Origin of the sequence: Cupriavidus sp. SHE (assembly GCF_000812445.1) — a bacterium.
Taxonomy (GTDB): Bacteria; Pseudomonadota; Gammaproteobacteria; order Burkholderiales; family Burkholderiaceae; genus Cupriavidus; species Cupriavidus metallidurans.
Genome location: NZ_JWMB01000047.1, coordinates 1 through 57,671, shown reverse-complemented (window position 1 = coordinate 57,671; position 57,671 = coordinate 1). Strand labels below are relative to the sequence as shown.

At 65.1% G+C, this 57,671-nt stretch carries 47 protein-coding genes (1 of these 47 running past the window's edge); 32 read left to right on the top strand and 15 right to left on the bottom strand.

The genetic code is table 11. The features are described from left to right. Window positions 1-578, top strand: partial view of a DHA2 family efflux MFS transporter permease subunit gene (locus tag RN01_RS21970; RefSeq protein ID WP_223277345.1) — the 3' portion only. Its footprint begins 838 nt before the window's first position; 578 of the gene's 1,416 nt are visible here — the last part of the coding sequence; its start codon lies beyond the left edge, outside the window; its stop codon occupies window positions 576-578. A 9-nt stretch (window positions 579-587) separates the two neighbouring features. On the opposite strand, the gene RN01_RS21965 is transcribed toward RN01_RS21970, so the two are convergent. Further along, entirely contained in the window at window positions 588-857 is a 270-nt protein-coding gene (locus RN01_RS21965; RefSeq protein WP_008649110.1) for an acyl-CoA-binding protein, read from the bottom strand. A 194-nt stretch (window positions 858-1,051) separates the two neighbouring features. Between RN01_RS21965 and tsaB the strand changes: the two genes are divergently transcribed. Genes tsaB through RN01_RS21945 form a run of 4 tightly spaced genes read left to right on the top strand, consistent with a single transcriptional unit; the run spans window position 1,052 to window position 4,443 of the window. Then, window positions 1,052-1,813: a tRNA (adenosine(37)-N6)-threonylcarbamoyltransferase complex dimerization subunit type 1 TsaB gene (gene tsaB / locus RN01_RS21960; RefSeq protein ID WP_024570881.1), complete on the top strand. Its 762-nt coding sequence runs from the start codon at window positions 1,052-1,054 to the stop codon at window positions 1,811-1,813. Next, complete coding sequence (gene rimI / locus RN01_RS21955) at window positions 1,810-2,376, top strand: ribosomal protein S18-alanine N-acetyltransferase (protein WP_017512546.1); 567 nt, start codon at window positions 1,810-1,812, stop codon at window positions 2,374-2,376. The genes tsaB and rimI overlap by 4 nt, the downstream gene beginning before the upstream one ends. After that, the gene (locus tag RN01_RS21950) at window positions 2,373-3,353 is read left to right on the top strand and encodes a uracil-DNA glycosylase family protein (RefSeq protein ID WP_024570880.1); all 981 of its coding nucleotides are present in this window, start codon (window positions 2,373-2,375) and stop codon (window positions 3,351-3,353) included. Before rimI ends, RN01_RS21950 begins: the two co-directional genes overlap by 4 nt. After that, on the top strand, window positions 3,334-4,443 hold the full coding sequence (locus RN01_RS21945) for a DUF1853 family protein (protein ID WP_024570879.1): 1,110 nt from the start codon (window positions 3,334-3,336) through the stop codon (window positions 4,441-4,443). Before RN01_RS21950 ends, RN01_RS21945 begins: the two co-directional genes overlap by 20 nt. Window positions 4,444-4,493: 50 nt before the next feature. Here RN01_RS21945 and lplT read toward each other — a convergent pair whose 3' ends face one another. Further along, window positions 4,494-5,813 (bottom strand): lysophospholipid transporter LplT, encoded by a 1,320-nt coding sequence (gene lplT / locus RN01_RS21940; RefSeq protein WP_024570878.1) that lies wholly within the window; start codon window positions 5,811-5,813, stop codon window positions 4,494-4,496. A gap of 459 nt (window positions 5,814-6,272) precedes the next feature. On the opposite strand from lplT, the gene alr reads away from it, so the two are divergent. Together alr and radA are read left to right on the top strand one after the other, a co-directional pair. Beyond that, window positions 6,273-7,379, top strand: a complete 1,107-nt coding sequence (gene alr, locus RN01_RS21935) for an alanine racemase (RefSeq protein WP_024570877.1) — start codon at window positions 6,273-6,275, stop codon at window positions 7,377-7,379. After that, window positions 7,380-8,747 (top strand): DNA repair protein RadA, encoded by a 1,368-nt coding sequence (gene radA, locus RN01_RS21930; RefSeq protein ID WP_008649103.1) that lies wholly within the window; start codon window positions 7,380-7,382, stop codon window positions 8,745-8,747. It abuts the gene before it with no gap. A gap of 73 nt (window positions 8,748-8,820) precedes the next feature. Here radA and RN01_RS21925 read toward each other — a convergent pair whose 3' ends face one another. Next, window positions 8,821-10,917, bottom strand: a complete 2,097-nt coding sequence (locus RN01_RS21925) for a hypothetical protein (protein ID WP_024570876.1) — start codon at window positions 10,915-10,917, stop codon at window positions 8,821-8,823. Window positions 10,918-11,223: 306 nt separating this feature from the next. On the opposite strand from RN01_RS21925, the gene RN01_RS21920 reads away from it, so the two are divergent. Beyond that, window positions 11,224-11,709 carry a disulfide bond formation protein B gene (locus tag RN01_RS21920; RefSeq protein ID WP_008649101.1) on the top strand — a complete coding sequence of 162 codons (486 nt, stop codon included), beginning with the start codon at window positions 11,224-11,226 and terminating at the stop codon, window positions 11,707-11,709. An 87-nt stretch (window positions 11,710-11,796) separates the two neighbouring features. Here the strand turns inward: RN01_RS21920 and RN01_RS21915 are convergent, their stop codons facing one another. Next, the gene (locus RN01_RS21915; RefSeq protein ID WP_024570875.1) at window positions 11,797-13,719 is read right to left on the bottom strand and encodes an ATP-binding cassette domain-containing protein; all 1,923 of its coding nucleotides are present in this window, start codon (window positions 13,717-13,719) and stop codon (window positions 11,797-11,799) included. A 289-nt stretch (window positions 13,720-14,008) separates the two neighbouring features. Between RN01_RS21915 and RN01_RS21910 the strand changes: the two genes are divergently transcribed. From RN01_RS21910 to RN01_RS21845, 14 genes are all read left to right on the top strand, one after another. Beyond that, on the top strand, window positions 14,009-14,911 hold the full coding sequence (locus RN01_RS21910) for a MurR/RpiR family transcriptional regulator (RefSeq protein WP_017514467.1): 903 nt from the start codon (window positions 14,009-14,011) through the stop codon (window positions 14,909-14,911). Window positions 14,912-14,936: 25 nt separating this feature from the next. Next, window positions 14,937-15,905, top strand: coding sequence for an isoaspartyl peptidase/L-asparaginase family protein (locus RN01_RS21905; RefSeq protein ID WP_017514466.1), 969 nt, complete (start codon window positions 14,937-14,939; stop codon window positions 15,903-15,905). Window position 15,906: 1 nt separating this feature from the next. Further along, window positions 15,907-17,799, top strand: coding sequence for a dipeptide ABC transporter ATP-binding protein (locus RN01_RS21900; protein ID WP_017514465.1), 1,893 nt, complete (start codon window positions 15,907-15,909; stop codon window positions 17,797-17,799). Between the two features lie 58 nt (window positions 17,800-17,857). Next, window positions 17,858-19,384, top strand: coding sequence for a glutathione ABC transporter substrate-binding protein GsiB (gsiB, locus tag RN01_RS21895; protein WP_369799882.1), 1,527 nt, complete (start codon window positions 17,858-17,860; stop codon window positions 19,382-19,384). A gap of 209 nt (window positions 19,385-19,593) precedes the next feature. After that, window positions 19,594-20,514: a glutathione ABC transporter permease GsiC gene (gsiC, locus tag RN01_RS21890; RefSeq protein WP_024570873.1), complete on the top strand. Its 921-nt coding sequence runs from the start codon at window positions 19,594-19,596 to the stop codon at window positions 20,512-20,514. A 10-nt stretch (window positions 20,515-20,524) separates the two neighbouring features. Continuing rightward, entirely contained in the window at window positions 20,525-21,427 is a 903-nt protein-coding gene (gsiD, locus tag RN01_RS21885) for a glutathione ABC transporter permease GsiD (RefSeq protein WP_017515091.1), read from the top strand. After that, window positions 21,427-22,485: a P1 family peptidase gene (locus RN01_RS21880; protein WP_024570872.1), complete on the top strand. Its 1,059-nt coding sequence runs from the start codon at window positions 21,427-21,429 to the stop codon at window positions 22,483-22,485. Before gsiD ends, RN01_RS21880 begins: the two co-directional genes overlap by 1 nt. Beyond that, window positions 22,482-23,309: a M55 family metallopeptidase gene (locus RN01_RS21875; RefSeq protein WP_017515570.1), complete on the top strand. Its 828-nt coding sequence runs from the start codon at window positions 22,482-22,484 to the stop codon at window positions 23,307-23,309. Before RN01_RS21880 ends, RN01_RS21875 begins: the two co-directional genes overlap by 4 nt. Window positions 23,310-23,396: 87 nt before the next feature. Continuing rightward, window positions 23,397-24,134 carry a hypothetical protein gene (locus tag RN01_RS21870; RefSeq protein ID WP_024570871.1) on the top strand — a complete coding sequence of 246 codons (738 nt, stop codon included), beginning with the start codon at window positions 23,397-23,399 and terminating at the stop codon, window positions 24,132-24,134. A gap of 72 nt (window positions 24,135-24,206) precedes the next feature. After that, a complete protein-coding gene (locus tag RN01_RS21865) occupies window positions 24,207-25,292 on the top strand; it encodes a M14 family metallopeptidase (RefSeq protein ID WP_024570870.1) in 1,086 nt (361 codons plus the stop codon). Window positions 25,293-25,624: 332 nt separating this feature from the next. After that, complete coding sequence (locus tag RN01_RS21860; protein ID WP_024570869.1) at window positions 25,625-28,450, top strand: xanthine dehydrogenase family protein molybdopterin-binding subunit; 2,826 nt, start codon at window positions 25,625-25,627, stop codon at window positions 28,448-28,450. Beyond that, window positions 28,447-29,001: a (2Fe-2S)-binding protein gene (locus RN01_RS21855; RefSeq protein WP_008649088.1), complete on the top strand. Its 555-nt coding sequence runs from the start codon at window positions 28,447-28,449 to the stop codon at window positions 28,999-29,001. The genes RN01_RS21860 and RN01_RS21855 overlap by 4 nt, the downstream gene beginning before the upstream one ends. Continuing rightward, window positions 28,998-30,263 (top strand): cytochrome c, encoded by a 1,266-nt coding sequence (locus RN01_RS21850; protein WP_024570868.1) that lies wholly within the window; start codon window positions 28,998-29,000, stop codon window positions 30,261-30,263. Before RN01_RS21855 ends, RN01_RS21850 begins: the two co-directional genes overlap by 4 nt. 314 nt (window positions 30,264-30,577) lie before the next feature. Then, entirely contained in the window at window positions 30,578-30,841 is a 264-nt protein-coding gene (locus tag RN01_RS21845; protein WP_369799881.1) for an RcnB family protein, read from the top strand. Window positions 30,842-31,008: 167 nt separating this feature from the next. Here the strand turns inward: RN01_RS21845 and prmB are convergent, their stop codons facing one another. The 7 genes from prmB to RN01_RS21810 form a co-directional block, all read right to left on the bottom strand. Further along, window positions 31,009-31,902: a 50S ribosomal protein L3 N(5)-glutamine methyltransferase gene (prmB, locus tag RN01_RS21840; protein WP_024570867.1), complete on the bottom strand. Its 894-nt coding sequence runs from the start codon at window positions 31,900-31,902 to the stop codon at window positions 31,009-31,011. Between the two features lie 5 nt (window positions 31,903-31,907). Beyond that, window positions 31,908-33,059 carry a succinyl-diaminopimelate desuccinylase gene (gene dapE, locus RN01_RS21835; RefSeq protein WP_011516174.1) on the bottom strand — a complete coding sequence of 384 codons (1,152 nt, stop codon included), beginning with the start codon at window positions 33,057-33,059 and terminating at the stop codon, window positions 31,908-31,910. Between the two features lie 18 nt (window positions 33,060-33,077). Next, window positions 33,078-33,425 carry an arsenate reductase gene (locus tag RN01_RS21830; protein WP_017515566.1) on the bottom strand — a complete coding sequence of 116 codons (348 nt, stop codon included), beginning with the start codon at window positions 33,423-33,425 and terminating at the stop codon, window positions 33,078-33,080. Between the two features lie 16 nt (window positions 33,426-33,441). Beyond that, window positions 33,442-33,828 carry a hypothetical protein gene (locus RN01_RS21825; RefSeq protein WP_029308066.1) on the bottom strand — a complete coding sequence of 129 codons (387 nt, stop codon included), beginning with the start codon at window positions 33,826-33,828 and terminating at the stop codon, window positions 33,442-33,444. Between the two features lie 59 nt (window positions 33,829-33,887). Then, the gene (gene dapD / locus RN01_RS21820; protein ID WP_008649080.1) at window positions 33,888-34,712 is read right to left on the bottom strand and encodes a 2,3,4,5-tetrahydropyridine-2,6-dicarboxylate N-succinyltransferase; all 825 of its coding nucleotides are present in this window, start codon (window positions 34,710-34,712) and stop codon (window positions 33,888-33,890) included. Window positions 34,713-34,812: 100 nt separating this feature from the next. Continuing rightward, complete coding sequence (gene dapC, locus RN01_RS21815) at window positions 34,813-36,012, bottom strand: succinyldiaminopimelate transaminase (protein ID WP_024570865.1); 1,200 nt, start codon at window positions 36,010-36,012, stop codon at window positions 34,813-34,815. A 100-nt stretch (window positions 36,013-36,112) separates the two neighbouring features. After that, window positions 36,113-36,952: a ferritin-like domain-containing protein gene (locus RN01_RS21810; protein WP_017514269.1), complete on the bottom strand. Its 840-nt coding sequence runs from the start codon at window positions 36,950-36,952 to the stop codon at window positions 36,113-36,115. Window positions 36,953-37,406: 454 nt separating this feature from the next. Here RN01_RS21810 and smc point away from each other — a divergent pair, with 454 nt between their 5' ends. Genes smc through def form a run of 4 tightly spaced genes read left to right on the top strand, consistent with a single transcriptional unit; the run spans window position 37,407 to window position 44,968 of the window. After that, complete coding sequence (smc, locus tag RN01_RS21805) at window positions 37,407-40,922, top strand: chromosome segregation protein SMC (RefSeq protein WP_024570863.1); 3,516 nt, start codon at window positions 37,407-37,409, stop codon at window positions 40,920-40,922. Window position 40,923: 1 nt separating this feature from the next. Further along, a complete protein-coding gene (locus tag RN01_RS21800; RefSeq protein WP_024570862.1) occupies window positions 40,924-42,243 on the top strand; it encodes a cell division protein ZipA C-terminal FtsZ-binding domain-containing protein in 1,320 nt (439 codons plus the stop codon). 11 nt (window positions 42,244-42,254) lie between these two features. After that, on the top strand, window positions 42,255-44,411 hold the full coding sequence (gene ligA / locus RN01_RS21795) for an NAD-dependent DNA ligase LigA (RefSeq protein WP_029700535.1): 2,157 nt from the start codon (window positions 42,255-42,257) through the stop codon (window positions 44,409-44,411). Window positions 44,412-44,434: 23 nt separating this feature from the next. Continuing rightward, the gene (gene def, locus RN01_RS21790) at window positions 44,435-44,968 is read left to right on the top strand and encodes a peptide deformylase (protein WP_024570861.1); all 534 of its coding nucleotides are present in this window, start codon (window positions 44,435-44,437) and stop codon (window positions 44,966-44,968) included. On the opposite strand, the gene RN01_RS21785 is transcribed toward def, so the two are convergent. Further along, entirely contained in the window at window positions 44,956-46,398 is a 1,443-nt protein-coding gene (locus RN01_RS21785) for an MFS transporter (RefSeq protein WP_024570860.1), read from the bottom strand. The two genes, def and RN01_RS21785, sit on opposite strands and share 13 nt — an antisense overlap. 119 nt (window positions 46,399-46,517) lie before the next feature. Between RN01_RS21785 and RN01_RS21780 the strand changes: the two genes are divergently transcribed. Further along, entirely contained in the window at window positions 46,518-47,429 is a 912-nt protein-coding gene (locus RN01_RS21780; RefSeq protein WP_024570859.1) for a helix-turn-helix transcriptional regulator, read from the top strand. A gap of 64 nt (window positions 47,430-47,493) precedes the next feature. On the opposite strand, the gene RN01_RS21775 is transcribed toward RN01_RS21780, so the two are convergent. The 3 genes from RN01_RS21775 to map all read right to left on the bottom strand — a co-directional run bounded on the left by RN01_RS21775 (window position 47,494) and on the right by map (window position 52,825). Further along, window positions 47,494-49,326: a pseudouridine synthase gene (locus RN01_RS21775; protein ID WP_024570858.1), complete on the bottom strand. Its 1,833-nt coding sequence runs from the start codon at window positions 49,324-49,326 to the stop codon at window positions 47,494-47,496. A 27-nt stretch (window positions 49,327-49,353) separates the two neighbouring features. After that, entirely contained in the window at window positions 49,354-51,927 is a 2,574-nt protein-coding gene (locus RN01_RS21770; protein ID WP_017514420.1) for a [protein-PII] uridylyltransferase, read from the bottom strand. A gap of 79 nt (window positions 51,928-52,006) precedes the next feature. Next, window positions 52,007-52,825 (bottom strand): type I methionyl aminopeptidase, encoded by an 819-nt coding sequence (map, locus tag RN01_RS21765; RefSeq protein ID WP_017514421.1) that lies wholly within the window; start codon window positions 52,823-52,825, stop codon window positions 52,007-52,009. 347 nt (window positions 52,826-53,172) lie between these two features. Between map and rpsB the strand changes: the two genes are divergently transcribed. The 5 genes from rpsB (at window position 53,173) to RN01_RS21740 (ending at window position 57,529) form a co-directional block, all read left to right on the top strand. Next, window positions 53,173-53,916 carry a 30S ribosomal protein S2 gene (gene rpsB, locus RN01_RS21760; protein WP_008652266.1) on the top strand — a complete coding sequence of 248 codons (744 nt, stop codon included), beginning with the start codon at window positions 53,173-53,175 and terminating at the stop codon, window positions 53,914-53,916. A gap of 227 nt (window positions 53,917-54,143) precedes the next feature. After that, window positions 54,144-55,022 carry a translation elongation factor Ts gene (gene tsf / locus RN01_RS21755; RefSeq protein ID WP_008652267.1) on the top strand — a complete coding sequence of 293 codons (879 nt, stop codon included), beginning with the start codon at window positions 54,144-54,146 and terminating at the stop codon, window positions 55,020-55,022. A gap of 304 nt (window positions 55,023-55,326) precedes the next feature. Then, on the top strand, window positions 55,327-56,037 hold the full coding sequence (pyrH, locus tag RN01_RS21750) for a UMP kinase (RefSeq protein ID WP_008652269.1): 711 nt from the start codon (window positions 55,327-55,329) through the stop codon (window positions 56,035-56,037). A 108-nt stretch (window positions 56,038-56,145) separates the two neighbouring features. Then, window positions 56,146-56,706, top strand: a complete 561-nt coding sequence (gene frr, locus RN01_RS21745; protein WP_011516188.1) for a ribosome recycling factor — start codon at window positions 56,146-56,148, stop codon at window positions 56,704-56,706. Between the two features lie 52 nt (window positions 56,707-56,758). Beyond that, entirely contained in the window at window positions 56,759-57,529 is a 771-nt protein-coding gene (locus RN01_RS21740; RefSeq protein ID WP_011516189.1) for an isoprenyl transferase, read from the top strand. Window positions 57,530-57,671 lie beyond the last annotated feature (142 nt).

Here is a 57,671-nt window from a genome sequence, read left to right as displayed (position 1 = left end):
TTGGCTCCACGTACCTGCTGCCGGTCTACATGCAGATGGCGCTGTCCTATACGCCGTCGGCCGCGGGCATCGTGCTGATGCCGGCTGGCGTTGCGCTGGCGGTGACGATTGCCGTGGCCGGGCGCCTGACCAGCCGGGTCCCGCCGCACCGGCAGGTGTCGTTCGGGCTGGCGCTGCTTGCGGGGTCGTTCCTGCTCATGGCCACCGGGTCGACGGCTACGCCATACCTGCTGCTGGTCTTATATGCGGTGATCGGCCGGATCGGCCTGGGCTGCGTCCTGCCCTCGCTGACGATGGGCTCGATGCGCGGGGTGGATTTCTCCATGATCGCGCAGGGCTCGAGCTGCATCAACTTCGTGCGGCAACTGGGCGGGGCGATCGGCGTGAGTCTGGCTGGAGTGGGGCTGCAATGGCGCCTTGCCGAACACGGTGCCGTGCTTGGCAAGGGTGGTGACGTGGCGGCACAAGCCGCGCGCATCCAGGCTTTCGATGAGACTTTCCTGGCCGTGGGCGTGGTGATTGCCACGGCCATCCTGGCCGCCTGGCGCATCCGCCCGCGGCCAGTGCCGGCTGATTGATCAGCTTGATCAGCTGGCCTTGCCTTCGAGCAGGTCGGTCACGAGTTCGATGTACTTCTGCATCGCTTCCTCGCGGCCGGTGCCCTTGAGGGCTTCCCAGGCCTCGAACTTGTAGCGGCCCACGAAGTCGGTCATGCCCGGCTTGTCGCCGTGGGCATCGCCTTCGGCGCCTTGCTTGTACAGCGCGTACAGACGCAGCAGCGTCATGTTGTTGGGACGCTCGCTCAGCGTCTTGACGTCGATCTGGGCCTGGTCGAAACGGGTCTGCAGGTCGCTCATGAATATCTCCGGTAGGGCGGTGGATCAGTACAGTCTGCGATGATAAGCGGCGGCGTCGGCTGTATCAGCGCAAAAAAACCGAGGAACCGCTCGGTTGCGCCGGTTGGCGGATGGCCGAAGCGATGCTGTTCGCAAGGCTGCCACCGGGCGTCGGCGCCTTACAGCTTTGGCCCGGCAACGGATACAATCGCGCCATGTCCTGGATTCTTGCTGTCGAAACCTCCACTGAGTGGTGTTCCGTCGCACTCGGACGCGCCGGAGCAGACGGTGCTATCGAGTGTTTCTCCCGTCATGAGCATACCGGCGCGCGGTCGTCGTCGCGCGTGCTGCCGGCCGTGGGCGAAGTGCTGGCCGAGGCCGGTATCCGCCTGGCCGATTGCGCCGCTATTGCCTTTGGTGCCGGCCCCGGTTCGTTCACGGGCCTGCGCACGGCCTGCGGTGTCACGCAAGGCCTGGCGTTTGGCGCCGGGCTGCCGGTCATTCCCGTCAATGTGTTGATGGCCTGCGCGGAAAGTGCGCGTGCGGGCACGCCGTTGTTGCCCGCCGGCACGGCGGTGCTAGTCGCGCTGGATGCGCGCATGGACGAAGCCTATGCCGCCGCGTTCCGCTGGGAAGATGCTGCCAACGAATGGCGCATGGACGGCGACATGCAGGTTGTCGCGCCGGAGGCCGTGACGCGGCCCGACGGCGATTTCTGGATCGCGGGCAACGCGGCGCAGGTGTTCGGCGAGCGGCTGGCCGTCGCGGCCCAGGCAGGGCGCGTGGTGCCGGAGGCCATGCCTGACGCACGCGCCATGGTAACGATCGGCCTGCGCGCGCTGGCGCGCGGCGAGACCATCGACGCCGCGGATGCCATGCCGTTCTACGTACGCGACAAGGTCGCCCAGACCATCGCCGAGCGCGAGGCGGTTGCCGCCGCCAAGGCCGCCGCGGCAAAAGTTGGAGATGCAGCGTGAGTGTCGCCATCGCGCCGGTTCCCGATCAGCCCATCTGGCCGGAGACCCCGACCATGCCGGCGCTGCCCGCGGGCTGGGCGCTGGATCGGATGAGCGCGCTGGACGTGGAGGCGGTGGCTGAAATCGAACAACGGGCCTTCAGCCATCCCTGGACACGCGGTAACTTCGAGAATTCGCTCAAGGCCGGTCATCTCGGGCTGACCTTGCGCGATCCGTCGACGGCGCTGATTGGCTACGTCATGCTGATGCCAGTGGTCGACGAGATGCACCTGCTCAACATCACCATCGATCCGGCGTTCCAGCGGCATGGCTATGGCCGGTTGCTGCTGGGCATCGCGCTGGCTACCACGCACGCTCACCAGCTTCATACCATGCTGCTGGAGGTTCGCCCGTCGAATACCGGTGCGCTGGCGCTGTACATGGAGGCCGGGTTCGTGGAAATTGGCCGCCGCAAGGGCTACTACCCGGCCACGGCGCTCGGGCGCGAGGACGCGCTGGTGCTGCGTCGCGACTGGTCGGCGGACCCGTCGGCGGCATTGTCGACCGAGGAGGGTACGGTATGAACCGTCGGGCCATGTTCCTCGAGGTGCTTGGCATCCCGGCCGAGTGGGTGCCTCGCAGGGCGTCGGAAGCCACTGAACTTGCTCAGGCCGAAGTCGCCGAAATAGCTGAAGAGGTCGCCGTTGTCGAGCGCCCGTCGGCGGAGCCCGCGCAGGTTGCGGTGTCTTTACCCGTTGCGCCGCGTTTGGCGGACGTCGCCGAAGTTGCCGCCGTCGCCGATGTCGCTGATGTCGCGGAAATCGCTGACATTGGCAAACCTGCCGCGGCACCGGATACCGTGCACGCCGTCAACGAGGCGGAGGTCGCGGAAACGATCGAAGCCTTCGATGCCCCTGGCCCAGCCCATGCGGTGGAAGTGCCGGTGCCGATCGCACTGGCGCCGGCGCAGGATGGCCGGGAAGCGTCGATTGCCACGATGGACTGGCCGGTGCTGGCCGACAGCGTGGCCGGATGCACGGCCTGTGGCTTGTGCTCGACGCGCACGAACACCGTGTTTGGTGTCGGTGATCAGCAGGCCGAATGGATGCTGGTCGGCGAGGCGCCTGGCGAGAACGAGGACCTGCAAGGCGAGCCGTTCGTCGGCCAGGCTGGCAAGCTGCTCGACAACATGCTGGGGGCCCTGGGCCTGGCGCGTGGCCGCAACGTCTATATCGCCAACGTACTCAAATGCCGTCCGCCCGGCAATCGCAATCCCGAGCAGGGTGAAGTGGCGCAATGCGAACCGTATCTGAAGCGCCAGATCGCGCTGATCAAGCCGAAGGTGATCGTGGTTCTGGGCCGCTTCGCGGCGCAGTCGCTGCTGCGTTCCACCACGCCGATCGGCAAGCTGCGCGGCGCGGTGCATAGCTATGAGGGCATCCCGGTGGTGGTGACCTATCACCCGGCCTATCTGCTGCGCACGCTGACCGACAAGGCACGCGCCTGGGAAGATCTTTGCCTGGCCCGCGAGGTACACGATCGTGCGGGAGCTCAAGCCTGATCTCGCGCAGGGCATCGCCCCGGGCGGGCCGGCACTGACCGGCGCCGACGGGCAGACGCCGCTTTGGCGGCGCGCGCCGTCGCAGCGTACCCGCGATCTGGCGTGGAGTTCCTTGTCAACGCCGCTGCTTTCCCGGCTGCCGGATGGGGCCGATGTTGTGCGCGTGGCGCAATGGCCAGCCGGTGTGCGCGCCGCATGGCAGGACTGGCTGGCCCAGGCCGATCCGTCCACGCTCCCCGAGACCATCACCGAACTGAGCCACCACGCGGATGCCAACGAGGGTCGCAGCCTCCGGCTGGGCCGCCATGCCGAACGGTTGCTGCACTTCGCCTTGGACCATGCGCCGGGCATTGAACTGCTGGCCGCCAACGTGCCGATCCGCCGCGCCAATGGGCATGGCGTGCAGACGCTCGGCGAACTCGACGTCGTCTGGCGCGATCCCGCCGTCATGGAAACCGTGCATTGGGAAATGGCGGCCAAGTTCTATTTGATGGTCGATGGCATCGAGGACCGGTGGCTCGACCTTCGCGCGTTTGTCGGGCCGAATCTCGTAGATCGGCTGGGCGACAAGCTTGACCATATCGTGCGCCGGCAATTGCCGCTGGGCCGCACCGCAGAGGCGAAGGCCGCGCTCGGCCATGCGATCGACCGGAGCGAGGTCTATCTGCTGGGCTGGCTGTTCTATCGGGAAGGGGTGACGCCGCCGGGGCTGGATGTGCTGGGTATCGCCCCCGATCACCAGCGTGGCTGGTGGTCCACGCTGGATGCCTGGATGGGCCGTGCGTCGGAGCGGGCAGGTCAGGGGAGTGGCGCGGCGCGCTGGTGCCGCCTGCAGCGTGCAGACTGGCTGTCTGGCGCGCGCGTGCCGGAGGCCGAAACCGAATCAGCGGAAGTGCTTCATGCGGTGCTGACGGAACGCTTTACCGACGCGCATCCGGACCACGGCTGGCGGCGTGATGCGCCTGTCATGGTTTGTGAACTGGAGCCCGCCGGGACCGATCAGCCCGGTATTTGGGTGGAGCGTTCGCGCGGCTTCGTCGTGCCGCCCGGCTGGGAAGCGCGCGCCATCGAACGGGCGCGCAGGGATTGACTGGGGCGGGGCGGTGGTCCCCGCCAGCAGGGCTGCGGGCCCCGTCTGGGTCAGTGGTGCTTGTCCTCGCCGATCATCGCCAGCGAGTTGTAGATCTTCACATTGTGCTTGTGCAGGCGCATGACCAGCAGCATGGTCGCGCAGATGAACAGGCCCAGCGCCACGATCACGAACCCGATCGGCACATTCAGTTTGATCAGCAGCGCGTACAGGCACAGCATCAGCAGCACCGACACATTCTCGTTGAAGTTCTGTACCGCGATCGAGTGACCCGCCGAGAGCAGCACGTGGCCGCGGTGCTGCAGCAGCGCGTTCATCGGCACCACGAAATAGCCGGACATCGCGCCGACGATCATCAGGAACACGTAGGCGATGGCCATGTACAGCGGCATGTGCAGGCCGAACAGGTCCAGCGTCACATCCGGAATGGTGTCCTTGGTATAGAACGCCATGATCATCACCGTCACGCCCATGGCCACGCCAAACGGCAGCACGGACAGCGACTTGCGCAGCGGAATCCTTGCCGCAGCCATGATCGCGCCCACGGCCACGCCCACGGCCACTACGGCTTGCAGCAGCGCGCCCTGCGACAGGTTCAGGCCGAGTGACTTTTCCGCCCATTTGAGCACGATGAACTGCAGCGTGGCGCCCACGCCCCAGAACAGGGTGGTGACCGCCAGCGAGATCTGGCCGAGCTTGTCGCGCCAGAGCGCGATAAAGCAGTCGCCGAACTCCGCGATCAGCTTGACCGGGTTCTTCTCCTGCTGGGGATAGCGGGCGCCGGTGTCCGGAATGAACAGGTTGAAAATCGACGCGATCACGTAGAAGAACATGATCACCACCATCGCCGCTTCGGCCGGCGTATTGATGCCGGTGTCGATGTACGGCATGTCGAAGTGCAGCAGAATGGTGGAGACGTGAACCGAGATCAGCGCGCCGCCCACTACGGTGCCCAGGATGATCGAGCCCACGGTGAGGCCTTCGATCCACCCGTTCGCCATGACCAGTTTCTCGGGGGGCAGCAGTTCGGTCAGGATGCCGTACTTGGCCGGCGAATAGGCCGCTGCACCGAACCCGACGATCCCGTAGGCCAGCAGCGGGTGCAGCCCGAACATCATGATGGCGCACCCGACTATCTTGATCGTGTTGGTGATCGCCATAACCTTGCCCTTGGGCATCGAGTCCGCGAAGGCGCCCACAAAGGCAGCCAGCACCACATAGGACAGCACGAAGAACAGCTTGAGCAGCGGAGTCATCCACTGCGGGGAATGCAATTCAGTGAGAAGGGCAATGGCGGCAATGAGCAGCGCATTGTCGGCCAGCGACGAAAAAAACTGCGCGGCCATGATCGTGTAGAAACCCTTCTTCATACCTTCGACTTTGTCTCCATCGCGGAAGCCCGCCTGGGCGGACAAATGCCCGCCAGCAGGCAGCGCCGCGGCTTGCAGGGAACCTGTCGCTCCAGCTTTGTCAAAGTGGGGCGGTTTCGCAACATTCGCGTGTTTTGCCGCCTGCCTGACCGTCATTGACATATTGCTTCTCTTTTAAAACATTGCCGGAGCGTCCGGCTTTATATCACGAAACCGCGACATTTCAGCACACAGGGAAACGCGCATTGGACAGCATGTCGCCGCTTGGATTCCCGGAATTTTCGTCCGATTGTGTTCAAATATCGACTGCGCGATGCGAGAGCCGCAGGCCGGCGTTTCTGCCGGCCATCCACCACCGCCCGGTGTCCCCATCAACGCACGAATCCCGCAGGTTGCTGACCGGGTCTTCCCTGAAATGGTGCAAGACCGATCTGGCAGCCGGCCCAAGTTGTTTATTCCATGCCACGACCCATTCAAGCCGTCATCCACCAGCCCGCGCTGGCCAACAATCTTGAGGTGGTGCGTCGCCAAGCACCCGCATCCCGCATCTGGGCGGTGGTCAAGGCCAACGCCTACGGCCACGGCATCCGCCGAGTCTTTGCCGGCCTCAAGGCCGCCGACGGGTTTGGCCTGCTCGATCTCTCGGAAGCCGTGCTGTTGCGCGACCTTGGGTGGCAGGGCCCGATCCTGCTGCTCGAAGGCATCTTCCAGGCGCAGGATGTACCGCTGCTCGAGCAATACCGCCTGACCACCGCCGTGCACTGCGAGGAGCAGTTGCGGATGCTTGAGCTGGCCCGCCCCAAGGGGCCGCTGGCGATCCAGCTCAAGCTGAATACCGGCATGAACCGCCTGGGCTTCCGTCCGGCGCAGTACCGCGCCGCCTGGGAACGGGCCCGGACCATGTCCTGCATCGGCAGCATCGTCCACATGACGCACTTTTCCGATGCCGACAGCCAGCGCGGCATTGCGCATCAGGTGGAAGCCTTCGAAGCCGCCACGGCCAACCTGCCGGGGGAGGTCAGCATGGCCAACTCGGCCGCCGTGCTCTGGCATCCGCAGGCACACCACAACTGGGTGCGCCCCGGCATCATCCTCTACGGCGGATCGCCCACGGGGGTGTCGTCCGATATCGCAGAGACCGGGCTGCAACCGGCGATGTCTCTCCATAGCGAGCTGATCGGCATACAGGATCTGCAACCAGGCGATACGGTCGGCTATGGCTCCATGTTTACCGCCGACCGCGCGATGCGGGTCGGGGTGGTGGCGTGCGGCTACGCCGACGGCTACCCACGCCACGCGGTGGGCTGGGGCGAGCGCCGCGCGCCGGTGCTGGTCGACGGCGTGCGCACGCAATTGGTGGGGCGGGTGTCGATGGACATGATCTGCGTCGACCTGACCCCCTGCCCGAAGGCCAAGGTAGGCACGCCGGTCACGCTCTGGGGCCATGGTCTGCCAATCGACGACGTGGCCGCCGCCAGCGGCACGGTTGGCTATGAACTAATGTGCGCGCTGGCGCCGCGCGTGCCGACTTCCGTTGCCACGTTGACCACCGCCGACGCCGTATAAATGGCCAAGACCAAGACGGTATACACATGCACCGAGTGCGGTGGCACCACGCCGCGATGGGCGGGCCAGTGCCCACAGTGCAACGCCTGGAACACGCTGGTGGAAACGGTCGCGGATTCGGGGTCGTCCGCGGCACGCCGTTTCCAGCCGCTGGCGACGTCCGCTGTGGTGCGCAAGCTGTCGGAGATCGAGGCGGCCGATGTGCCACGCTTCTCGACCGGTATCGACGAATTCGACCGCGTGCTTGGCGGCGGCCTGGTGGCGGGTGGGGTGGTGCTGATCGGCGGGGACCCCGGCATCGGTAAATCGACCCTGCTGCTGCAGACGCTGGCCAACCTGTCGGCCAGCCGGCGCGTGCTCTATGTGAGCGGCGAGGAATCCGCCGCCCAGATCGCGCTGCGCGCCCATCGCCTGGGCGTGGAGGCCGCCACGCTCGGCCTGCTGCCCGAGATTCAGTTGGAGAAGATCCAGGCCACGCTCGAGGCCGACAAGCCCGAGGTGGCCGTGATCGACTCGATCCAGACGGTTTACTCGGAGGCGCTGACGTCCGCGCCGGGCTCCGTGGCCCAGGTACGCGAATGCGCGGCGCAACTGACGCGGATCGCCAAGAGTACCGGCATCACGATCATCCTGGTCGGCCACGTGACCAAGGAAGGCAGCCTGGCCGGCCCGCGCGTGCTCGAACACATCGTGGACACGGTGCTGTACTTCGAGGGGGACACCCATTCCTCGCACCGCTTGATCCGGGCGTTCAAGAACCGCTTCGGCGCGGTCAACGAACTCGGTGTATTCGCGATGACCGAGCGCGGCCTGCGCGGCATCAGCAATCCGTCGGCGCTGTTTCTTTCCCAGCATGAGGAGCAGGTGGCCGGTTCCTGTGTGCTGGTGACCCAGGAGGGCACGCGGCCATTGCTGGTCGAAGTGCAGGCGCTGGTCGACACCGCCAACGTGCCGAATCCGCGCCGGCTGGCCGTGGGCCTGGAACAGAACCGGCTGGCGATGCTGCTGGCCGTGCTGCATCGTCACGCGGGCATCGCGTGCTTCGACCAGGACGTCTTCCTGAACGCGGTGGGAGGGGTCAAGATCACCGAGCCGGCCGCCGACCTGGCCGTGCTGCTGTCGATCCATTCGTCGATGCGCAACAAGCCGCTGCCTCGCGGCCTGGTGGTGTTCGGCGAGGTGGGCCTGGCGGGAGAAATCCGCCCGAGCCCGCGCGGACAGGAGCGGCTCAAGGAAGCCGCCAAGCTTGGCTTCACGATGGCGGTGATCCCAAAGGCCAACGCGCCCAAGCAGCGGATCGATGGACTGGAGGTCATCGCGGTGGACCGGCTGGAACAGGCCATCGACCGGGTCAGGCATCTGGACTGACGTGGAAGGAAAAAAAGCCCCGCCGAAGCGGGGCTTTTTCATTGGCGCCGTCGCTGGCGCCTGCGCTGCCGGATCAGCGGTAGGTACCCACCACCCGCACGAACTTCTGGGTATCGTCGCCCGTGGTCGAGCGGAGTTCGACGGTGCGCTGGTCTCCGGCCGAAGCGAAGGTCGGGAACGTTGCGCCGTTGCAGCTAACGAACGCGCTGGAGCCCTGCTTGGCGGTGCTGACCGTGACGGAGCGCTGCAGGTACGACGGCACGTTGGTCTGGATGAACGTGCGATCGCCTGCTGCGGGCGCGGGCGCAACTGCGGCGGCGAACTGGCGGCCGAAGGCGAGGGCGCGGTCCACGGGCTCGGCGTTCTGTGTCCAGTTCACATCGACCGTGGTCTGGGCGCCGGTCTTGCCGCCGCCCGTCGTCACGAAATCAAGGCTGCCTTCCGCGATCTCGTTCCAGGTCTGGCGCGCGATGACAGACGGCATCAGCACGCCGCCCGACGACGTCACGGTGAACGAGTCGTCCGGCGAGGCCGGCAGAGCGGTCTTGTAGGACAGATCGTTGTTCAGATACCAGACGTCGAACGTGTAGCTGGCGAAGGTCGGGATCGCGGCGATGTCGTTGTCGGACAGCGGCGCCGACGCATAGGTGTTGGCGCCCGAACTCAGCGACGACCAAGTCAGCGCGTCTCCAGCTTTCAGCGGCGTCGCGGCCAGCACCACGGTGCTGCTGGACTGTCCTGAACTGCCGATGACCGCGTTGGGCGCCACGGGGTCGTTGGCGGCATACGTCAGCGAGCCGTTCAGGTTCTGGATCACGAGGTTGGCGCTTGAGCCGCATACGCGCGAACGGGCCAGCACGACACCCGCGCTGGGCAGGCCGGGGCCCGTGACGCGCACGAGCTGCGCCTTGTAGCCGAGGCCGGTCTGCGGATTTAGCAACACGCGCAGACTGGTTTCATAGCGCGAAGCGATGCCCGCACCCGGATTGCGCTCGATCACCTTGCTGATGCGGCGCGTGACGGCAGCTTCGTACTGGCGCTGGTTGCCGGTCATCGTCCACGTGCCGGCGCGGTTGGTCACGCGGCGGGTGAACTGCGACGTGCTGCCGTCGGCACGCACGAACGGGAAGCGCACGAATGCCGTGGCCTCGCCGCTATCGGCCTTGCCGTTGAACAGCACGACCGGGGCCTGGAAGACGGCGCCGTTCATGTCGGTCGACGAGAACAGGGCGGAGAAATCGACGGCTGCCGAATAGCTGTTGTTCAGATAGTCGCTGGCGAATGCCGGCGCGCACGCCGTGAGCAGCGCGGTGGCGCTGGCACGTGCGGCCGGCGCGGCGGCGAAGCAGGCTTGCAGGTTCGCGCGGATTGCTTCGAACGTGCGGGCATTGGTTGAGGCCGTTGGCGTGGGCAGCGCGGCGGGCGGCTTGGTCAATGCGCTGGCGTCGAGCACGGCTTCCGGAATGGAACCGCCCGTGAGTTGCGCCCCCCGGGATGCCAGCTTGACGCCGTTGGCGGTCAGGGTCACGTGGACGAGGTCGATGACCGCGTCGGCGCCCTGGCCCTCGGTGGTGAGCGGGGTGGAGACCGGGTCGAAGCTTCCGGCGTTCATTCCGGCGCTGGTAGCGACATTGGCCAGCACGGCACGCAGGGCGGCCGTGGCTTGCTGCACGCCGGCGCTGCTGACCTTGCTGTTGAGCGCGCTGGCGCTGGTCAGGTCAACCGGATTGCCGCCGGCGAGCAATGCCGCAAGCGCGGTGGTCAGCGGTGTTACGTTGGCCGTGACCGTGGAGCCGCTCGCGGGTTTGGTTGGCAGCACGGACACATAGGTCACGGTCTCGCCACCGGCCGTGCCGGTTGCCAGCAGGGCGAACGGCGCGCGGAAGCCGGATACGTCGAAGCTGTACCGTCCGTTTGCGTCGGCGAGGCGGGTGCCGACGGTCTTGCCATCGGCATCGAACATGGTGACCTGCGCGCCGCCCATGAATGCACCGGATGCCGCAGTGCCTTGCACCGTCGCGGCTGGCTGGCTGCCGCCGCCATTGCTGCCACCGTTGCTGCCGCTATCGCCGCCACCACCACATGCCGCCATCACCGCAACCGTCATGACGCCGAGCACGGGCGTCCAGATGCGCGAGCCACGCCCGCGCAACGTCTCTTGAATTCCCATTTGATTTGATTTCCCTGAGTACCGGATGGCGAGTCCGGCTGTCTTATTGGATTTCTTGCGTTCGCCGATCCGAGAGGATATTCACGTGACGATGATGCTGTTCCCCACTTTGGTGGGGTGTGGCGAGTGCGACACAAAGGCCGGCCACGCTTGACGGCGGACCATGCGCGGGCACCTGGTCAATGCCGAATCGGGTCGATGCGGCAATCCGCCACAGCTGCCGGCGAGGCCGGTTGCCGGGGCGCAATGGGGATATCGATGAAAATGGGTAATAATCGCGTCGAAGCAAATTCGCACCCAATGCCCATGCAAGCCAATTCCCGAACCTATTTCCTGCTGATCGCCATCGTCTCCTTTGCGATGGTCGGTGCCGCGCTGTATATGCAGTACGCGGAGAACCTGCAACCGTGCCCGCTCTGCATCATGCAGCGCTTCGCATTCATTGGTATCGGTATCTTTTCGTTGCTGGCGGTCATCGCGCAGAACACGCGCACGCTTTGGCAGGGCCTGGGGATGCTTTCCGGCGTGGGCGGCATTGCCGTGGCGGGCTACCAGGTGGCGTTGTTGATGAACCCGAAGGCGTCCTGCGGCATCGACCCGCTGGAGAACTGGGTCAACTCGCTGCCCACGGCCAAGCTGCTGCCGCAGGTGTTCTATTCGGATGGTCTGTGCACGGCACCCACGCCGCCCATCCTGGGCCTTTCGATTCCGGCGTGGTCGCTGATCTGGCTGCTGATTCTGACGCTGACGCTTGCCGTCGGGCTGATTCGCCGCGAGAAGCATTTCCGCTGAGCGGCGTGGTTTTTGGCCATCGTGGCCCTCTTGCCCCCTTTCCCGCGTGCGTGAGAGGGGTGCAAGCTTCAGGTCGATTGAGTTGCCTCAGGCGATCTGCTCGATCTGCTCCTGCAGTTCGAGCCAGCGTTCCTCCAGTTGTTCGAGTTCGCCGGTGACTTCGCCCTGGCGCTTGAGCATGTCCTTCAGCTTCGTCTTGTTGGCGTCGTCGTAGCTCGACGCGTCGGCCATGAACGTGTCGATCGTGGTCTTGTCGGCTTGTAGCACCGACATCCGCTTTTCCACCTTTTCCAGTTCCTTCGTCAGCGGCTTGCGCAGTACCGACAGGCGCTGGCGCTCGTCAGCTTCTGCGCGGCGCTGGTCCTTCCGGTTGACCACGGGCGCGGCTTCGGCGGCGTGCGCGGCCGTGGCCGCGTTGCGCTTGGCGGCCGCCTGTTGCAGCAGCCAGTCGCGGTAGTCGTCCAGATCGCCATCGAACGGGCGGATCGTGCCCTCGGCCACGAGCATGAACTGGTCCGAGGTGGCGCGCAGCAGATGTCGGTCGTGCGAGACCAGGATCAGCGTGCCTTCGAACTGGGCCAGCGCCATCGTCAGCGCTTCGCGGGTGTCGAGGTCCAGGTGGTTGGTCGGTTCGTCAAGCAGCAGCAGATTCGGCTTTTGCCAGACGATCAGGGACAGCGCCAGCCGGGCCTTCTCGCCGCCCGAGAACGGTTCGATCGGCGACGTCGCCATGTCACCGCGGAAATTGAAGCTGCCCAGGAAGTCGCGCAGTTCTTGCTCGCGCACGTCCGGCGCCAGCCGCGCCAGATGCTGGAGCGGCGAATCGTGGTCGCGCAGCGTTTCCAGCTGGTGCTGGGCGAAGTAGCCGATCACGAGACCCTTGCCCAGCCGGACGGTGCCGTTCAGCGGCGCCTGCGTGCCGGCCAGCGTCTTCACCAGCGTCGACTTGCCCTGGCCGTTCGCGCCCAGCAGACCGATGCGCTGGCCGTTCTGGATCGACAGTGCAAGGTTGTGCAGGATCGTGACGGGCGGGTCGGCCTCGGCATAGCCGCAGTCCACACCTTCCAGCACCATCATCGGGTTCGGCGCCGAATCGGGCTCGCGGAACTCGAAAGCGAAGCCGGCTGCCACGTGCACCGGCGCCAGCCGCTCCATCTTTTCCAGCGCCTTCACCCGGCTTTGCGCCTGGCGTGCCTTGGTGGCCTTGGCCTTGAAGCGGTTGATGAACGACTCCAGGTGCGCGATTTCCTTCTGCTGGCGCGCGTAGGCCGACTGCTGCTGCGCCATCTGCTGCAGCCGCATCGTTTCGAACTGCGTGTAGTTGCCGCCGTAACGCTTCAGTTGCTGGTTCTCGATATGCACCGTGACGTTGCAGATCGCGTCGAGGAATTCGCGATCGTGCGAGATCATCACCAGCGTGCCGGGGTAGCGCGCAAGCCAGTCTTCGAGCCAGACGATGGCGTCGAGGTCCAGGTGGTTGGTCGGTTCGTCAAGCAGCAGCAGGTCCGACGGGCACATCAGCGCCTGCGCCAGGTTCAGGCGCATTCGCCAGCCGCCCGAGAACGATGCCACGGGCTGCGACACCTGCGGCAGCGTGAAGCCCAAGCCCAGCAACAGCGCTTCCGCGCGCGCGGCGGCGGTGTAGCCGTCGGCGTCGGCATAGGCTGCATGGGCTTCGCCTTCGGCTGAGCCATCGCCGCTGGCTTGGGCGGCGGCGATCCGAGCCTCGATCTCGCGCAGGCGGGCATCGCCATCGACCACATAGTCCACGGCGGAGCGGGCTACCGCGGGCGTCTCCTGCGCCACATGGGCAATGCGCCACTGGGCGGGCAGGAAGACGTCGCCGCCATCGGCGTGCAGTTCGCCGCGCAGCATGGAAAACAGCGTGGACTTGCCACTGCCGTTGGCGCCGACAAGGCCGACGCGCTCGCCCGGGTTGAGCGTCACGCTGGTGTGGTCGAACAGCACCTTGGTGCCGCGCTGGAGGACAAGCTGGTCGATTCGGATCACGGAGGAGACGGGAGGCTAAAGCTGGAAACGGTTTTTCGGCAGGCCGGCATTGTATCGCGCCGGCATCTAAAGACTGTCGCTGCTGGCTATGTTCGGCCGCTTGTTCTGAGGGATTACCCCTAATCGGCCACTTTTCACTCTCCTGGTACGGCAATTGCGTGTAAATTTATTTACATAGACGGCTGCACCGGGAAAGTGCTTTTTCATCAAAGCGCGATGCCGGTCCTGGTGCGCCAATCATTGTTTCGCGCTGATTCGCGCGGTTTTGAATGGATCCTGTAGTCCCGAGATGCCAGACGGCCAGCTAATTTCCGAGCGTATTGCACGCGCCTTGCCAACGTTGACGCCCGCGCACCAGCGCATGGCGCAGTACGTCCTGGAGAACCCGTTCCGCGCCGCCACGATGCGGATCGACGAGTTCGCCACGGCCGTGGACGTATCGGTGGCTACGGCCAACCGTTTTGCGCGCGCGCTGGGATTCGAAGGCTATCCGCAGTTCCGCACCGAACTCGTACGCGGCTTCGAGGCCACGCTGGCCCCGGTGGAGCGATTGCGCGACGAACTGGCGCGCCCCACCACGGCGGCGGAGGTGTTCGCGGCCTCGCTCGAGGACGGCATCCGTAACCTGGAAGCCACGCGTCGCGCGCTGGACCCCGAAGCCTGCGAGCGTGCGGTGTCGGCGATCCTGGAGGCGGAACGTGTCTACGTGATGGGTTTTGGCGCCAGCGGATTCCTGGCCGGGCTGCTGCAGCACGGTCTGGAGATGCATTGCCGCATGGTCACGTCGGTGTCCAATTCGGGTGGCGCATCCCATGCGGGACGGCAACTGTTTAAGCTGCAACCGCAGGATCTGGTCATCGCCATCGCCTTTCCGCGCTACGTGACTGACACGATCATGCTGGCCCAGCGCGTCAAGGAGCACGGTGGCCGATTGATGGCACTGACCGATGGCCCGGCATCGCCGCTGGCACCGCTGGCTGACTACACGCTCTACGCCAATACTGGATACCGGTTCTCCGCCAATTCCGATGCCACGGTTCTGGCGCTGATCGAGGCGCTGTGCGGCGCCGTGGCGCACCGGTCCGCGCGGTCGGTCAAGGCGGCCGCCGAAATGACCGAATTCCTGCTGCCCTGGCTTCACGGCGCGCCTGACGCGCGTGGTGGCCGGATAGCCCCGAAATCATCCGACTGATCCCCGACCGAAGTAGAAGGACCCCATGCCTCAAGCTGTTATCGCCATCCACGGTGGCGCGGGCACGATCACCCGTGCCGCGATGAATGCCGAGCGCGAACGCGAGTACGCCGCCGCGCTCGAGCAGGTACTGCTCGCTGGTCAGCGCGTGCTGGCCGACGGCGGCAGCGCGCTCGACGCGGTCACCGAAGCGGTGCGCCTGCTCGAAGACTGTCCGCTGTTCAACGCCGGCCGGGGTGCCGTGCTGACCCATGCCGGCACTTTCGAACTCGACGCGGCAATCATGGATGGCCAGACGCTGGGCGCCGGCGCCGTGGCCTGCGTCAAGCGCTTGCGCAACCCGGTGCTGGCCGCGCGTGCCGTGCTGGAACGCAGCGAGCATGTGCTGTTTGCCGCCGAGGGCGCCGAGGCGTTTGCCGAAGCCCAGGGGCTGGAACTGGTCGGGCCCGAGTACTACTTCACGCAGGCCCGCCACGATCAATGGGTGCGCGCGCAAGCCAGCACCGGCATGGCGCTGCTCGACCACGACGCGGCTGCACTGGCCGCCAGGGCGGGGGCTGCCGATCCGATCGATCCCGACAACAAGTTCGGCACGGTTGGCGCGGTGGCCTGCGATGCCGCTGGCAACCTCGCTGCGGCCACGTCGACCGGCGGCGTCACCAACAAGCAGGTGGGCCGCGTGGGCGATACCCCGATCGTTGGGGCCGGCTGCTACGCGGACGATGTCGCGGCAGTCTCGGCCACGGGCACGGGCGAGATGTTCATCCGCACCGTGGCCGCGTTCGACGTCTCGGCGCAAATGCGCTACGCCGGGCTGTCGCTCGAGGAATCGGCGCGCCGGGTGGTGATGGAAAAGCTTCCCGCGATTGGCGGCCGCGGCGGCCTGATCGCGGTGGACCGTGCGGGCAACGTCACGCTGCCGTTCAACACGGAAGGCATGTACCGAGGCGTGGCGCGCGTTGGCGCGCCGGCCACTGTCTGGATCTACGGCTGATATGGCGAAGACCGTTTCGAAACAAGGCATCGTGCTGCCGCCCGAACGCGTGGTGGCCGTCGACAACCTCACCGTGCGCTTCGCCACCTCGGAGCGTACCGTCGAGGCCGTGCGCAACCTGTCGTTCCATGTCGACCGTGGCGAAACGCTGGCCGTGGTTGGCGAGTCGGGCTCGGGCAAGTCGGTGACGTCGCTGGCGTTGATGCGCCTGGTGGAGCACGGCGGCGGCAAGATCGCCAATGGCGCCATGGCGCTGCGCCGGCGCAATGGTGAGGTGCTCGATCTGGCCAATGCCGGCGAATCGACGTTGCGCAAGGTGCGCGGCGCGGATGTGGCGATGATCTTCCAGGAGCCGATGACCTCACTGAACCCGGTGTTTCCGGTCGGCGAGCAGATCGCGGAGTCGATTCGCCTGCACCAGGGCAAGAACAAGGCCGCGGCCCGTGCCGAGGCGCTGCGTATGCTGGAACTGGTGCGCATTCCGGAAGCACGACGCGTGCTCGACCGCTTCCCGCATCAGCTCTCGGGCGGCATGCGGCAGCGCGTAATGATCGCGATGGCGCTGTCCTGCAAGCCGGGTTTGCTGATCGCGGACGAGCCGACCACTGCGCTCGACGTGACGATCCAGGCTGAGATCCTGCAGCTCATCCGCAATCTCCAGGCGGAGATGAACATGGGCGTGGTTTTCATCACGCACGATATGGGCGTGGTGGCCGAGGTGGCCGATCGTGTGCTGGTGATGTACCGGGGCGAAAAGGTGGAGGAGGGCACGTCAGACCAGGTGTTCCACGCGCCGGCCCATCCGTACACGCGCGCGCTGCTGTCGGCCGTGCCGAAGCTTGGCGCGATGGCCGGCACCGATCTGCCGGCCCGTTTCCCGCTGGTGCAGATGAGCGATACCGACAAGGTGGTCGAGGAAGCGCCGCAGGACACCATTCCGGCAGGCGCGGCGCCGATCCTGCGCGTACGCGACCTGGTGACGCGCTTCGATGTGCCAGGCGGTCTGTTCGGCAAGGTCACGCGCCGCGTTCACGCGGTGGAGCAGGTCAGCTTCGATCTCTACCCGGGAGAGACGCTGGCGCTGGTTGGCGAGTCGGGCTGCGGCAAGTCGACCACGGGGCGTTCGCTGTTGCGGCTGGTCGATTCGCAGAGCGGCACGATCGAGTTCGCAGGCCAGAACATCAGCCAGATGCAGGGGCCGGCGCTTCAGGCGCTGCGCCGCAATATCCAGTTCATCTTCCAGGACCCGTTTGCGTCGCTGGACCCGCGTGTGCCGGTCGGCTACTCGATCATGGAGCCGCTGCTGGTGCACAAGGTGGCCAGCGGCAAGGAAGCCGAGGCGCGAGTTGCCTGGCTGCTCGAAAAGGTGGGCCTGACCGCCGCGCACGCATCGCGCTATCCGCACGAGTTCTCGGGCGGCCAGCGCCAACGGATCTGCATCGCGCGCGCCCTGGCGCTGAACCCGAAGGTGGTCGTCGCTGACGAGTCGGTGTCGGCGCTCGACGTGTCGATCCAGGCGCAGATCGTCAACCTGATGCTCGGCCTGCAGCGCGAGCTGGGCGTGGCCTTCCTGTTCATCTCGCACGACATGGCCGTGGTGGAGCGCGTAAGCCACCGCGTGGCCGTGATGTATCTGGGCCAGATTGTCGAGATTGGCCCGCGTCGCGCCATCTTCGAGAACCCGCAGCACCCGTACACGAAGAAGCTGATGTCGGCGGTGCCAATCGCCGATCCTGCCCGACGCCACATGAAGCGCGAACCGCTTTCCGACGAGATTCCCAGCCCGATCCGCGCGGTTGGCGACGAGCCAGTGGTCCAGCCGCTGGTTGCCGTGGCCGGCAGTGGCGCGCACGGACATTACGTAGCCCGGCACGCCGTCGGCGGCGCCTACTGAAGTTCGTTTTCCTCAAGGAGAAGTGAAGATGTCTGACCGCAAGGTTTCGTTCCGCCTGATGGCAGGCGCCACCGTAGTGGGCGCCATGGGCATGATGGCCGCCGCGCCGGCATTCGCCGCCAAGGACGCGGTGATGGCCGTGTACTCCACCTTCACCACGCTGGACCCGTACGACGCGAACGACACGCTGTCGCAGGCGGCGGTGAAGTCGTTCTACCAGGGCCTGTTCGGCTTCGACAAGGACATGAAGCTGGTCAACGTGCTGGCCGAGAGCTACGACGTCAGCAAGGATGGCCTGGTCTACACGATCAAGCTCAAGAAGGGCGTGAAGTTCCACGACGGCACCACGTTCGACGCGACCGCCGTCAAGGCCAATCTGGACCGCGTGACCGATCCGGCCAACAAGCTCAAGCGCTACACGCTGTTCAACCGTGTGGCCAAGACCGACGTGGTGGACCCGAACACGGTGCGCATCACGCTCAAGGAGCCGTTCTCGCCGTTCATCAACGTGCTGGCCCACCCGTCGGCGGTGATGATCAGCCCGACCGCGCTGAAGAAGTACGGCAAGGAGATTGCCTTCCACCCCGTGGGCACCGGTCCGTTCGAGTTCGTGGAATGGAAGCAGACCGATTACCTGAAGGGCAAGAAGTTCGCGGGCTACTGGAAGACCGGCTATCCGAAGATCGACACGATCACCTGGAAGCCCGTGGTCGACAACAACACGCGCTCGGCCGTGATGCAGACCGGCGAGGCCGACTTCGCGTTCAGCATTCCGTTCGAGCAGGCCGCGGTGCTCAAGGCCAGCCCGAAGGTGGACTTGATCGACGGGCCGTCGATCATTCAGCGCTACCTGTCGCTGAACACGATGGTCAAGCCGTTCAACGACCCCAAGGTGCGCCAGGCGATCAACTACGCGATCAACAAGGAGGCGCTGGCCAAGGTGGCGTTCGCCGGATACGCCGTACCGTCGGCCGGCGTGGTGCCTCCGGGCGTGGACTACGCCGAGAAGCTGGGCCCGTGGCCGTACAACCCGGCCAAGGCGCGCGAACTGCTCAAGGAAGCCGGCTACCCGAACGGCTTCGAAACCACGCTGTGGTCGGCCTATAACCACACCACCGCGCAGAAGGTGATCCAGTTCGTGCAGCAGCAACTGCAGCAGGTGGGCATCAAGGCGCAGGTGCTGGCACTGGAAGCTGGCCAGCGCGTGGAACGCGTGGAGTCCGTGGCCAAGCCCGAGGACGCCGGCGTGCGCATGTACTACGTGGGCTGGTCGTCGTCGACCGGTGAGTCGGACTGGGCGCTGCGTCCGCTGCTGGCTTCGGAAGCGATGCCGCCGAAGCTGCTGAACACGGCCTACTACAAGAACGACCAGGTCGATGCCGATATCGCCAACGCGCTGCGCACGACCGATCGCGCCGAGAAGGCCAAGCTCTACAAGGACGCCCAGGAACAAATCTGGAAGGACGCGCCGTGGGCCTTCCTGGTGACCGAGAAGGTGCTGTACGCGCGTTCGAAGCGCCTGACTGGTGCCTACGTGATGCCCGACGGCTCGTTCAACTTCGACGAGATCGATATCAAGCAGTAAGCGGTTGGCATGTCTTCGGTGTTTGCCCCTCCCCCATGCATGGTGAGAGGGGCTAGTACCGCAGTAAAGCAGTAACGCAGTAAGAGTGGTTGCAAGTCGCGGTATCGCAGTACCAATAACAAGCTGTATGCAGTAAGCCGTGTGGCTGCCTGCCCGTATACGCGGGGTTGAGGGCGGGCGGCCGGCGGTCCTCAATTTTCCGTTGCCTGATGCTGAACTACTTCCTTAAACGACTTCTGGGCGTGATACCCACCATGCTGATCGTGGCGGTGCTGGTATTCCTGTTCGTCCATCTGCTGCCCGGCGATCCGGCGCGGCTGGCCGCGGGCCCGGAGGCCGACGCGGACACCGTGGAACTCGTGCGCAAGGACCTCGGGCTCGATCGCCCGATGCCGGAGCAGTTCGTGCGTTACTTCTCGAACGCCCTGCGGGGGGACTTCGGTACCTCGCTGCGCACCAAGCGGCCCGTTTCGGAAGAAATCGGCGATCGCTTCCTGCCCACGTTGTACCTGACGATCGCGTCGATGGCCTGGGCCGTCATCTTCGGCATGACCATCGGCATCTGCTCCGCCGTGTGGCGGAATCAGTGGCCGGACCGCCTGGGCATGACGCTGGCGGTGTCGGGTATCTCGTTCCCGGCCTTCGCGCTGGGGATGCTGCTGATGGAAGTGTTTTCGGTGCAGCTCGGCTGGCTGCCGTCGATCGGCGCCGATAGCTGGAAGCACTACATCCTGCCGTCGCTGACGCTCGGCGCGGCCGTGGCCGCCGTGATGGCGCGATTCACGCGCGCATCGTTCATCGAGGTGCTGCAGGAGGACTTCGTCCGTACCGCACGCGCCAAGGGCGTGCGCGAGACCGTGGTCGTGATCAAGCATACGCTGCGCAACGCAATGATTCCCGTCGTGACGATGATGGGCCTGCAGTTCGGCTTTCTGCTGGGCGGCTCGATCCTCGTCGAGAAGGTGTTCAACTGGCCCGGCCTCGGCCGCCTGCTGGTGGATGCCGTGGAGATGCGCGACTACCCGGTGATCCAGGCCGAGGTGCTGCTGTTCTCGCTCGAATTCATCCTGATCAACCTGGTGGTGGACGTGCTGTACACCGTGATCAACCCCACCATCCGCTACAAATAAGGAGGCTGGCATGTCCGATATTTCCACGCCCGCCACTCCCGAGGCCGCTAGCGTCCCGGAGGCCGTCCGCACGCCCTGGACCGAGTTCTGGCGCAAGTTCCGCAAGCAGCATCTCGCACTGGCCGCAGGCGCGTTCGTGCTGCTGCTGGTGGTGGTCGCGATTCTGGCGCCGCACATCGTCCCGTACGATCCCGAGAACTTCTTCGACTACGACGCGCTCAACGCAGGCCCGTCGTCCGCGCACTGGATGGGCGTTGACTCGCTCGGGCGCGACATCTTCAGCCGCATCCTGGCCGGCACGCGCATTTCGCTGGCGGCCGGCTTCTTCTCGGTGATCATCGGCGCGGTCATCGGCACGGTGCTGGGCCTGCTGGCCGGCTACTACGAGGGCTGGTGGGACCGCATCGTCACGCGCATCTGTGACGTGCTGTTCGCGTTCCCGGGCATCCTGCTTGCGATCGCCATCGTCGCGATCCTGGGCAATGGCATGGTCAACGTGATCTTCGCAGTGGCGGTGTTCAGCATTCCAGCCTTCGCGCGCCTTGTGCGGGGCAACACGCTGATGCTCAAGCGGCTCACGTACGTGGAAGCGGCACGCAGTATTGGCGCATCCGACTGGACGATCCTGATGCGGCATATCCTGCCCGGTACCGTGTCGTCGATCGTGGTGTACTTCTCGATGCGGATCGGCACGTCGATTATCACGGCGGCTGGCCTGTCGTTCCTGGGCCTTGGCGCGCAACCGCCCACGCCCGAGTGGGGCGCGATGCTGAACGAGGCGCGCGCTGACATGGTGACCGCGCCCCACGTGGCGATTTTCCCGAGCCTGGCGATCTTCCTGACCGTGCTGGCATTCAACCTGCTGGGCGATGGCCTGCGCGATGCGCTCGATCCGAAGATCGACCGGCGTTGATGGCACCTTCAGCACGCATTGAACACAAATCGAGCACGATGATGGATCTCCCCGTGATTGGCACGTTGCCGCCGGGCCCTCGCAATGCGATCACCGACGTGGCTGGCGTGACCGTCGGCCACTGCACGCTGGCTGACGGGGCTTGCCAGACCGGGGTGACGGTGATTCGCCCGCACGCGGGCAATGCCTACCGCGAGAAGGTGCCCGCGGCGGCCACCGTGCTGAACGGATTCGGCAAGAGCATCGGCCTGGTGCAGGTCGACGAACTCGGCGTGCTGGAAACGCCGATCGCGCTGACCAACACCTTCTCGGTTGGCGCACTGGCACAGGCGCAGATCCGCGCGGCCATTGCCGAGAACCCCGAGATCGGCCGCGCCTGGCCCACCGTCAATCCGCTCGTGTTCGAGTGCAATGATGGCTACCTGAACGATATCCAGGCGATGGCGGTCCAGGGGATGCACTACGACAGCGCCCTGGCGGCCGCGAGCGTGGATGTCGCGCAAGGCGCGGTGGGCGCGGGGCGGGGCATGTCATCGTTCGGCGTCAAGGGTGGTATCGGCACCGCATCGCGCGTTGCGGGCGGCTACACGGTTGGCGCGCTGGTGTTGTCGAACTTCGGCACGGCGGATTCCCTGATCTATGGTGGCAGGCCGCTGGGCGCGGCGCTGGCCGCCCAACTGAGGCAGGAGATCGTCCCGGAAAAGGGATCGATCATCATGATCGTGGCCACCGACGCACCGCTCGACGCGCGGCAGCTTGGCCGGCTTTCGCTGCGCGCCGGCGCGGGGCTGGCGCGAACCGGTTCCGTATTCGGCCATGGCTCTGGCGATATCGCGCTGGCGTTCTCGACGGCGTACACCGTGCCGCATCTGGCCGACGTACCGATGCCGGCCGTGCAGATGGTGCATGAAACACGGCTCGACCCGCTGTTTCGCGCCGCGGCTGACAGCGTGGAGCAGGCCATCGTCAATGCGCTCTGGCATGGCGAAACCGTTCATGGCCGCGATGGGCACACCCGTCGGGCACTACGAGAACTGTTGCAGGAACTGATGGCATGAAGATTCTGGTTTCCACCGACATCGAAGGCGTGGCCGGCGTATTCCACGCCGAGCAGACACGCGCGGGGAATGGCGAGTACGAGCGCGCGCGTGCCTGGATGACGGCCGAGGCCAATGCCGCCGTACAGGGCGCATTCGCGGGCGGTGCCACCGAGGTGTTGGTCAACGATTCGCACGGGGGCTTCCGCAACCTGCTGCCGGATCAGATCGACCCGCGCGCGCAACTGGTGCTGGGCAAGCCGCGCTATCTGAGCATGATGGCCGGCGTCGAGCAGGATTGCGACGGCGTGTTCATGATCGGCTATCACGGCCGGGCGCAGAGCCGTGGCGTGCTGGCCCATACGATCAACAGCGGCGCATTCGCGCGCGTCTGGCTCAACGGGCTGGAGCTGGGCGAGGCGGGCATCTACGCCGCATTGGCCGGCGAGTTCGGCGTGCCGGTGATGCTGGCCAGCGGCGATGACGTCTTCATCGCGGAAACGCAGCCGCTGATGCCATGGGTGCGCTACGTGCAGACCAAGACTGCGGGTGGGCAGGGCAGTGGCACCTCGTTGTCGCTCGCTGCCGCTCGTGAAGCGATCGCAGTGGCCGCCGAGTCCGTGACGCGCGATGCGATCGTCCACGCCGAGGCACGTTGCTTCGAACTGCCTGGGCCGGTGAGTTGCCGCCTGCAGACGACGACCACCGCCCACGCCGACCTGTTCTGCCAATGGCCCGAGTTCGAACGGGTCGACGGTGTCACGCTGACATTCACGGCGCCAACCGTGCAGGCTGTGGTGCGGATGCTGAACTGCTGCTCGGCGATGTCGTTCATGCTGAAGTAGTTGTTTTCCCCGTTTTCCCGCAACGCGGGAGAACGGAGCGAAAACAGTGGGACAATAGCGCCCGTTCCCGATTTCGCCTGACTTCCAATGACCCATCCGACGCACGGGAGCTGGACGCCCGTTCGCAAGGACTTCGTCGATCCGGCCAGCACGCGATGCCATGCGCGCAACGCAAAAGGCGGCCGCCACCACGGTTTTCCCGAAGGTCACGCCTATATCCTGCGCGGCCTGGATGGCCACGAGTACCCATTCGGCCCGGAATGCGCGTGCGAGGTGCTGGCCGTGCCAGAGGCGCTGGATCAGATCCCGGACTATACCGAGCGCGATGCGGTGAAGCGAATCGACGCCGATCTGCCCGCGCCGGTGAGGCGCAAGCCCTCGGCGGCCGAACAGGAGTTGGCGCGCCGCAATGCGGCCACGCGCTATGTGGTGCTGCGCATGGAGAAAGTGGCTGCCGTGCCGCGCGTGCAGCCGACAGTCCTGTTTCCCGCGCTCGATGAGCTTTATCAACGGATCGTTACTGGCGGCACGCTCACGAACGCGCAGGTGCAGCGCGTGCTGGCGATCGAACGCAGCCAGGCCACGCCGCCCAAGCTCAAAAGCACGAATCTGCTCGACGTCTATACGGCGCACGTCAAGCTAGAGTGGCTGATCGCGGGGGCAAACCGCGTGGATCAGATACGTTTCCTGCGCAGCCTGCATGACTGGCTGGCCAGACATCTGGTGCTGTCTGCCGCGCAGATTGCCGCCGCCGGCATCGTGATGCACCCGCACGCATTCCGCAGCGCCTGGCCGTCGGAGGGCGGTCCGACGGAGCTGTTCTGACGTCCGCTGGATAAAAACGCCGGATTGGCGTTACATTGAGGGCATCCCCACTCGGCCCAGGCCATTCCCGCCATGCCTGCCAGTCAGACTGCGCGCTACTTCGCACGCAGCTATGCCGAAGCCCGCCAGAAATTCCTGGCGGCCGCCCGCGCATGTGGTGCGACGCTGACCGAGTTCCCCCATCCTACTGAAACAGGCAACCAGGGCGAGGCCCTGGCGATGGACGTCGCCTGGGTCGGGGCCGCCGATGCGTCGCGCGTGCTGCTGGTGACGTCCGGCACCCACGGCGCGGAAGGCTTCTGCGGATCAGGCACACAGGTGGCGATGCTTGCCGATACGGGGCTGCATTCTGACTGCCACCGCGCCGGCTGCGCGCTGATGTTCATCCACGCGGTTAATCCCTATGGCTTTTCCCACCTGCGCCGCGTCAACGAGGACAACGTTGACCTGAACCGCAATTTCGCGGACTTCGAGCGGCCACTGCCGGCCAATCCGGCCTATGCCGAGATTGCCCCGATGCTGCTGCCGAGCCAGTGGCCACCGTCGTGCGACGAACACACCGCGCTGATGAAGCGGGTGACGGAGCGGGGCATGGGCTGGTTTCAGGCGGCGATCAGTGCCGGGCAGTATCAGGACCCGGATGGCATGTTCTTCGGCGGTCAGCAGGCAACGTGGAGCAACTACACGCTACGGCGTATCCTGGCCCGCTTTGGCGCCGGACGGACCACTTTGCGATGGGTCGATGTGCACACGGGGCTGGGACCGTGGGGCTATGGCGAAGCGATCTACATGGGGCCCGACGAGGCCCGCCAGTTGAACAAGACGCGGGCCATCTGGGGCGGCAGCGTGACGTCGATCTACGACGGCTCGTCGACATCGGCCAACCTGACCGGGCTTGCGTGGGCGGCTGTGCCGCAGACGCTGCCGACGATCGACTACGCGGGCATCGCCCTGGAGTTCGGCACGCTGCCGCTGCCCGATGTGCTTGATGCGTTGCGTGGCGACCATTGGCTGCATGTGCATCCTGAAGCGGACGAGAACCAGCGCGCACTGATCAAGCAGGCTGTGTGGCGTGCTTTCTATGGCGACTCCGACGAATGGCGCGATGGCGTGGTGGCCCAGGTGACCGACGCGGTGCGCAAGGGAATCGGCGCGTAGCGGCTCATGCCGATATGCGGCGGTTCGTAATCGACTCATCTTTCGACTACCTTTCAACGACCATACGGAAGCGCTGATAGTCGTTATTGAACGTGCCCGGTTGAGACGCGGGGCGGGATGGCGAGACAATCGCCCGGGCGTGCCGGCATCGCTTGGTTGATGCCGTGCGCCATGACAGCACAGTAAGAAGAACAGGCGTCGTTGCCCAGCCCCACATCCTCAGCCGCACGCAAGCGAGAGCGCGTCGGCATCTCCCGCGTGGTTCGTGATCCGCGCCGGTCGAATGGACCGGCTGGCAGCGTTCGCCCGTCGCACTCCTCGAGAGAATCTCCATGCCCAGTTTCAATCCATCGCGCCGCACGTTCCTGAAGACGAGCGTCGTGGCCGGGGTATCGGTTTGCATCGTGCCCCTCGCGGACAAGGCGGCTCTGGCCGCGTTGTTCGAAGAGAAGCACCTGACGCCGGTGCAAACCGATCCCGCCACCGGCGCGCCACGCTTCCGTGTGGATGGCATCGCCAAGGTCAACGGCGAAAAAGTCTTCGCACGCGATATCCGCGCACGCGATATGCCACACTGGCCCGCGCAGCAATCGCACGCCTTCATCGTGCGCACGACCCGTGCGGACCGTACCTTCGACGGCATCGACCTGAGCCTGCTCGGCGATGAGCTGAAGCCCGACGTTGTGGTGACGGCCGCCGACCTGGAGCGCGACGGCGTGACGTTCCCGAAGTTCTACGGCGACGACATGCTGCTGCCGGTGGGCAAGACCCCGGCGTATCTCGGCCATGCGGTAGCCATCATGATCTATCACGACTTCGCGCGCTTCCGCTTTGCCAAGGACAAGCTCAAGTATCGCGATGAGGTCGTGCGCTATGGCGCCCAGACTGGCGCGCTTGAACGCGATCCCTGGGGCACGTTCCGTTTCGTGCGCGTGGGCGGCGCCACGCCGTTCGACGACGACGTGTTCTCGAGCCTGAAGTTCGCGCCGGTGTTTCCCAGCGCGATGCGCAAGCACCAGCCCGTTTGGCCGGACGGCAAGGACCATGGGCAGGTGGGCGAGCAGGGTATGGCCCATGCGAAGTCGATCCGCGACGAACTGGCGAATCCGCCGGCCAACTGGCTCGTGCTGGATCGCGAGTACAACACGCAGTCGATCGATACCGCCGCGCTCGAGGCCGATAACGCCAACTGCTGGTACGACCGCGACAACCAGACGCTGCACATGGTGGTGCCAACGCAGGCGCCGTCGGAGGTGGGCGAATCGACCGCGGAAATGCTGGCGCGCTGCAAGTCTGCGTTTCCGGTGAAGCAGGTGATCCTGCATCCGACCTACACGGTGGGCTACGGCTCGAAGGATCACTACAACTTCCCGTTCTACGGTCTGGTAACGGCGCTCTATGCCGGCAACAAGCCCGTGCGGCTGGCCAACGACCGCTACGAGCAGTTCCAGACCGCGCTCAAGCGCCACGCGTTCAAGATGCACTACCGCATCGCGGTGGACAAGGAAACCGGACTGCTCCAGTCGTTCCAGGGCGACTTCGAGGCCAACGGTGGTGGCCGTATGAACTTCTCGCCGTCCGTGGCCATGGTCGGCGCGACGGCGGCGCAGTCGATCTATTACTTCCCGAAGAACGATCTCGCCACGGTGGCCATCGCCTCCCGTGCGATCGACGCCGGTTCCGCGCGCGGATACGGCACGCTGCAAAGCATGGCGGCGACCGAGATGATGATTGACGAGTTCGCCGAGCAGTTGAAACTCGATCCGATCGAGTTCCGGCTGAAGAACGCGCTGCGCTCCGGCATGAAGAACACGCAGGGCGCGATTCCCGCCGGGGCCATTCGCGTGGATGAAGTACTGGAAGCCTCGCGCAAGCATCCGCTGTGGACCAATCGCGCGAAGAAGAAGGCCGAGTACGAGGCCGCGCATCCGGGCCATCGCTATGGCGTGGGCTTTGCCTGTGTGCAGAAGGACTTCGGCACGGGCGCGGAGACATCGTTCGCGCGTGTCGAGATCGATGCCGAAGGCCGTATCGCGCTGTACCACTCAGGCGCGGAAATCGGCACCGGCATGTCGACGTCGCAGGCCTCTGCGGTGTCGCGCTGGCTGAGCCGCGCGGCCACGGACGTGCGGACGTCGATTACCGAGTGGCCGGACCTGCCTGTCACGACCAGTGGCGATCCCTACCTGATGAGCCAGGCGGATCAGGACAAACTATCGCAGAATCCGCGCTGGTCCCCGGGCTACGCGTCGCCATCCAGCGCGACGAACTCGGCCTACTACTTCACGCACAGCACGCGCGAAGCGGCCCGCGTGGTCTTCATGCATGGACTGTGGCCGGCGGCGATGGCGATCTGGAGCCAGGGCATTGGCGGCGGCCAGGCGGCATCGCTGGTGGTGCGTGTGGAGGATGCCCGCTGGGTCGATGGCAAACTCAGCGCCGGCGGTCTGCAGGCGCTGCCATACGAACAGCTCGTCAAGAAGGCGCACGAACTGGGGCTGGTCACCGGCGCCACGGTGCACGTGTTCAATCGCTGGCAGTGGACCGAAGCCGATTTCGTCGTCAACGGCCAGGCCGTGCGGATTCCGGTGGATGGTTTGTCGGTGCGTATGGGTGCGGGCGAAGCCAACGGCAAGCGCACGACCAATGGCTATGACGTGCTCGACCGACGCAAGGTCTATATCGCGCCGGTCCAGCGCAACAATGCGTCCGTGACGTACTACAGCGCGGTTGGCACGCTGGTCGAGCTGTCGGTGCACGAGGCCAGCGGCAAGGTCAGCCTGCTGACGCACCATTCGGTCATGGAGTGCGGCTCGCAACTATCTCCCGCACTGGTGTCGGGTCAGTTGCAGGGCGGCATCGCGATGGGCATCGGCCACGCGCTGCACGAATTCCTGCCGCTCTACGAGGATGGCCCCGGCAACGGCACGTGGAACTTCAACCGCTATCACCTGCCCCGTGCCAGCGACGTGGCCGTATGGACGCAGACCGGTACCGTACTGCCGCCGATTTCCGACACCGACCCGCCCAAGGGTATTGCCGAGGTGGTGATGATTCCGGTGGTGGGTGCCATCGTCAATGGTATCGCCCACGCCATTGGGCACCGCTTCACCGATTTGCCGGTCACGGCCGAAAAGATTCAGGAGGTACTGGCATGATCGCCACGCAAGCATTGTCCATGAACATCAACGGCAAGGACGTCGGTCCGCTCGAGGTGCCCGTCGGCCTGATGATGATCGATTTTCTGCACGAGTATGTGAACCTGACCGGCTCGCGGCTGGGGTGCGGGCAGGGCGTCTGCCACGCCTGCGTGGCGATTCTCGACCACCCGGACGGCACGAGCGAAACCATTCGCACCTGCATCACGGGCGCGCATTTTTTCCAGGGCAAGCGCGTCCGCACCGTGGAAGGCCATGGCAAGCGCAATGACAAGGGCGAAGTCGTCGAGATGACGCCGGTGCAGCAGGCTTTCCTCAAGCACTTCAGCTTCCAGTGCGGCTACTGCACGCCTGGGTTCGTCAATGGTGCGACCGTGCTCGTGGAAAAGCTCAAGCGTGAGCCGGTAGCGGCGGACAAGGTCGAGCAGACCATCATGTCGTCCATGGACGAGCACATCTGCCGCTGCACGGGCTATGTGCGCTACTACGAGGCCATCAAGGACGTGGTCACCAGCACGCCGGGCCTGGTGAAGGGGAAGGGCGCGCAATGACGACAATCCGATGGATTTCCGCGCTGGCCGCTGGCTCGGCGCTACTGCTTGCCGGATGCGGATCGGGCAGTTCCGATGTGCCTCAGGCCGCCGACCTGGCGCCGGCCACGAAGCTGACCCCGGCCCAGCAGATCGAGCGTGGCCGCTACCTCGTGCGCGCGGCCGATTGCGCGGCCTGCCATACGGCACCGAACGGCGCGCCGTTCGCGGGTGGCGTGGAACTGGCTTCGCCGTTCGGCAAGTTCTACGGCACCAATATCACGCCGGACAAGGACCATGGCATCGGCAAATGGAGCGCCGACGATTTCTACAAGGCGCTTCATGATGGCGTGGCGCCCGACAAGCATCTGTATCCGGCGATGCCGTACACCTCGTACCGGGGTCTGTCGCGTACCGATACCGATGCGATGTACGCTTACCTGATGCAGCTCAAGCCGATGGCGGTGCAGAATCGCGAGCCAGAACTGGGCTTTCCGTACAACCAGCGTTTCGCCATGGCAGGCTGGAACCTGCTGTTCCGCAAGGATGCGTTGCCCGATGCATCGAAGGGCGAGTCGCCGGCGTGGATACGCGGCCGTTACCTGACCAACGCGCTCGGTCACTGCGCCGAATGCCACACGCCACGTGGCAAGTTCGGACAGATGGATGGCGGTCGTCCGCTGACGGGTTCGGCATTGGCGCGGGTGGGAGCTCCCGATATCTCGCCGGCCGGGCTGGCGGCGCGCGGATGGACCGCGGCGGACCTGCAGACGTTCTTCTCCACCGGCATCGCGCCCCAAGGCTCAGCCTACGGCGAGATGTTTCCCGTGGTGCATCTGAGCAGCCGTTACCTGAATGCCGCCGATGTCGGCGCGATGTCCACCTACCTGCTCGGCGACAAGCCGCCGGCACCGCAACCGCTGAAGCCGGCTAATGCCGACGCGGGCGCCATGGCCACGGGCCGGCAGCACTATCTGGCGGTCTGCGCGGGGTGCCACGGACGCGAAGGCGAAGGCAAGCCTCACGTCGCGGTGGCGATGCTTGGCAATTCGACGGTGCGTAATGCGGATCCGCGCAACCTGATCGTGTCGATGCTTGACGGCATTGAGCGCCAGGACTTCCCGGGGCTGGAGAGCATGCAGGATATGCCGGGATTCGCCACGCGCATGAACGATGCCGAGTTGGCGGCGCTCGCCAACTACCTGCGGGCCAGCTACGGCGGCCAGCCGGCGGATGTGACAACTGACTCGGTCAAGGTACTGCGCGAGACGCCGAGTCATTGACATCGCACGGCATCTGAACCGTCGCCGCGAGTCATCGAGGTCGGCGGATCGCCCGCTCTTTCACCATGTGGGAGAGCGGGGAGAATTCGCGTGTTTCATGACCGTAAAGTGGTATTTGCGGCACCTAAAGTACGGCAGAACTACCGTTTTCCCCACAGTTGTTACTAAGCTTCAAGAGGATTGCCCGACTCTGGAGCAGTTCTTGTGTTCCATCTGTGGAGATCACGATGAAAACGAGGATGTTAATACCCATCGCCGTGGCAGCCGCCGGTATGCTGGCGGCGCCTTTTGCTCTTGCTCAGCACTCTGGTTCCATGAAGTCTTCTGGCTCGATGTCGTCATCGCCATCGTCATCGGGCACGGCGCCGATGGGTGCAGCATCGCCGTATACGCCTCAGAAGTGGAACAAGGGTGACAAGTTGCCAGCCGAGTTCCGTGACCGGCAGTACGTCATCGACAAGTACAAGGAATACAACCTCCCAGCGCCGAAGAAGGGCTACCACTGGGTGGGTATCGGTGCTGACTATTACCAGGTGTCGTCCAATGGGACGGTGTACTCGGTTGGGCCCGGAGGCTGATTGGCCGTTGCAGCCGCTGCTTTTCCGAGCTTGAGATGTGAAAAGCGCCGTGAGTGATCACGGCGCTTTTTTTTGCCTGGGATCTTGCGTTTGGCGATGCCTACCGGGGCCTCCCAGGTGCAGCCAGTTCTGCTCGGTCCCGTGTATGACGACTATCCCCTTCCTACTTAACCCGGCAGTGCCTCGTAAGTGACAAGGAACACCTGGTCGTCGCCGGCGCTGACCGAAAGCCAGACGATGTCGAGATTGGGGAAGGCTGCTTCGACGTTCTCGCGCTCGTTGCCGATTTCCACCACCAGCGCGCCGCCCGGGTTCAGGCGCTTCTTCGCGCCGGCGATGATCCGGCGCACAACGTCCATGCCGTCGTCGCCGCCGGCCAGCGCAATGCGCGGCTCCGCCATGTATTCGGGCGGCAGGTCGCGCATCGACTGCTCGTTGACGTACGGCGGGTTGGTCAGGATCACGTCGTAGGTGGCGGCCGACGGCAGCGGCGCGTAGAGGTCGCCTTCGTAGAGCGTGATGCGGTCTTCCATCTTGTAGTCCGCCACGTTGCGGCGGGCCACGGCCAGGGCGTCGGACGAGATGTCCACCGCGTCGATTCGCGCGTGCGGCCAGACGTGTGCGGCGATGATCGGCAGGCAGCCGGAACCGGTGCACAGTTCCAGTACCGGGCCAATCTGCCCGGTATCACCGATCCACGGTTCCAGCCCATCCTGCAGCAGCTCGCCGATGAAGCTGCGCGGCACGATCACGCGGGAATCCACGTAGAAACGCAGCCCGTGCATGAACGCTTCGTGCGTGATGTAGGCGGCCGGCACACGTTCGTTTACGCGACGATCGATCACCTTGTGCACGGCGTCGATCTCCTCTGGCAGCAGCCGGGCGTCGAGGAATGGGTCGAGGGTGTCCAGCGGCAGGTTCAGCGTATGCAGCACCAGGTAGGCGGCTTCGTCATAGGCGTTGGCGCTGCCGTGGCCGAAAGAGAGCTTCGCGGCGGTAAAGCGCGAAACCGCCAGGCGCAGCATGTCGCGGACGGTTTTAAGGGATGAGGTGGTGGCCATGGGGATCAGGCAATCAGGCGTTCCAGCACGCCACGGTAAACGTTCTTGAGCGGTTCGACGAAGCGGACTTCCACGTGTTCGTCGATCTTGTGGATGCTGGCGTTCGGCGGGCCGAATTCGATGACCTGCGGGCAGATCTTCGCGATGAAGCGGCCGTCAGAGGTGCCGCCGGTGGTCGAGAGTTCCGTCTTCACGCCGGTCTCGGCCGCGATGGCCGCGCCCAGTGCTTCGGACAGGTCGCCACGCGGCGTCAGGAACGGCTCGCCGCCCAGCGTCCAGTCGAGCGTGTAGTCGAGCCCGTGCTGGTCGAGGATCGCATGCACGCGCGACTTCAGGCCGTCAGGCGTGCTGGCCGTCGAGAAGCGGAAGTTGAAATCGATCGTCACGTGGCCCGGGATCACGTTGGTCGCGCCGGTGCCGCCATGGATATTCGACATCTGCCACGTGGTGGGCGGGAAATACTCGTTGCCCGCGTCCCATACCTCGTTCACCAGCGTGGTCAGTGCCGGCGCCGCAAGGTGGATCGGGTTGCGCGCCAGGTGCGGGTAGGCGATGTGGCCTTGCACACCCTTGACCGTGAGCTTGCCGGACAGCGAGCCACGACGGCCGTTCTTGACCATGTCGCCGAGCGTGTCGACCGAGGTCGGTTCGCCCACCACGCAATAGTCGAGTCGTTCGCCGCGTGCCTTCAGCGCTTCCACCACCTTCACGGTGCCGTCATGCGCTGGGCCTTCCTCGTCGCTCGTGATCAGGAAGGCGATCGATCCCTTGTGTTCGGGGTGTTTCGCCACGAATTCCTCGACCGCCACCACGAAGCCGGCAATCGACGTCTTCATGTCGGCCGCGCCCCGGCCGTAGAGCTTGCCATCGCGATGGGAGGGCTCGAACGGGTCCGATGACCATTGGTCGAGCGGGCCGGTCGGCACTACGTCGGTATGGCCGGCAAAGGCCAGCAGCTTGCCTGCCGTGCCCTGGGTGCCGCGCTTGACCGCCCACAGGTTAGTGACGCGGAAATCGTCAGGGCCGCTGACGATGTTCTCGCAGGTAAAGCCAAGGGCCTTGAGTCGGGTCTCGAGCACGGCCTGGCAACCTTCGTCGGCGGGGGTGACCGAGCGGCGGCGGATCAGGTCTTCGGTCAGGGCAAGGGTCGGGTTCATGGGGCGGGGGATGAATCGTTAAAACAGGGCGGCGTAGCCGTCAGCGGAAAAACCGACGCTGACCTTGCCGTCGCGGTCCAGCACGGGACGCTTGATCAGCGACGGGCTGGTCTGCATCAGCGCGATGGCGCCGGCTTCGGACTCGGCGCGCGTCTTGTCCGCATCGGACAGCGCGCGGTACGTGGTGCCCTTCTTGTTCAGCAACGTGGCCAGGGGCACGTGCTTGAGCCAGGCGCGCAACATCTTCTCGTCGATGCCTTGCTTCTTGAAATCGTGGAACGTGTAGTCGACGCCGTTCGACTCCAGCCAGGTACGGGCACGCTTGACGGTGTCGCAGTTGGGAATGCCGTAGAGCAGGGTAGTCATGGTGTCAGGTTCGGGTTCAGCGGAACAGCAGGTTGAGCGCGATGACCAGTCCGCCCAGGCCAAGCGCCACGCCGGCCATGGCCACGGCGGTCATCAGGCGCAGGCGCCGGTCAAGGCGCGCGGCTTCGCGGCGCAATGCCTCGATCGTGATGGCGTGCTGCTCGGCCAGCAGCTTGACGGCCTCGGCCTGCTGCATGGCGGTGGTTTCCAGCTCCGCGATGCGAGCGGCCGGATCGCGTGTGTCGGCCGCGCCGGGTTGCGCGCCTTCCTCGTCCTTCTTCTTGCCTTTCTTGAGCTTCTCGATGGTCTTGTTGGCCTGTTCGAGGATGGTCGGCAGGAGGGAGAGGACGGTACTGACGGTGGCGGGGTCGAGGGCCATGAGTCGCTTGCGGAGGGATGGCATCGGCTGGGCTTCGCGCCGCCGGGGCGTGCCCGGCGGCGGCATTGCTGTCAAGGCGCGATTCAGTCGCGCAGCAGGTCGTTCAGGCTGGTCTTGGCGCGGGTTTGCGCGTCCACCTTCTTGACGATCACGGCGCAGTACAGGCTGTACTTGCCATCCTTCGACGGCAGGTTGCCGGCCACAACCACCGAACCGGCAGGCACGCGACCGTAGTGGATTTCGCCCGTTTCACGGTCGTAGATCTTGGTCGACTGACCCAGGTACACGCCCATCGAGATCACCGAGTTTTCCTCGATGATCACGCCTTCCACGACTTCCGAACGGGCGCCGATGAAGCAGTTGTCCTCGATGATGACCGGGTTGGCCTGCAGCGGCTCGAGCACGCCGCCGATGCCGACGCCGCCCGACAGGTGCACGTTCTTGCCGATCTGCGCGCACGAGCCGACGGTAGCCCACGTGTCGACCATGGTGCCTTCATCCACGTAGGCGCCAATGTTGACGTACGACGGCATCAGCACGGCGTTCCTGGCGATGTACGAACCACGGCGGGCCACGGCGGGCGGCACCACGCGGAAGCCGGCCTTCGCGAAGTCGTCGCCAGTCCAGTTGGCGAACTTGGTCGGCACCTTGTCGTAGAACTGGGCAAAGCCGCCAGCGCTCATCGGCGCGTTGTCTTCCAGACGGAACGACAGCAGCACAGCCTTCTTGATCCACTGGTTGACGACCCAGTCCTTGCCTTGCTTCTCGGCCACGCGCAGTGCGCCCGAATCGAGTTGCGAGATCACGTTGGCCACCGCTTCGCGGATGTCGTTCGGCGCGGACTTCGGCGACAGGCTGGTGCGGTCTTCCCAGGCCTGGTCGATCAGGGCTTGCAGTGCTTGCGTCATGGTTGTGTTCTCAGTGGTGAATATGTATCGGGAGTGATGCCGGAAATCCTCGTTCCGGCTTCAGGACATTCGGTGATTCAGGGTGAAGCGTTCGCGCCGGTCAGCCCAGCGACTTGCAGAATTCGACAATCCGGCGTGCGCCTTCGAGGCATTCGTCCGGGGTGGCCACCAGCGCCATGCGGACCCGGTTCGCGCCGGGATTCGCGCCGTGGGCGTCGCGGGCCAGGTAGCTGCCGGGCAGCACCGTCAGGTTCTGTTCGGCCAGCAGCCGCACGGCGAACTCGGTGTCCGACAGGCCAGTGCGCGAGACATCGGCCCACAGGTAGAACGCCGCATCGGGCAGCGCCACGTCGAGCACCCCTGCCAGCATCGGCGTGACCTCGGCGAACTTGCGCACATAGGCCGCGCGGTTCTCGCGCACGTGCGCCTCGTCGCCCCACGCCGCGGCGCTGGCGGCCTGCACGGCCGGGTTCATCGCGGCGCCGTGGTAGGTGCGATAGAGCAGGAATTTCTTCAGGATCTCGGGATCGCCAGCGACGAAGCCCGAGCGCAGGCCCGGCACGTTCGAACGCTTCGACAGGCTCGAGAACATCACCAGCCGTTCCAGGCCCCGGCCAAGCTTGTGGGCCGCTTCGAGCGCGCCGAGCGGCGGCTTTGCTTCGTCGAAGTAGATCTCCGAGTAGCACTCGTCGGAGGCAATCACGAAGCCATAGCGGTCGGACAATTCGAAAAGCTGCTTCCAGTCTTCGAGCGACAGCACCGCGCCGGTCGGGTTACCCGGCGAGCAGACGTACAGCAGTTGCACGTGCGGCCACACATCGGCGCCGATCTGGTCGAACGCCGGCGCGAAGTTGCGCGCCGGATCGCTGTTGGCGAACACCGGACGGGCGCCGGCCAGAAGGGCCGCGCCTTCATAGATCTGGTAGAACGGGTTCGGGCAGAGCACCAGCGGGTTGGGCTTGCTGCTGTCGATCACGGTCTGCGCGAACGCGAAGAGTGCCTCGCGCGAACCGGTGACGGGCAGCACCTCGGTGGCGGCGTCGACCTTTGGCAGGTTGTAGCGGCGTTCGAGCCAGCCCGCGATGCACGCGCGCAGCGCGTCGCTGCCGGCGGTGCTCGGGTAGTTGGCCAGGCCGCCGAGCGACGCGGTCATCGCTTCCTTGATGAACGCCGGAGTGGGGTGCTTGGGTTCGCCGATGCCGAAACTGATTGCCGGGACGGCGGCCGGTTTCACATCGGCCACCAGCGCGCGCAGTTTCTCGAAAGGATAGGTTTGGAGCAGGTCGAGGCGCGGATTCACGGTGGCAGCGGCGGGGCGGTTGAAACCCAGCATTATAAAGGAATGCCGCCCATCGCCGCGCGCGTGAATCCGGCAAATCCGCCCCGACTGGCGCCGGAGATCAGTACAGCATCACCCGCGACACCACAGCCACGATCGGCCGGCGCAGAAACCGCTCCACGCGGGCATTGAGGTGCAGTGGGCGCAACAGCATCCTGACCGTCATTTCCAGCGGCAGATGACGCCGGATAACGGCGCTGCAGCGGGAATTCAGCGCCCTGACATCGCCTTCGGGCACGTCTTCGCGTTCATGTTCGATCCGCAGGACGTTGCGCAGCGCGATCTCGGCGTCCTCGTTCTTGATTTCCAGCAGCCGCCGGGCCAGCGCGCCAAGTACCTTGCCGCGGCCGAGTCGCTCGTGCTCGTGCAGCGCGTTGAAGTAGCGATAAAAGTGCTTGTAGTGGCGGACTTCGTCGTTCGCGATGCGGCGGGTCAGATCGCGCAGCACCGGTTCGTCGCTGGCCTGTTCCAGCGCGCGGTAGTAGGTGGCGGTGCCGGTTTCCACCACGCAGCGGGCGGCCATTTCCAGGGCTAGCGAAGGCTCGAAATTGTCGATCGAGCAGGTCACGCTGTATTCGTCGAAGAAGCGCCGGTATCCACGTTCCCAATCGAATTCGGGCCAGACATGCGCCACGTAGCGGCGTAGCGCCTGCCCGTGCTGGAGTTCCTCGCACTCCCAGTGTTCGGCGAGCCACCGGGCGGCTTCGGGTACATCGGCGTAGTACTTGGCGAGGTTGCCCGCGTAGGTGTCGGATCCGCTTTCGATGAACGAGGCGGCGGCGAGCAGATAGAACAGTGTGCGGTTGTTGCGTACCTTGGCGACATCGATCGACGAATAGTCGATCTCCGATATGGACCAGGGCAGGTCCCCCGGCGCCTTGGCCGGGTGCGTTGCGGTCATGCTCAATCCTCCATCCAGACTGCTGCTTGGCGCTTCAGGCTGGCCGCTGTCACGTCGAGTGCGGAGAACGGCCCGGAGGGCGATGAGGCCGGAGGGGACTCCGGGATCACGCCGGCATAGTGAGAGACTAGCACTAACCCTAAGAAGTTTCCTGGCGGATCGGCCAGACTTTGACTGCGGCGCGTATTTGCCAAACAACGGCGTGCGCCTAGAAAATCCTTGCAGCAACGCTGGCAACTGACGGATATCTATAGGTTTTCGGCGCCGGAGGATAGCGGCGTTACGACCCGCGCAACGGTAGATAAAGCGGCCGGCCGAGAGAATGGCGATGGTATGATTAGCGCCAATCTATCGGGCACCGGGGGCAGGATGCGGCGCAGGCGTCACGTCTGGGCGGCGGGCTCCGTATGGCCCGGCTTATCCAATTGCGTATCGCCCAAACCACACGACAACCGTGCGACTGTCCTCGATCAAGCTGGCGGGCTTCAAGTCCTTCGTCGATCCCACCAATTTTCAAGTGCCCGGCCAACTGGTCGGCATCGTAGGTCCCAACGGCTGCGGCAAATCCAACATCATCGACGCGGTACGCTGGGTGCTCGGCGAATCACGCGCCTCGGAGCTGCGTGGCGAGTCGATGCAGGACGTGATTTTCAACGGTTCCACGGCGCGCAAGCCGGCCGGTCGCGCCAGCGTCGAGCTGGTGTTCGACAACGCCGAAGGCCGCGCGGCCGGACAGTGGAGCCAGTACGCCGAAGTCGCGGTCAAGCGCGTGCTGACGCGTGACGGCACGTCCTCCTATTACATCAACAACCAGCCGGTGCGCCGCAAGGACATCCAGGACATCTTTCTGGGTACCGGTCTCGGTCCGCGCGCCTACGCCATCATCGGGCAGGGCATGATCTCGCGGATCATCGAGGCCAAGCCCGATGACATGCGGATCTTCCTCGAAGAAGCCGCCGGTGTTTCCAAGTACAAGGAACGCCGCCGCGAGACCGAGAACCGGCTGGGCGACACGCGCGAAAACCTGACCCGCGTGGAAGACATCCTGCGCGAACTCGGCAATAACCTCGATAAGCTCGAGGGCCAGGCCGAAGTGGCGCAGCGTTTCCGCCAACTGCAGGCGGAAGGCGAAGAGAAGCAGCATCTGTTGTGGCTCTTGCGCAAGCGCGAGGCCCAGGCAGAACAGGAGCGCCACGCACGCGCGATCGACCAGGCGCAGATCGACCTGGAAGCCCAGACCGCGCAATTGCGCCATGTCGAGGCCGAATTGGAAACGATGCGCGCGGCGCACTATGCGGCCTCGGACGGCATGCACGCGGCACAGGGCTCGCTGTATGAAGCCAACACCGAGGTCAGCAAGCTCGAGGCCGAGATCCGCTACGTCGTTGAATCGCGCAACCGTCTGCAGGCCCAGATTGCCGCGCTGACGACTCAACGCGAGCAATGGCAGGGCAAATCCGATCAGGCGAATGACGAACTGGCGCAGGCCGAGGAAAACCTGGCGCTGGCCGAGGCACGCACGATCGAATCGCAGGAAACCGTCGCCCAGAAGAGCGACGAACTGCCGACGCTGGAAGCCCAATGGCGCGATGCCCAGCAGATGCTTAACGAGCAGCGCGCCGGCATCATGCAGGCCGAGCAGGCACTGAAGCTCGAAGCCGCGCATCAGCGCAACGCCAACCAGATGCTCCAGCAACTCGAGCAGCGCAAGGAGCGACTGCAGGGCGAGGAAAAGGGCCTGGATCGTCCGGACGAAGTACGCCTGGAAGAACTGCGCATGGATCTGACCGAGCAGGAAGCGCTGCTCGAGGAAGCGCAGGCCGTGCTGATGGACAGCGAGGAGGCGGTTCCCCGCCTGGACGGCGAACGCCGTGCCGCGCAGGAGCGCGTGCAGAGCGAGGCCGCGGCGATCGCTTCGCTGGAAGCCCGTCTTTCCGCGCTGCGACAGTTGCAGGAGAACGTGCAGACCGACGGCAAGGTTCAGCCGTGGCTGGAGCGCCATGGGCTAGCCGAGCTTCCGCGTCTCTGGAAGAAGGTACATATCGAGCCGGGTTGGGAAAACGCGCTCGAATCGGTGCTGCGTGAGAAGCTGGCCGCGCTGGAAGTGTCGAACCTCGACTGGGTCAAGGCATTCCTTTCGGACGCGCCGCCCGCCAAGCTGGCGTTCTACTCGCCGCCGCCTGCCGCGCGTCCCGTAGAGGCCCCCGCCGGCCTGCGTCCGCTGATGTCGCTGCTACAGATCACCGAGCCCGGTATTCGTGCCGTGATGCAGGACTGGCTGGCCGATATCTATACCGCGACCGACATGACGCAGGCGCTGGCCGCGCGCGGCACCCTGCCCGAGGGCGCGCAGTTCGTGGTGGCCGAAGGCCATCTGGTCGGCCGCAATGCGATTCAGATCTATGCTGCCGACTCCGAACAGGCCGGGATGCTGGCCCGCGAGCAGGAGATCGAGAATCTGCAGAAGCAGGCCCGTGCCCAGATGCTGTTGTCGGACGAAGCCAGGACGCAGTCGGTGCGTGCCGAGTCGGCGTATACGCACGCCAGCGCGGTGCTGATTGACACGCGGTCGCGTGCTGAACAGGCCACGCGCCGGGTGCACACGCTGCAGATGGACGTGCTCAAGCTCTCGCAGGCGATGGAGCGGTTCTCGGCGCGTAGCAACCAGATTCGCGAGGAACTGGCCGAGATCGACGCGCAGATCGACGAGCAACGCGCGATCCGCGCCGAATCGGAAGCCAGCTTCGAGCAGCACGACGCCCAACTGGCCGATATGCAGGCCTCGCATGAAGACCAGCAGATGGCCTTCGAGGGCATGGATGCGAAGCTGAGCGGGGCACGCCAGCAGTTGCGCGACCTCGAACGCGCCGCGCAGGAATCGGTGTTCGCCGAACGCAATCTCGCCGGCCGCATCGACGAACTGCGCCGCAATATCCAGATGGCAGGCGATCAGAGCGAGCGCATCGCCGAGTCGCTCGAAAATGCGCGCGCCGAACTCGAAACGATCAACGAGCAGACCGCCAACACCGGCCTGCAGGAAGCGCTGGAAGTGCGCGCCGAGAAGGAACAGAAGCTGTCCGCCGCGCGTATTGAACTCGACGCGCTCTCGGCCCAGCTTCGCCAGTTCGATGAACAGCGCCTGGCCGCCGAACGCAGCCTGCAGCCGTTGCGCGACCGCATCACCGAATGCCAGCTCAAGGAGCAGGCCGCGCGCCTGAACCAGGATCAGTTCACGGAGCAACTGGCCACGGCGGAAGTCGATGAAGCCGCGCTGGCCGAGAAGCTGACCGGCGACCTGAAACCGTCCTACCTGCAGGGCGAGGTCACGCGCCTGAACAACGCCATCAACGCGCTGGGCCCGGTCAACATGGCCGCGCTCGATGAACTGACGGCGGCGCGTGAGCGAAAGACCTTCCTCGATGCGCAGACCGCCGACCTGACCGACGCCATCAACACCCTGGAGGACGCGATCGCCAAGATCGACCAGGAAACGCGGGCACTGCTGCAAGGCACCTTCGACCAGGTCAATCACCACTTCGGCGAACTGTTCCCGTCGCTGTTCGGTGGCGGCCAGGCACGCCTGATCATGACCGGAGAGGAAATCCTCGACGCCGGCGTGCAGGTGATGGCACAACCGCCGGGCAAGAAGAACTCGACGATTCACCTGCTGTCGGGCGGCGAGAAGGCGCTGACCGCGATCGCGCTGGTGTTCGCGATGTTCCAGCTCAACCCCGCGCCGTTCTGCTTGCTCGATGAGGTGGATGCGCCGTTGGACGATGCCAACACGGAGCGCTATGCCAACATGGTTGCGCGTATGTCCGACAAGACCCAGTTCGTATTTATTTCCCACAACAAGATTGCGATGGAGATGGCCCACCAGTTGATCGGCGTGACAATGCAGGAGCAGGGTGTATCGCGGATCGTGGCGGTGGACATGGATGCAGCCGTATCGATGGCGGAGGTCGCTTAAGATGGAACTGCAGAACGCATTGATCATCGCTGGTGTCGTATTGCTCCTGCTGCTGGTGGCCTATAACCGCTGGCAGATCTACAAGGCGCGCCGCGTGCGCCCGCTAATGCCCGAGGACGACGTTCAGCCGATGCGGGAGCCGGTGGTGGGCAAGACCACCCATCCCGAGACGGCGGCCAAGCTCAAGGAGGCCACGCCGCCGGAACAAGTCTCGCGCCGCGAGCCGACACTTGGTGGGAGCGGACAGCGTCCCGCCGAACACGACGAGGACAAGGACGTGGCCACGGTGGCGGCGGCAGCCCGCGCGGCAGCCAGCACCGCGGATGCCGACGAGGCGGTGGCCGACGAGGTTGCTGTAGCCGCCTCGCCAGCGGCGGCGCATGCCACGGATGACGTGACGTCGGCCGAGGCCGATGAGCCGGCGGAAGCCCCCGAGGCGCCTGCCAGCGCGCAGCCTGCCGTGGCCGAGTCCCTGAATGGCCAGCCCACGCCCGCGGTGATTGATCCGTTGATCGACTGCATCGTGCCGATGCATCTGGAGCGCAAAGCGTCGGGCGATCGCATTTTGCCGCTGACGGGCCGTCTGCGTCGCGCCGGTACCAAGCAGGTGCATATCGAGGGCCTGCGTGTCGAATCCAACGCGTGGGAAGCCGTGACCGCAGGTCACCAGTACGAAGACATCCAGGTGGCCGTGCAACTGGCGAATCGCAGTGGTCCGCTCAACGCGCTTGAATTCTCCGAATTCGTCAACGCGGTGGAAGCCCTGTCCGAATCGCTCGATGCATCGGCGGACCTGCCGGACATGACCGAGACCGTCGGGAATGCGCGCGAGCTCGACGCGTTTGCGGCGGGCGCGGACGTGCAGCTCGGCGTGAACGTGATCTCTGATGGCGCGCCGTGGTCGGCCGCCTACGTCCAGACGGTGGCGACGCAGGACGGGCTGGTGCTGTCGCGCGACGGCACACGCTTCATCCGCTATGAACCGGGCGCCGACGGCGTGCAGCGACCGCTGTTCACGCTGCAATTCGGCGATACCAACTTCCTGCGCGACGACCTGACGTTGAGCGCCGGCCGACAGATCACGCTGCTGCTCGACGTGCCGCAGGCATCGCAGGCGGCCAAGCCGTTCAAGACCGTGTGCGAGTACGGGTACAGCCTGGCCCAGCGCATGGGCGCGCAACTGGTCGACGACAATATGCGGCCGCTGACCGAGGCGTCGTTCGTGGCGATCTTCGGCCAACTCGAGAAGTTATACGAGAAGCTGGAATCGCGCGGAATGCCCGCCGGATCACCTGTTGCCGTGCGCTTGTTCAGCCAGTAACGGAGCCAGTCATGACCGCCAAGAAACAAGGCGCGCAGGCTTCGGCCTCCGCGCCGTCCGGCGCTTCCCCCGCCGAGCGCGCGCAATGGTTGCGCGAAGAACTGGAGCGCTACAGCTACCAGTATTACGTGCTCGACGCGCCGACGATTCCCGACGCCGACTACGATGCGCTGTTCATCGAGTTGCAGGCGCTGGAAGCCGAACATCCCGAGCTGCTGACACCCGATTCCCCCACGCAGCGCGTGGGCGGTGCGCCGTTGTCGGCGTTCGATTCGGTGCGTCACCGCGTGCCGATGCTGTCGCTCAACAACGGCTTCGAGGACGACGACGTCATCAACTTCGACCGGCGCTGCGCGCAGGGCCTCGGCCGTGCCACAGCCGCAGCACCTGGGACACCCGCCGCGCCGGCTGACGATCTGTTCAGCGCGGCCGATGCCGCCGAGGCAGCCGCAAGCACCGCCGGGAATGCCGTCGAGTACGCCTGCGAGCTGAAGTTCGACGGGCTCGCGATGTCGCTGCGGTACGAGAACGGAACGCTCGTGCAGGCCGCCACGCGCGGCGACGGCGAGACGGGCGAAGACGTGACCGCGAACGTGCGTACGATCAAGGCGATTCCGCTCAAGCTGCGCGGCACGGCCCCGACCGTGCTGGAGGTGCGCGGCGAGGTGTTCATGTATCGCGCCGAGTTCGACAAGCTCAACGCTCGCCAGGCCGAATCAGGCGAGAAGACATTCGTCAATCCGCGCAACGCGGCGGCGGGCAGCCTTCGCCAGCTTGATCCGCGCATTACGGCCAAGCGCCCGCTTTCGTTCTTTGCCTATGGCGTGGGCGAGATGGAAGGCTTCGACCGTCCGGGCACGCACAGCGCCATGCTTGACGACTTTGCCAAGCTCGGTTTGCCTGTTTGCGACGAGCGGCGTGTGGTCCGGGGCGCCCAGGGCCTGCTGTCATTCCATCGCGAGGTTGGTGAGCGTCGTGACCAGTTGCCGTACGACATCGACGGCGTGGTCTACAAGGTCAACGCGATTGCCGAGCAAGAACAGCTCGGCTTTGTCTCGCGCGCGCCGCGTTTCGCGCTGGCGCACAAGTTTCCTGCGCAGGAGATGACCACCACGGTCGAGGACATCGAGGTTCAGGTTGGCCGCACCGGCGCGATCACGCCGGTGGCGCGACTGGCGCCAGTGTTCGTCGGCGGGGTCACCGTGACCAATGCCACGCTCCACAACGAGGACGAGATCCGGCGCAAGGACGTGCATATCGGCGACACGGTGATCGTGCGCCGCGCGGGTGACGTGATTCCGGAGGTGGTTGCCGTGGTGCTGGAGCGCCGCCCGGCGGATGCCCGTGCGTTTGTGATGCCGACTGAGTGCCCGGTCTGCGGATCGCACGTGGAAAGGCTCGAAGGCGAGGCGATTGCACGCTGCACGGGCGGGCTGATCTGCGCTGCGCAACGCAAGCAGGCGCTGCTGCATTTCGCGCAGCGTCGGGCAATGGATATCGAAGGGCTGGGCGACAAGGTGGTGGAGCAACTGGTCGACCTGGGCATCGTCCGCACGCCAGCCGATCTCTACAAGCTCGGCGTGGCGAAGCTCGCGGCGCTGGACCGGATGGCCGACAAGTCGGCATCGAACCTGGTGGCGGCGATCGAGCAGTCGCGCGAGACCACGATGAACCGCTTTATCTTCGCGCTCGGCATCCGTCATGTAGGAGAGGCCACCGCCAAGGATCTGGCCAAGCACTTCGGCAAGCTGGACAACCTGCTGGCCGCAGACGAGGCCGCCTTGCTCGAAGTCAACGACGTGGGCCCCGTGGTGGCGCAGTCGATCGCCAACTTCCTTGCCGAACCGCACAATGTCGAAGTTATCGAACAGTTGCGGGCGGCGGGTGTGCACTGGGCCGAGACAGAGCCGACTGCGCGTGCGCCGCTGCCCCTGGCTGGCAAGACGTTCGTGCTGACCGGCACGCTGCCGACGATGTCCCGCGAGGACGCCAAGGAGAAGCTGGAAGCCGCTGGCGCCAAGGTGGCGGGTTCGGTGTCGAAGAAGACCGACTACGTAGTGGCCGGGGCCGAGGCGGGCAGCAAGCTCGAGAAGGCGCAGGCACTGGGCGTGGCGGTGCTGGACGAGGAAGGGATGTTGAAGTTGCTGGCCGAGGTCGGCGCAGCCTGATACGGAGAGAGGGAGAACGCGCAATGATCCGGGACATTCTGAAGATGGGCGACGCACGCCTGCTGCAACAGGCGCGCCCCGTGACGCAGTTCAACACGCCTGAACTGCGCCTGCTGATCGACGACATGTTCGACACGATGGAACATGCCAACGGCGCCGGCCTTGCCGCGCCGCAGATCGGCGTGGACCTGCAGGTGGTGATTTTCGGTTTCGATCGGAACCCGCGCTATCCCGACGCACCCACCGTGCCGAAGACCGTGCTGATCAATCCATCCCTGGAGCCGCTGTCCGACGAGATGGAAGATGGATGGGAAGGGTGCCTCTCGGTGCCGGGCCTGCGCGGCGTGGTGCCGCGCTACACGCGGCTGAAGTACACGGGCTTCGACATGATGGGCAACAGGATCGAGCGCGTGGCCGAGGACTTCCATGCGCGCGTGGTGCAGCACGAGTGCGATCACCTGATCGGCGTGCTGTATCCAATGCGGATCAGGGACTTCACGCGATTCGGTTTTACCGAGATCCTGTTCCCCGAACTACCGCCCAATTACGACGACTGAGGCGAAGCGCACGCCGTGATTGCCGGCTGTCCATGCCGGTTGTGATAGACCAGCGCAGCGGCAACCAGGATCGTCATCAGGCACAACTCGGCGGCGAGGCTGGCAAGCGCCGCATCGAGATAAGTCGCGGCGTGATGCAGTCGCTGCGCGAATACCGTGCCGAGCAGGGCCGAGCCGAGCCCGAGCGAGGCCTGCTGAACCGTGGCCAGTGCGGCGCTGCCCGCGCCGGCCTGGTCGGTGGGGATGTCCGCCAGGCCAATCCGGTAGAAGCACCCGACCACCAGCGCATTGCCGAAGCCGATCAGCAAGCTTGGCGGGGCGAGCGTCAGGATGTCCGGGTGGGGCCAGGCGTGCCGCAGCACGTAGGCGAGCACCACAACGCCGGCCATCTGTGTCACGCATCCGACAATCAGCACACGCGTGCGGCCCCAGCCGTTTACCACGCGCGGGCTCGTCAGCGATCCCGCAATGAAGGCCAGCCCAAGCGGAATGAACGTGTTGCCCGCCATCGTGGGCGTCATACCCACGCCACCCTGCAGCGTTAGCGCCAACACGAACATCAGGCCGCTCCAGCACGCATAGAAGAGTACGGCGACGATAAAGCCGAAGCGCACGCTGGGCAGTCGCAGCAACGATGGTGGCAGTAGCGGATGCACGCCGCGGCGTTCCTGGCGCAGTTCGACGTGCCAGAGCAGCAACATCAACGGCGCCGTGGCGGCCAGAACGGCCAGCACGGGCCACGACCAGCGAAACATGGGTCCCAACGCGATCGGAAGCAGAATCGCCAGGATCACGGCAGCCAGCAGCACGGTGCCCGGCGCGTCGATGCCAGTGGCGTTCTCACGCCGGGTCTCGGGGATCACGCGCGGCGAAAGAACCAGGATGGCCAGGCAGATCGGCAGGTTGATCAGGAACGCGTTGCGCCACCCCAGGCCGCCGATGTCGGCATCGACCAGCAAGCCGCCCAGAACCTGCCCGATGATGAACGCGATGCCACCAATCGACGCGAACAGCGCCAGGGCACGGGAGTGAGCGTGTCCACGCAGGCCGACGTGAATCGTCGCCAGGATCTGCGGCACGAGCAGCGCCGCCGCCGCGCCTTGCAGCGTCCGCGCGATCAGCAGCGACAGCATCGAACCCGCCACGCCGCACAGTAGCGACGCGACGCCGAAGAGCAGCACGCCGATGTTGAAGATGCGACGGCGGCCGTAGTTGTCGCCGAGCCGCCCGCCCATGGCCAGGAAGACGGCGAATGCCACGCCGTAGACGGCCACCATCAGTTCCAGTTCGGACGGCGTTGCGCGCAGGGAGTGCTCGATAGGGTGTAGCGCCACATTGACGATCGAAAAGTCGATCTGTGGCAGTAGCTGGCCGGCCAGCAAGACGTAAAGTCCGGCTCGGCCGAGGGTGGGGGCGGGGGATGTTTGCATGGCGGATCTGGTCTCGACAACGCTTGAGGACCGGAGTATGGTGGCCCGATCAGACTGGTACAAGAGTCCAGTTAGACTGGTATAAATTGTGTCAGCCTAGGCAAACGGAGTGAATCATCATGAATGCTCGCCAGGAACCGGGTGTCCTGCTCGATGTGGATGGCTACGAGGAGATCGAGGGCACCGGCAGGGAGGTGGAGCTGGGCACATTCCTGCGCGCCCGGCGCGAGAGCCTGGATCCGGCGCGGCTGGGCCTGTCGCGCATGGGCCGGCGGCGCACGCCTGGTCTGCGGCGCGAGGAAGTGGCCGCGATGGCCGACATCGGCATCACCTGGTACACGAAGCTGGAGCAGGGCCGTCCGATCCGGGTATCGCCGAAGGTGCTCAACGCGGTTGCCGCAGCGCTGCAGTGCTCGCCCTCGGAGACCGAGCACCTGTTCACACTGGCCGGCATGCAACGGCCGGCGCCACTTGCGGGGACGTCGGTCTGTGAAACGGTGTCCGCCACGACACAACGGGTCCTCGATCAGCTCGATCCGATTCCCGCCCTGGTGCAGAACGCGAGATTCGACATCGTCGCGCATAACGAAGCCTATTGCCGGCTGCTTGGTGTCGATCTGCCGGGCCTGCCGGTCGAGGATCGCAACTGCATCTATCTGGCGCTGACACATCCGGCCTGGCGCGCGATCGTGGTTGACTGGCATGGCATGGTTGCGAACATGGTGGCGCTTTACCGGGCCGCGATGGCCGAGCACGTGCACGATCCTGTCTGGGACGCGCAACTCGAGCGCTATATGGCGGCGTCGGCGCTATTCCGGGATCTGTGGCAGCGCTATCAGGTGCGCGGTATCCAGAATCACGTCAAGCAGTTCACCCATCCGGAAACGGGGGCTTTCAACCTGACGCAGACCAACTGGTGGACCGCGCCGCGCAACGGCGCGCGGCTTCTGGTTTATGTGCCGGCCGATGCGTCGGCCGAGGAAGCGCTGCACAAGCTGCGGCCGGTGACCGGGCAGAGCGCAGGCATTTGAGTGATGGATGGCTATTCCTCCCTCCCGCTTACGGAAGAGAGGAATAGCTGGCAGGCGCCGCCTGTCAGAACTTCTCGAAGGCCCCCAGGAAGCGCCACTGGCCCGGCGGCAGGTCGCCGAGCACCACACGGCCCATGCGCACGCGCTTGAGGCCAACCACCTTCAGGCCAACCTGCTCGCACATCCGGCGAATCTGACGCTTGCGGCCTTCACGCAGCACGAAGCGCAATTGCTCCTCGTTCTGCCAGCTGACCTTGGCGGGCTTGAGCGCTACGCCGTCCAGCGACAGACCGTGGCGCAGACGCTCCAGCAGGTCATCGGGGAACACGGCGCTGATATTGCGCTCGACCAGACCCTGCGGCGATTCCCACTCCACACGCACCAGATATTCCTTCTCGACATTCGAATCGTCGCCGATCAGTGCGCGTGCAACGCGGCCATCCTGGGTCAGCACGAGCAGCCCGGTCGAGTCGATGTCGAGCCGGCCAGCCGGCGCGAGATTCTTGCGTTGCCACGGGGCGAAGCGCTTGCGGGTGGGGTCCAGTTCCCACTGGTTTTCAGGCGCGAACAGCACAGCAGCCGGTTCATAGCCGTCTTCGGCCTGGCCGGAGACATAGCCGACCGGCTTGTTCAGTAGCACCGTCACGCGTTCGCCTTGTTCCGAGCGCGCGGCCTGCAGGATTTCGATCTCCGCTTCGGGACGAATGCGCGTGCCGAGTTCGGTCACCGGCTTACCGTCGACGAGCACCCAGCCGCGCGGAATCCATTCATCAGCCTCGCGGCGCGAGCACAGGCCCAGTTCGGACATGCGCTTGGAGAGACGGACGAGGCCGTCTTCATGCTCGGAGACCGGCTGACGCGCTTCGGCGCGCGGTGCCGGGCGTTCGGTACGTTCACCACGGGCGCGGTCGGCGGAATCGCTGAAACGGCGTGCCAGGGCGTCACCACGACGCGGTGCGTTGTCGTCCTGGTGCTGCCGGCGCGGCGCGCGAGCTTCGTCGCTGCGGTGCGGGCGCTCGGTACGCTGCGTGCGCTCGTCATCGCCGTAGCGGCGGGGACGTTCGGCGCGATTGTCGTCGCCATAGCGGCGCGGTTGCGCGGAGCGGTTGTCGTCTCCAGCGCGGCGTTCACGCTGCGGGCGTTCCTCGTCACCAAAGCGACGGGGCGGCGCGGCGCGATTCTCATCGCTGAACCGACGCGGACGCTCGGCGCGATTGTCATCGCCATAGCGACGCGGTTGCGCGGGGCGGTTGTCATCCCCATAGCGGCGTTCACGCTGGGGGCGTTCCTCGTCACCAAAGCGACGGGGCGGCGCGGCGCGATTCTCATCGCTGAACCGACGCGGACGCTCGGCGCGATTGTCATCGCCATAGCGACGCGGTTGCGCGGGGCGGTTGTCATCCCCATAGCGGCGTTCACGCTGGGGGCGTTCCTCATCACCGAAGCGACGGGGGGGCGCGGCGCGATTCTCATCGCTGAACCGACGCGGACGCTCGGCGCGATTGTCGTCACCATAGCGGCGCGGCTGCGCGGGGCGGTTGTCATCGCCGTACCGGCGCTCGCGCTGCGGGCGCTCCTCATCGCTGAACCGGCGTGGTGCCCGTTCTCCTTCGGCAAAACGGCGAGGTGCCCGCTCGCCTTCGGCGGGGCGCGGACGTGCCGGTCGCGCCGGTCGATCCTGACGCTCATTGCGCGGCGCGCCATCGGCCGGCCCAGCCTTGCGCTTGTCCTTGTCGGAGGCGCGGTCCTTGGCCTGCTTGATCCCCGTGACCACTTCCTGGACACGCTTGCGGTTCAGGTCAGACACGCGCACCGGGCGGCTCGCCTTGCGCGTTGTGCCGGAGGAGGTGGTCTTGATGCCCAGCGTCTTGCGGCCGGGCGTATTGCTATCGGTCATATCGTTTCAACTACCGGCGTGCCGGCCTTAGATGGCCAGCGCGTCGAGCAGGTCCTGTTCAAGCTGAATCTGCAATCGGTTGTCGGCGGCCAGTCGCGAGCCGTCGACCAGGAACACGTCTTCCACGCGTTCACCGAGCGTATTGATGCGTGCCGAATGCACGGACACGCGATGTTTGGCCAGCACGCGCGCGATCGCGTACAGCAGGCCGGTGCGGTCGTTGGCGGATACCGACAGCAGGTAATACTGGCCGCGCTCGTCGGGACGCAGGTCCACGCGCGGCTTGATGGGGAAACTGCGCGACTGGCGCGACAGGCGTCCTTGTGTAGGATCGGGCAGTGGGCACTCCAGCCGCACGCGCTCACCGAGTTCGTGCTCGACCAGCGTCAGGATGTCGCGGTAGTCACCGGCAAGGCCAGGGTCCGTAATCTGGAACGTATCCAGCGCGTAATCGTCGCGCGTGGTCTCGATCTTGGCGTCCTGAATCGAAAAGGCCTTGCGCTCGAAGTAGCCGCAGATACGCGCGAACAGGTCGGGCTGATCCTTGACGTAGACCGCCACCTGGAGACCTTCGCCCGCCGGCGAGATGCGCGCTTTGACCACGGGGTTGGGGCTGTTCACCTTGTTGAACAGACTGCGCGTGAGCCAGGCGATGTCGCGAGCGTCCTGCCGCATGAAGAACGACATGTCGAGCTTGTCCCACAGTGGCTTGGCCAGTTCGGGATCGAATGCTTTCAGTCGCAGTTGGGCGATCGTGTCGTCGCGCTTCTGCGCCCAGAGCGAATGCGTGTCGAGCCGCGCGCCGCCGAGCACGCGCAGCGTGATGCGGTACAGGTCCTCGAGCAGCTTGCCCTTCCAGGCATTCCAGACCTTCGGGCTGGTGCCGCGGATATCGGCCACGGTCAGCAGGTACAGCGCGGTCAGATAGCGCCCGTTGCCCACGACCTGGGCGAATGCCTTGACCACGTCGGGGTCGGTCAGGTCCTGTTTCTGGGCGACGTGGCTCATCGTCAGGTGATGCTCGACCAGCCACGCGATCAGGTCGGTGTCCTCGCGCGAGATGCCATGCTGCTTGCAGAAGCGGCGCGCATCGACGGTGCCGAGCTTCGAATGATCGCCGCCACGACCCTTGGCGATGTCATGGAACAGCGCCGCCACCCACAGCACCCATGGGCGGTCGAAGCCGGCCATCAACTGACTGCAGAACGGAAACTCATGCGTATGCTCGACAATGGCGAAGCGGCGCATATTGCGCACGACCATCAGGATGTGCTGGTCCACGGTATAGACGTGGAACAGGTCGTGCTGCATCTGGCCGACGATGCGTCGGAAATTGATCAGGTAGCGGCCTAGCACGCTGGTCTGGTTCATCAGGCGCAACGCATGCGTGATCCCCTGCGGCTCCTGGACGATGGCCAGGAACAGGCGACGGTTCACCGGATCGTTGCGCCAGCTGGCGTCCATGACCGTGCGCGCGTTGTAGAGCCCGCGCAGCGTGCGCGGCGAAAGGCCTTTCACGCCGGGCGTGCGCTCATAGAGCAGGAACGTCTCCAGGATCGCGTGCGGATTGCGCTCGTAGAGATCGTCGCTCGTGATCTCCAGCATTCCCTGGCGTTCGACGAAACGATCGTTGATCTCGCGCGTGACCATCGACTCGCTCGGGAACAACATCGCCTCGATGTTCAGCAGCAGCACGCTGTTGAGCTGCGTGACTGCCTTGGCTGCCCAGTAGTAGCGGCGCATCAGCTGCTCGCTGGCGCGCTTGTTCGTGGTCTGCCGATAGCCGAATGCCTCGGCCAGCGCCGTCTGCAAGTCGAACACGAGCACGTCCTGGCGGCGGCCGGCCAGCAGGTGCAGGCGAGCGCGGATCGTGCGCAGCAGGCGCTCGTTGCGGGTGAGTTCCTGCGCTTCGCGCTCGGTCAGCAGGCCGCGCTCGAACAGTTGCTTCCAGCTGTCGCCGAGCCTGGCGGCCTCCGTCATCCACAGGATGACCTGCAGGTCGCGCAAGCCGCCCGGGCTTTCCTTGCAGTTCGGTTCCAGTGCGTACGGCGTGTCCTGGTACTTGGCATGCCGCTGACGCATTTCCAGCAGCTTGGCCTGGAAGAAGTCGGCCGCGTCCATGTCGGCCTGATAGCGCGTCTGCAAGGACTTGAACAGCGCCTTGTTGCCGATCAGCAGACGTGCCTCGAGCAGTGATGTGCGGATCGTGATGTCGGCCGCCGACTCGCGGATGCAGTCGTCGACCGTACGCACCGACGAACCGATCTCGAGGCCCAGATCCCAGCATAGGCCGATGAAGCGCTCGAGTTTCGCTGCCATTTCCGCGTCGGGCTCGCCGGGCAAGAGCAGCAGCACATCGACGTCGGAGTGGGGGAACAGCTCGCCGCGCCCATAGCCGCCCACCGCCACCAGGGCGGCATCGCCGGGCAGTTCCAGGCCGGTCCAGGCCTCCGTCAGCGCGACGTCGACGGCGCGGCGCAGCTTGGTGACGAGTGGATTGACCTGGTTGTTCGCGTCGAATTCGGCGAACAGCACCTGCTTGTCGGCTTTGAGCTTGTCGCGAATGCGCTGGCAGAGCAGCAGTTCCGGCGTGGTGTCCATGGGTGGGTCGATGGAGGTCGTGGGCACGGCTGCAAGAAGAAAGGGCGCCGTGGTTGGCGCCCTGGCGAACGATGCGGCGTCAGGCCGCCACGGTTTCCGTAATGAACGCAGGCGGCAACGGCGAGCCTTCGGAAAGCGTCAGCACTTCGTAGCCGGTTTCGGTCACGAGCACGGTGTGCTCCCATTGGGCCGACAGGCTGCGGTCGCGCGTCTTGACGGTCCACTGGTCAGGCATCGTGCGGATATCGCGCTTGCCTGCGTTGATCATCGGCTCGACCGTGAAGATCATGCCGGTCTTGATCTCCATCCCAGTGGCTGGACGGCCGTAATGCAGGACCTGCGGGTCCGAGTGGAAGACCTTGCCGATGCCGTGGCCGCAGTATTCGCGCACCACGCTATAGCCGGCGGCCTCGGCATGGGTCTGGATGGCATGACCGATGTCGCCGAGGCGGGCGCCGTTGCGCACCTGCTGGATGCCCTTCCACATGCATTCGTAAGTGATCTGGGACAGGCGCTTGGCCAGGATCGACGCCTCGCCGACCACGAACATGCGGCTCGTGTCGCCGTAGTAGCCTTCCTTGGTGATCACGGTGATGTCGAGATTCACCACGTCGCCGGTCTTGAGCACGCGATCGCCCGGAATGCCGTGGCAGATCACGTCGTTGACCGACGTGCAGATGGCGCCAGGGAAGGGCGGGTAACCGGGGGGCGCATAGTTCAGTGGCGCCGGCACGGTGCCCTGCACGTCGCGCATATACGCGTGGCAGAGGCGGTCGAGTTCGCCGGTGGTGACGCCGGGCTTCACGTGCGGGGTGATGTAGTCGAGGACCTCGGAGGCAAGGCGGCAAGCCACGCGCATTTGGGCGATGTCTTCGGCGGTGTTGATATGGATGCTCATGCTGCTTTGCCTGTAAGTGACGGCTCAGCCACAGGCTGCGCCGGAAACGATTCGCAAGACGGGATTATCGCACCATCGTGACGGGAAAGCAGGGGGAACACGGGGAATTGTCCGATTGACGGCGGCGGGGCGGCCTGCTTTTGGTCGATTTCCAAGGGGGTTGAGCCGACCCCGACTTTGTTGCTACAATCGCGGGCTGACTTGCTCCGGGCTGCTCGACAAGCGTTGCGGTGGCTCAGGCGGGTCAGAAATCACTTTTTTGTAAATCGCTGGTCCGCCCATCCGGGGTGTTCCTTTTCAGGAATGTCGGGGCGGACTTCAGACCAAACCCTATTGGAGCACCTCTCATGTCCGTGACTATGCGCGAAATGCTGGAAGCCGGTTGCCACTTTGGCCACCAGACCCGCTTCTGGAACCCGAAGATGGCCCCCTTCATCTTCGGTCATCGCAACAAGATCCACATTATCAACCTCGAAAAGACCCTGCCGATGTTCCAGGACGCGCTGAAGTACGTGCGCCAACTGGCAGCAAACCGCGGCACCGTGCTTTTCGTGGGTACCAAGCGTCAATCGCGCGAAATCCTGGCTGAAGAAGCTGGTCGCGCTGGCATGCCCTACGTCGATGCCCGCTGGCTCGGCGGCATGCTGACGAACTTCAAGACCGTCAAGATCTCGATCAAGCGCCTGAAGGACATGGAAGCCGCCAAGGAAGCCGGCGCGCTGGAAACCATGAGCAAGAAGGAAGCGCTGATGTTCGAGCGCGAGATGGAAAAGCTGGAAAAGTCCATCGGCGGTATCAAGGACATGGGCGGCATTCCTGACGCCATCTTCGTGGTGGACGTCGGCTACCACAAGATCGCCGTGACCGAAGCCAACAAGCTGGGCATCCCCGTGATCGGTGTGGTCGATACGAACCACTCGCCGGAAGGCATCGACTACGTGATCCCGGGCAACGACGACTCGAGCAAGGCTGTGGCCCTGTACGTGCGCGGCGTGGCCGACGCGATCCTGGAAGGCCGTGCGAACGCGGTTCAGGAAGTCGTGGAAGCCGCACGCGGCGACGACGAATTCGTCGAAGTCCAGGAAGGCTGATTGCCCGCTGGCGTCTGAGGCCGGGGCACACCGGCCACTGACGCCTGCCTTGCGGCAACTAAAAAAGGGGGCACAGCTGGCGCCCCCTTTTTGCAAACAGAATTTGTTGTCATCCGCCGCGGATACCATTCGCCGCGGGTGAAGCCGGACTGAAGTGGATCTGATCCCGGCCGGCTGCCACGCGCGACGTGCTGGGCAGCGGGCCCGAACCAATCAAGGAGTGACAAATGGCGGCAATTACCGCAAGCATGGTTGCAGAACTGCGCGCGAAGACCGACGCGCCGATGATGGAATGCAAGAAGGCCCTGACGGAAGCCGACGGCGATCTGGGCAAGGCTGAAGAACTGCTGCGCGTCAAGCTGGGCAACAAGGCCAGCAAGGCTGCTTCGCGCGTGACCGCAGAAGGCATCGTGGTTTCGTACATCGACGGCACCACGGGCGCGCTGGTCGAACTGAACTGCGAAACCGACTTCGTGTCGAAGAACGACGACTTCCTGGGCTTCGGTGCCAAGGTTGCCGAACTGGTCGCCAAGCAGAACCCGGCCGATGTGGCTGCTCTGTCGGCACTCGAGATGGACGGTTCGACCGTCGACGCCGTGCGCTCGGCCCTGATCGGCAAGATCGGCGAGAACATGACGATCCGCCGCTTCCAGCGTTACACCAACGGTGGCAAGCTGGTTTCGTACCTGCACGGCACCCGTATTGGCGTGATGGTCGAGTTCGATGGCGACGAAACCGCCGCCAAGGACGTCGCCATGCACGTGGCCGCCATGAAGCCGGTGTCGCTGTCGGCTGACCAGGTGCCGGCCGAGCTGATCGCCAAGGAGCGCAGCATCGCCGAGCAAAAGGCTGCCGAATCGGGCAAGCCGGCCGAGATCGTCGCCAAGATGGTGGAAGGTTCGGTCCAGAAGTACCTGAAGGAAGTTTCGCTGCTGAACCAGTCGTTCGTGAAGAACGACAAGCAGACCGTGGAACAGATGCTGAAGGGCGTCAACACGACCGTGAAGGGTTTCACGCTGTACGTGGTTGGCGAAGGCATCGAGAAGAAGCAGGACGATTTCGCTGCTGAAGTGGCTGCCCAAGTGGCCGCCGCCCAGAAGGCCTGATGTCCTGGTGGCTGGGCGGGTTTCCCCCTTGAGGGGTGACCACCTGGCCACCGTATAATGCAGAGGGGCGCCGCAAGGTGCCCCTCTGCACAAGTGCGGCCTTCAGTGGCGCCGCACCAGCCAGTTTTCGCAGTCACCGGCATTTCGCGCGTCTTTTGACAGATGTTGCAGGCAGATGACAGCGAAAACCGGCTTGTCTCAGTCAAGCGATCCGTATTTTTGCGCGGCCGGTGCGCAGATGCTTCGTGCCGCCCGCGCCCACCCTCCGTTCAAACGAGCGATCAAGAACCAGCCCGAGGTGAACATGCCTGCCTATAAGCGCGTCCTTCTGAAATTGTCCGGTGAAGCCCTGATGGGCGACGATGCCTTCGGTATCAACCGTGCCACCATCGAGGGCATGGTCAATGACATTGCCGAAATCGTGAAGCTGGGTGTCCAGGTCGCGGTCGTCATCGGCGGCGGTAATATCTTCCGCGGTGTCGCTGGCGGTGCTGCCGGCATGGACCGCGCCACGGCCGATTACATGGGTATGCTGGCCACGATGATGAATGCGCTGGCCTTGCAAGACGCGATGCGCCACGCCAGCATCGAAGGCCGTGTGCAGTCCGCGCTGCGCATGGACCAGGTCGTCGAGCCGTATATCCGCCCGCGCGCGATTCGCCAGCTCGAAGAGGGCAAGGTGGTGATCTTCGCCGCTGGCACCGGCAACCCGTTCTTCACGACCGATACGGCCGCGGCGCTGCGCGGCTCTGAAATCGGTGCCGAAATCGTGCTCAAGGCCACCAAGGTGGACGGCGTGTATACCGCCGATCCCAAGAAGGATCCGAGCGCCACGCGCTACACGACCATCTCGTTCGACGAAGCCATTTCCCGCAACCTGCAGGTCATGGACGCCACCGCGTTCGCGCTGTGCCGTGACCAGAAGCTGCCAATCAAGGTGTTTTCGATCGTCAAACCGGGCGCACTGAAGCGCGTGATCCTGGGCGAGGATGAGGGCACGCTGGTGCACGTTTAAGGGGCGGGGACCGCATCTGGATGCAGATTCGGCCCTTCCTCAGAGTAGAATGTTTCATTTTCGATCCCGCTGGGCGGGATCATGTCTGGCCGTTTTTCGGAGGTAATCATGACCGTCGCCGACACTAAGAAGAGCGTCGAGCAGAAGATGCAGAAGTCGATCGAAGCTTTCAAGGCCGATCTGGCGAAAGTTCGTACCGGCCGCGCTCATACCGGCCTGCTTGACCATGTTCAGGTGGATTACTACGGCTCGATGGTGCCGATCAGCCAGGTGGCTGCAGTCAGCCTTGCCGACGCCCGCACGATCTCCGTGCAGCCCTGGGAAAAGAAGATGGTCCAGGCTGTGGAAAAGGCGATCCGCGACGGCGATCTGGGCCTGAACCCGGCCACGATGGGCGACGTGATCCGCGTGCCGATGCCCCCGCTGACCGAAGAGCGCCGCAGGGAGCTGACCAAGGTCGTCAAGGGCGAAGCCGAAGGCGCCAAGGTGGCCGTGCGCAACCTGCGCCGAGACGCCAACGAACAGTTCAAGAAGCTGGTCAAGGACAAGGCTATTTCCGAGGACGACGAGCGTCGTGGTCAGGACGAAGTGCAGAAGCTCACGGACAAGTTCGTGGCCGAAATCGACAAGCTCGTTGCCGAGAAAGAGAAGGAGATCATGACGGTGTAAGGCCGTCCTGGCGGCTGAGCCGCCAGGGTTGCCGGATATCGTCCGCGAATCCATGCAGCACATCAGTTCGACGCTAGGCGTTCCCGATACCACTTATGTGCCTCGGCACGTTGCCATCATCATGGATGGCAACGGTCGCTGGGCGACGCAGCGTCATCTGCCCCGCGTGGCCGGCCACAACCGTGGCCTGGACGCAGTGCGCGAGATCGTGCAGGCGTGCGCCGCGCGTGGCGTGCAGTACCTGACGCTGTTTGCATTCAGTTCCGAGAACTGGCGCAGGCCCGCCGACGAGGTGTCCTTCCTGATGCGTTTGTTCATGACCGCCTTGCGTCGCGAAGTGGTCAGGATGCACGCCAACAATATTCGCCTGCGCGTGGTCGGCGATCTCAGCCGGTTCAGCCCGCGCATCCAGCAGGCGATCAAGGATGCCGAGGCGCGCACGGAAGGCAATACGGGTCTGACCGTGACGATCGCCGCCAACTATGGCGGCCGCTGGGACCTGCTCCAGGCGATGCGCAAGATGCTGGCGCGTTCGCCGCTGCTCGATTCGGACGCGATCGACGAGTCCGTTCTGGCACCGCATCTGGCCATGGCCTACGCGCCCGAGCCGGACCTGTTCATCCGCACCGGCGGAGAGCAGCGCATCAGCAACTTCCTGCTCTGGCAGCTTGCCTACACGGAGCTGTATTTCACCGAAACGTTCTGGCCGGATTTTGATGCCGCCGAGTTGGACAAGGCCTTTGCCTCGTACCGTCAGCGCGAGCGGCGCTTCGGACGGACCAGCGCGCAGCTGGTGGCGCCAGGCCTGTCCGGCACAGCCTGACGCATCCAACCCCCAACAAACTCACGGGAACCCACAGCGCACATGCTCCTTACCCGCGTCATCACCGCCGTATGCCTGTTGCTGTTGATCCTGCCGATCCTGTTCCTGGCGCCGCCGGCGGCACTGGCGGGGGGGGGGGCCC

Excerpts from the sequence above, each read along its gene's own strand:
- RN01_RS21965 (WP_008649110.1), bottom strand. The coding sequence starts at position 857 with ATGAGCGACCTGCAGACCCGTTTCGACCAGGCCCAGATCGACGTCAAG.
- tsaB (WP_024570881.1), top strand. The coding sequence starts at position 1,052 with ATGTCCTGGATTCTTGCTGTCGAAACCTCCACTGAGTGGTGTTCCGTC.
- RN01_RS21950 (WP_024570880.1), top strand. The coding sequence starts at position 2,373 with ATGAACCGTCGGGCCATGTTCCTCGAGGTGCTTGGCATCCCGGCCGAG.
- lplT (WP_024570878.1), bottom strand. The coding sequence starts at position 5,813 with ATGAAGAAGGGTTTCTACACGATCATGGCCGCGCAGTTTTTTTCGTCG.
- alr (WP_024570877.1), top strand. The coding sequence starts at position 6,273 with ATGCCACGACCCATTCAAGCCGTCATCCACCAGCCCGCGCTGGCCAAC.
- radA (WP_008649103.1), top strand. The coding sequence starts at position 7,380 with ATGGCCAAGACCAAGACGGTATACACATGCACCGAGTGCGGTGGCACC.
- RN01_RS21925 (WP_024570876.1), bottom strand. The coding sequence starts at position 10,917 with ATGGGAATTCAAGAGACGTTGCGCGGGCGTGGCTCGCGCATCTGGACG.
- RN01_RS21920 (WP_008649101.1), top strand. The coding sequence starts at position 11,224 with ATGCAAGCCAATTCCCGAACCTATTTCCTGCTGATCGCCATCGTCTCC.
- RN01_RS21910 (WP_017514467.1), top strand. The coding sequence starts at position 14,009 with ATGCCAGACGGCCAGCTAATTTCCGAGCGTATTGCACGCGCCTTGCCA.
- RN01_RS21905 (WP_017514466.1), top strand. The coding sequence starts at position 14,937 with ATGCCTCAAGCTGTTATCGCCATCCACGGTGGCGCGGGCACGATCACC.
- RN01_RS21900 (WP_017514465.1), top strand. The coding sequence starts at position 15,907 with ATGGCGAAGACCGTTTCGAAACAAGGCATCGTGCTGCCGCCCGAACGC.
- gsiB (WP_369799882.1), top strand. The coding sequence starts at position 17,858 with ATGGCAGGCGCCACCGTAGTGGGCGCCATGGGCATGATGGCCGCCGCG.
- gsiC (WP_024570873.1), top strand. The coding sequence starts at position 19,594 with ATGCTGAACTACTTCCTTAAACGACTTCTGGGCGTGATACCCACCATG.
- gsiD (WP_017515091.1), top strand. The coding sequence starts at position 20,525 with ATGTCCGATATTTCCACGCCCGCCACTCCCGAGGCCGCTAGCGTCCCG.
- RN01_RS21880 (WP_024570872.1), top strand. The coding sequence starts at position 21,427 with ATGGCACCTTCAGCACGCATTGAACACAAATCGAGCACGATGATGGAT.
- RN01_RS21875 (WP_017515570.1), top strand. The coding sequence starts at position 22,482 with ATGAAGATTCTGGTTTCCACCGACATCGAAGGCGTGGCCGGCGTATTC.
- RN01_RS21870 (WP_024570871.1), top strand. The coding sequence starts at position 23,397 with ATGACCCATCCGACGCACGGGAGCTGGACGCCCGTTCGCAAGGACTTC.
- RN01_RS21865 (WP_024570870.1), top strand. The coding sequence starts at position 24,207 with ATGCCTGCCAGTCAGACTGCGCGCTACTTCGCACGCAGCTATGCCGAA.
- RN01_RS21860 (WP_024570869.1), top strand. The coding sequence starts at position 25,625 with ATGCCCAGTTTCAATCCATCGCGCCGCACGTTCCTGAAGACGAGCGTC.
- RN01_RS21855 (WP_008649088.1), top strand. The coding sequence starts at position 28,447 with ATGATCGCCACGCAAGCATTGTCCATGAACATCAACGGCAAGGACGTC.
- RN01_RS21850 (WP_024570868.1), top strand. The coding sequence starts at position 28,998 with ATGACGACAATCCGATGGATTTCCGCGCTGGCCGCTGGCTCGGCGCTA.
- RN01_RS21845 (WP_369799881.1), top strand. The coding sequence starts at position 30,578 with ATGAAGTCTTCTGGCTCGATGTCGTCATCGCCATCGTCATCGGGCACG.
- prmB (WP_024570867.1), bottom strand. The coding sequence starts at position 31,902 with ATGGCCACCACCTCATCCCTTAAAACCGTCCGCGACATGCTGCGCCTG.
- dapE (WP_011516174.1), bottom strand. The coding sequence starts at position 33,059 with ATGAACCCGACCCTTGCCCTGACCGAAGACCTGATCCGCCGCCGCTCG.
- RN01_RS21830 (WP_017515566.1), bottom strand. The coding sequence starts at position 33,425 with ATGACTACCCTGCTCTACGGCATTCCCAACTGCGACACCGTCAAGCGT.
- RN01_RS21825 (WP_029308066.1), bottom strand. The coding sequence starts at position 33,828 with ATGCCATCCCTCCGCAAGCGACTCATGGCCCTCGACCCCGCCACCGTC.
- dapD (WP_008649080.1), bottom strand. The coding sequence starts at position 34,712 with ATGACGCAAGCACTGCAAGCCCTGATCGACCAGGCCTGGGAAGACCGC.
- RN01_RS21810 (WP_017514269.1), bottom strand. The coding sequence starts at position 36,952 with ATGACCGCAACGCACCCGGCCAAGGCGCCGGGGGACCTGCCCTGGTCC.
- RN01_RS21800 (WP_024570862.1), top strand. The coding sequence starts at position 40,924 with ATGGAACTGCAGAACGCATTGATCATCGCTGGTGTCGTATTGCTCCTG.
- ligA (WP_029700535.1), top strand. The coding sequence starts at position 42,255 with ATGACCGCCAAGAAACAAGGCGCGCAGGCTTCGGCCTCCGCGCCGTCC.
- def (WP_024570861.1), top strand. The coding sequence starts at position 44,435 with ATGATCCGGGACATTCTGAAGATGGGCGACGCACGCCTGCTGCAACAG.
- RN01_RS21785 (WP_024570860.1), bottom strand. The coding sequence starts at position 46,398 with ATGCAAACATCCCCCGCCCCCACCCTCGGCCGAGCCGGACTTTACGTC.
- RN01_RS21780 (WP_024570859.1), top strand. The coding sequence starts at position 46,518 with ATGAATGCTCGCCAGGAACCGGGTGTCCTGCTCGATGTGGATGGCTAC.
- RN01_RS21775 (WP_024570858.1), bottom strand. The coding sequence starts at position 49,326 with ATGACCGATAGCAATACGCCCGGCCGCAAGACGCTGGGCATCAAGACC.
- RN01_RS21770 (WP_017514420.1), bottom strand. The coding sequence starts at position 51,927 with ATGGACACCACGCCGGAACTGCTGCTCTGCCAGCGCATTCGCGACAAG.
- map (WP_017514421.1), bottom strand. The coding sequence starts at position 52,825 with ATGAGCATCCATATCAACACCGCCGAAGACATCGCCCAAATGCGCGTG.
- rpsB (WP_008652266.1), top strand. The coding sequence starts at position 53,173 with ATGTCCGTGACTATGCGCGAAATGCTGGAAGCCGGTTGCCACTTTGGC.
- tsf (WP_008652267.1), top strand. The coding sequence starts at position 54,144 with ATGGCGGCAATTACCGCAAGCATGGTTGCAGAACTGCGCGCGAAGACC.
- pyrH (WP_008652269.1), top strand. The coding sequence starts at position 55,327 with ATGCCTGCCTATAAGCGCGTCCTTCTGAAATTGTCCGGTGAAGCCCTG.
- frr (WP_011516188.1), top strand. The coding sequence starts at position 56,146 with ATGACCGTCGCCGACACTAAGAAGAGCGTCGAGCAGAAGATGCAGAAG.
- RN01_RS21740 (WP_011516189.1), top strand. The coding sequence starts at position 56,759 with ATGCAGCACATCAGTTCGACGCTAGGCGTTCCCGATACCACTTATGTG.